The 57671-nt window shown below is 60.2% G+C and carries 57 protein-coding genes (1 of these 57 running past the window's edge); 18 read left to right on the top strand and 39 right to left on the bottom strand.

Annotated elements, in window-relative coordinates; genetic code table 11:
* On the bottom strand, positions 1 to 504 hold the 5' end (the start) of the coding sequence (locus QZ511_RS01415; protein ID WP_295797861.1) for a pitrilysin family protein. Its footprint begins 2340 nt before the window's first position; the window shows 504 of its 2844 coding nt (coding positions 1-504); the start codon lies at positions 502 to 504; its stop codon lies beyond the left edge, outside the window.
* Between the two features lie 158 nt (positions 505 to 662).
* Positions 663 to 1739 (bottom strand): Glu/Leu/Phe/Val dehydrogenase dimerization domain-containing protein, encoded by a 1077-nt coding sequence (locus tag QZ511_RS01410; protein WP_295797858.1) that lies wholly within the window; start codon positions 1737 to 1739, stop codon positions 663 to 665.
* Between the two features lie 353 nt (positions 1740 to 2092).
* Between QZ511_RS01410 and QZ511_RS01405 the strand changes: the two genes are divergently transcribed.
* The 6 genes from QZ511_RS01405 (at position 2093) to QZ511_RS01380 (ending at position 8673) form a co-directional block, all read left to right on the top strand.
* On the top strand, positions 2093 to 4045 hold the full coding sequence (locus tag QZ511_RS01405) for a VacB/RNase II family 3'-5' exoribonuclease (RefSeq protein ID WP_295797855.1): 1953 nt from the start codon (positions 2093 to 2095) through the stop codon (positions 4043 to 4045).
* Positions 4046 to 4395: 350 nt separating this feature from the next.
* Positions 4396 to 5868 (top strand): aminoacyl-histidine dipeptidase, encoded by a 1473-nt coding sequence (locus QZ511_RS01400; protein WP_295797853.1) that lies wholly within the window; start codon positions 4396 to 4398, stop codon positions 5866 to 5868.
* 111 nt (positions 5869 to 5979) lie between these two features.
* Complete coding sequence (gene ybaK / locus QZ511_RS01395; RefSeq protein WP_295797850.1) at positions 5980 to 6447, top strand: Cys-tRNA(Pro) deacylase; 468 nt, start codon at positions 5980 to 5982, stop codon at positions 6445 to 6447.
* Positions 6448 to 6571: 124 nt separating this feature from the next.
* Entirely contained in the window at positions 6572 to 6892 is a 321-nt protein-coding gene (locus QZ511_RS01390) for a YceK/YidQ family lipoprotein (protein ID WP_295797847.1), read from the top strand.
* Positions 6893 to 7016: 124 nt separating this feature from the next.
* The gene (gene rdgC / locus QZ511_RS01385) at positions 7017 to 8006 is read left to right on the top strand and encodes a recombination-associated protein RdgC (protein WP_295797844.1); all 990 of its coding nucleotides are present in this window, start codon (positions 7017 to 7019) and stop codon (positions 8004 to 8006) included.
* 130 nt (positions 8007 to 8136) lie between these two features.
* On the top strand, positions 8137 to 8673 hold the full coding sequence (locus QZ511_RS01380) for a DUF4136 domain-containing protein (protein WP_295797842.1): 537 nt from the start codon (positions 8137 to 8139) through the stop codon (positions 8671 to 8673).
* A gap of 80 nt (positions 8674 to 8753) precedes the next feature.
* Here the strand turns inward: QZ511_RS01380 and gndA are convergent, their stop codons facing one another.
* Entirely contained in the window at positions 8754 to 10277 is a 1524-nt protein-coding gene (gene gndA / locus QZ511_RS01375) for an NADP-dependent phosphogluconate dehydrogenase (protein ID WP_295797839.1), read from the bottom strand.
* A 261-nt stretch (positions 10278 to 10538) separates the two neighbouring features.
* Here gndA and QZ511_RS01370 point away from each other — a divergent pair, with 261 nt between their 5' ends.
* The 3 genes from QZ511_RS01370 to QZ511_RS01360 all read left to right on the top strand — a co-directional run bounded on the left by QZ511_RS01370 (position 10539) and on the right by QZ511_RS01360 (position 12855).
* Entirely contained in the window at positions 10539 to 11297 is a 759-nt protein-coding gene (locus QZ511_RS01370) for an alpha/beta hydrolase (RefSeq protein WP_295797836.1), read from the top strand.
* A 91-nt stretch (positions 11298 to 11388) separates the two neighbouring features.
* A complete protein-coding gene (locus tag QZ511_RS01365; RefSeq protein WP_295797834.1) occupies positions 11389 to 11850 on the top strand; it encodes a PPC domain-containing protein in 462 nt (153 codons plus the stop codon).
* 9 nt (positions 11851 to 11859) lie between these two features.
* Entirely contained in the window at positions 11860 to 12855 is a 996-nt protein-coding gene (locus QZ511_RS01360) for a mechanosensitive ion channel family protein (RefSeq protein ID WP_295797831.1), read from the top strand.
* An 8-nt stretch (positions 12856 to 12863) separates the two neighbouring features.
* Here QZ511_RS01360 and QZ511_RS01355 read toward each other — a convergent pair whose 3' ends face one another.
* From QZ511_RS01355 to cysM, 11 genes are all read right to left on the bottom strand, one after another.
* Positions 12864 to 13871: a tryptophan--tRNA ligase gene (locus QZ511_RS01355; protein WP_295797828.1), complete on the bottom strand. Its 1008-nt coding sequence runs from the start codon at positions 13869 to 13871 to the stop codon at positions 12864 to 12866.
* Between the two features lie 121 nt (positions 13872 to 13992).
* Positions 13993 to 15111, bottom strand: a complete 1119-nt coding sequence (locus tag QZ511_RS01350) for a DUF3524 domain-containing protein (protein ID WP_295797826.1) — start codon at positions 15109 to 15111, stop codon at positions 13993 to 13995.
* A 63-nt stretch (positions 15112 to 15174) separates the two neighbouring features.
* On the bottom strand, positions 15175 to 16068 hold the full coding sequence (locus QZ511_RS01345; protein ID WP_295797824.1) for an NAD(P)-dependent oxidoreductase: 894 nt from the start codon (positions 16066 to 16068) through the stop codon (positions 15175 to 15177).
* A 37-nt stretch (positions 16069 to 16105) separates the two neighbouring features.
* Positions 16106 to 16906, bottom strand: a complete 801-nt coding sequence (locus tag QZ511_RS01340) for an undecaprenyl-diphosphate phosphatase (protein WP_295797821.1) — start codon at positions 16904 to 16906, stop codon at positions 16106 to 16108.
* Positions 16907 to 16978: 72 nt separating this feature from the next.
* Positions 16979 to 17692 carry a tRNA (adenosine(37)-N6)-threonylcarbamoyltransferase complex dimerization subunit type 1 TsaB gene (gene tsaB, locus QZ511_RS01335; protein ID WP_295797818.1) on the bottom strand — a complete coding sequence of 238 codons (714 nt, stop codon included), beginning with the start codon at positions 17690 to 17692 and terminating at the stop codon, positions 16979 to 16981.
* Between the two features lie 168 nt (positions 17693 to 17860).
* The gene (locus tag QZ511_RS01330; protein WP_295797815.1) at positions 17861 to 18634 is read right to left on the bottom strand and encodes a hypothetical protein; all 774 of its coding nucleotides are present in this window, start codon (positions 18632 to 18634) and stop codon (positions 17861 to 17863) included.
* Between the two features lie 493 nt (positions 18635 to 19127).
* Positions 19128 to 20144 carry a ferrochelatase gene (gene hemH / locus QZ511_RS01325; protein ID WP_295797812.1) on the bottom strand — a complete coding sequence of 339 codons (1017 nt, stop codon included), beginning with the start codon at positions 20142 to 20144 and terminating at the stop codon, positions 19128 to 19130.
* Between the two features lie 160 nt (positions 20145 to 20304).
* The gene (gene adk / locus QZ511_RS01320; RefSeq protein ID WP_295797809.1) at positions 20305 to 20958 is read right to left on the bottom strand and encodes an adenylate kinase; all 654 of its coding nucleotides are present in this window, start codon (positions 20956 to 20958) and stop codon (positions 20305 to 20307) included.
* A gap of 158 nt (positions 20959 to 21116) precedes the next feature.
* Complete coding sequence (gene mazG, locus QZ511_RS01315) at positions 21117 to 21938, bottom strand: nucleoside triphosphate pyrophosphohydrolase (protein WP_295797806.1); 822 nt, start codon at positions 21936 to 21938, stop codon at positions 21117 to 21119.
* Between the two features lie 49 nt (positions 21939 to 21987).
* A complete protein-coding gene (relA, locus tag QZ511_RS01310) occupies positions 21988 to 24240 on the bottom strand; it encodes a GTP diphosphokinase (protein ID WP_295797804.1) in 2253 nt (750 codons plus the stop codon).
* Positions 24241 to 24289: 49 nt separating this feature from the next.
* Positions 24290 to 25195, bottom strand: coding sequence for a cysteine synthase CysM (cysM, locus tag QZ511_RS01305; protein ID WP_366935613.1), 906 nt, complete (start codon positions 25193 to 25195; stop codon positions 24290 to 24292).
* Between the two features lie 322 nt (positions 25196 to 25517).
* Here cysM and QZ511_RS01300 point away from each other — a divergent pair, with 322 nt between their 5' ends.
* Positions 25518 to 28250 carry a response regulator gene (locus tag QZ511_RS01300; RefSeq protein ID WP_295797990.1) on the top strand — a complete coding sequence of 911 codons (2733 nt, stop codon included), beginning with the start codon at positions 25518 to 25520 and terminating at the stop codon, positions 28248 to 28250.
* 42 nt (positions 28251 to 28292) lie between these two features.
* On the opposite strand, the gene recO is transcribed toward QZ511_RS01300, so the two are convergent.
* From recO to QZ511_RS01265, 7 genes are all read right to left on the bottom strand, one after another.
* Positions 28293 to 29054, bottom strand: a complete 762-nt coding sequence (gene recO, locus QZ511_RS01295) for a DNA repair protein RecO (protein ID WP_295797798.1) — start codon at positions 29052 to 29054, stop codon at positions 28293 to 28295.
* Between the two features lie 15 nt (positions 29055 to 29069).
* On the bottom strand, positions 29070 to 29972 hold the full coding sequence (era, locus tag QZ511_RS01290; RefSeq protein ID WP_295797794.1) for a GTPase Era: 903 nt from the start codon (positions 29970 to 29972) through the stop codon (positions 29070 to 29072).
* Between the two features lie 56 nt (positions 29973 to 30028).
* Positions 30029 to 30709, bottom strand: coding sequence for a ribonuclease III (rnc, locus tag QZ511_RS01285; RefSeq protein WP_295797789.1), 681 nt, complete (start codon positions 30707 to 30709; stop codon positions 30029 to 30031).
* A 3-nt stretch (positions 30710 to 30712) separates the two neighbouring features.
* Entirely contained in the window at positions 30713 to 31168 is a 456-nt protein-coding gene (locus QZ511_RS01280) for a DUF4845 domain-containing protein (protein ID WP_295797786.1), read from the bottom strand.
* Positions 31169 to 31262: 94 nt separating this feature from the next.
* Positions 31263 to 32072, bottom strand: coding sequence for a signal peptidase I (gene lepB, locus QZ511_RS01275; RefSeq protein ID WP_295797785.1), 810 nt, complete (start codon positions 32070 to 32072; stop codon positions 31263 to 31265).
* An 81-nt stretch (positions 32073 to 32153) separates the two neighbouring features.
* Positions 32154 to 33959 (bottom strand): translation elongation factor 4, encoded by a 1806-nt coding sequence (lepA, locus tag QZ511_RS01270; protein ID WP_295797782.1) that lies wholly within the window; start codon positions 33957 to 33959, stop codon positions 32154 to 32156.
* A gap of 186 nt (positions 33960 to 34145) precedes the next feature.
* Positions 34146 to 35543, bottom strand: coding sequence for a DegQ family serine endoprotease (locus QZ511_RS01265; RefSeq protein WP_295797780.1), 1398 nt, complete (start codon positions 35541 to 35543; stop codon positions 34146 to 34148).
* Between the two features lie 230 nt (positions 35544 to 35773).
* Between QZ511_RS01265 and mpaA the strand changes: the two genes are divergently transcribed.
* Entirely contained in the window at positions 35774 to 36481 is a 708-nt protein-coding gene (gene mpaA, locus QZ511_RS01260) for a murein tripeptide amidase MpaA (RefSeq protein WP_295797777.1), read from the top strand.
* A 10-nt stretch (positions 36482 to 36491) separates the two neighbouring features.
* On the opposite strand, the gene ycjG is transcribed toward mpaA, so the two are convergent.
* The 5 genes from ycjG to rpoE form a co-directional block, all read right to left on the bottom strand.
* Positions 36492 to 37439: an L-Ala-D/L-Glu epimerase gene (gene ycjG, locus QZ511_RS01255; RefSeq protein WP_295797774.1), complete on the bottom strand. Its 948-nt coding sequence runs from the start codon at positions 37437 to 37439 to the stop codon at positions 36492 to 36494.
* A gap of 186 nt (positions 37440 to 37625) precedes the next feature.
* Positions 37626 to 38096 carry a SoxR reducing system RseC family protein gene (locus QZ511_RS01250; protein WP_295797772.1) on the bottom strand — a complete coding sequence of 157 codons (471 nt, stop codon included), beginning with the start codon at positions 38094 to 38096 and terminating at the stop codon, positions 37626 to 37628.
* Between the two features lie 31 nt (positions 38097 to 38127).
* Positions 38128 to 39162, bottom strand: coding sequence for a MucB/RseB C-terminal domain-containing protein (locus QZ511_RS01245; RefSeq protein ID WP_295797767.1), 1035 nt, complete (start codon positions 39160 to 39162; stop codon positions 38128 to 38130).
* Positions 39163 to 39229: 67 nt separating this feature from the next.
* Positions 39230 to 39934, bottom strand: a complete 705-nt coding sequence (locus QZ511_RS01240) for a sigma-E factor negative regulatory protein (RefSeq protein ID WP_295797764.1) — start codon at positions 39932 to 39934, stop codon at positions 39230 to 39232.
* Between the two features lie 201 nt (positions 39935 to 40135).
* On the bottom strand, positions 40136 to 40750 hold the full coding sequence (gene rpoE / locus QZ511_RS01235; protein WP_295797762.1) for an RNA polymerase sigma factor RpoE: 615 nt from the start codon (positions 40748 to 40750) through the stop codon (positions 40136 to 40138).
* A 161-nt stretch (positions 40751 to 40911) separates the two neighbouring features.
* Here rpoE and nadB point away from each other — a divergent pair, with 161 nt between their 5' ends.
* A complete protein-coding gene (gene nadB / locus QZ511_RS01230; RefSeq protein WP_295797761.1) occupies positions 40912 to 42549 on the top strand; it encodes an L-aspartate oxidase in 1638 nt (545 codons plus the stop codon).
* A gap of 35 nt (positions 42550 to 42584) precedes the next feature.
* On the opposite strand, the gene QZ511_RS01225 is transcribed toward nadB, so the two are convergent.
* Complete coding sequence (locus tag QZ511_RS01225; RefSeq protein WP_295797757.1) at positions 42585 to 43067, bottom strand: protein YgfX; 483 nt, start codon at positions 43065 to 43067, stop codon at positions 42585 to 42587.
* Positions 43042 to 43287 (bottom strand): succinate dehydrogenase assembly factor 2, encoded by a 246-nt coding sequence (locus tag QZ511_RS01220; RefSeq protein ID WP_295797755.1) that lies wholly within the window; start codon positions 43285 to 43287, stop codon positions 43042 to 43044. Before QZ511_RS01220 ends, QZ511_RS01225 begins: the two co-directional genes overlap by 26 nt.
* 119 nt (positions 43288 to 43406) lie before the next feature.
* On the opposite strand from QZ511_RS01220, the gene QZ511_RS01215 reads away from it, so the two are divergent.
* Positions 43407 to 44462, top strand: coding sequence for a folate-binding protein (locus tag QZ511_RS01215; protein ID WP_295797751.1), 1056 nt, complete (start codon positions 43407 to 43409; stop codon positions 44460 to 44462).
* A 28-nt stretch (positions 44463 to 44490) separates the two neighbouring features.
* On the opposite strand, the gene ung is transcribed toward QZ511_RS01215, so the two are convergent.
* Genes ung through QZ511_RS01190 form a run of 5 tightly spaced genes read right to left on the bottom strand, consistent with a single transcriptional unit; the run spans position 44491 to position 47952 of the window.
* Positions 44491 to 45213: a uracil-DNA glycosylase gene (gene ung / locus QZ511_RS01210; RefSeq protein ID WP_295797748.1), complete on the bottom strand. Its 723-nt coding sequence runs from the start codon at positions 45211 to 45213 to the stop codon at positions 44491 to 44493.
* A complete protein-coding gene (locus tag QZ511_RS01205) occupies positions 45200 to 45805 on the bottom strand; it encodes a uracil-DNA glycosylase family protein (protein ID WP_295797745.1) in 606 nt (201 codons plus the stop codon). Before QZ511_RS01205 ends, ung begins: the two co-directional genes overlap by 14 nt.
* Positions 45806 to 45810: 5 nt before the next feature.
* Entirely contained in the window at positions 45811 to 46857 is a 1047-nt protein-coding gene (locus QZ511_RS01200; protein ID WP_295797743.1) for a hypothetical protein, read from the bottom strand.
* Between the two features lie 21 nt (positions 46858 to 46878).
* Positions 46879 to 47361 (bottom strand): YajQ family cyclic di-GMP-binding protein, encoded by a 483-nt coding sequence (locus QZ511_RS01195; protein WP_295797741.1) that lies wholly within the window; start codon positions 47359 to 47361, stop codon positions 46879 to 46881.
* A gap of 54 nt (positions 47362 to 47415) precedes the next feature.
* Positions 47416 to 47952 (bottom strand): YaeQ family protein, encoded by a 537-nt coding sequence (locus tag QZ511_RS01190; RefSeq protein WP_295797738.1) that lies wholly within the window; start codon positions 47950 to 47952, stop codon positions 47416 to 47418.
* Between the two features lie 97 nt (positions 47953 to 48049).
* Between QZ511_RS01190 and QZ511_RS01185 the strand changes: the two genes are divergently transcribed.
* The 4 genes from QZ511_RS01185 to QZ511_RS01170 are packed head-to-tail and all read left to right on the top strand — an operon-like array spanning position 48050 to position 51006.
* The gene (locus QZ511_RS01185) at positions 48050 to 48679 is read left to right on the top strand and encodes a LemA family protein (RefSeq protein ID WP_295797736.1); all 630 of its coding nucleotides are present in this window, start codon (positions 48050 to 48052) and stop codon (positions 48677 to 48679) included.
* A 21-nt stretch (positions 48680 to 48700) separates the two neighbouring features.
* Positions 48701 to 49459, top strand: a complete 759-nt coding sequence (locus QZ511_RS01180) for a YgcG family protein (protein ID WP_295797733.1) — start codon at positions 48701 to 48703, stop codon at positions 49457 to 49459.
* 39 nt (positions 49460 to 49498) lie between these two features.
* The gene (locus tag QZ511_RS01175; protein ID WP_295797731.1) at positions 49499 to 50107 is read left to right on the top strand and encodes a TPM domain-containing protein; all 609 of its coding nucleotides are present in this window, start codon (positions 49499 to 49501) and stop codon (positions 50105 to 50107) included.
* Between the two features lie 53 nt (positions 50108 to 50160).
* Positions 50161 to 51006: a PDZ domain-containing protein gene (locus tag QZ511_RS01170; protein WP_295797728.1), complete on the top strand. Its 846-nt coding sequence runs from the start codon at positions 50161 to 50163 to the stop codon at positions 51004 to 51006.
* Positions 51007 to 51086: 80 nt separating this feature from the next.
* On the opposite strand, the gene lysS is transcribed toward QZ511_RS01170, so the two are convergent.
* Positions 51087 to 52580, bottom strand: coding sequence for a lysine--tRNA ligase (lysS, locus tag QZ511_RS01165; protein ID WP_295797726.1), 1494 nt, complete (start codon positions 52578 to 52580; stop codon positions 51087 to 51089).
* Positions 52581 to 52829: 249 nt separating this feature from the next.
* A protein-coding gene (gene prfB, locus QZ511_RS01160) for a peptide chain release factor 2 (RefSeq protein ID WP_295797724.1) occupies positions 52830 to 53925 on the bottom strand; the annotation gives its coding sequence in 2 pieces (ribosomal slippage) (positions 52830 to 53852 and positions 53854 to 53925; 1095 coding nt in all).
* A 194-nt stretch (positions 53926 to 54119) separates the two neighbouring features.
* Between prfB and QZ511_RS01155 the strand changes: the two genes are divergently transcribed.
* On the top strand, positions 54120 to 55274 hold the full coding sequence (locus QZ511_RS01155) for a pectinesterase family protein (RefSeq protein WP_295797721.1): 1155 nt from the start codon (positions 54120 to 54122) through the stop codon (positions 55272 to 55274).
* Here QZ511_RS01155 and QZ511_RS01150 read toward each other — a convergent pair whose 3' ends face one another.
* The 4 genes from QZ511_RS01150 to QZ511_RS01135 form a co-directional block, all read right to left on the bottom strand.
* A complete protein-coding gene (locus tag QZ511_RS01150) occupies positions 55275 to 55670 on the bottom strand; it encodes a MerR family transcriptional regulator (RefSeq protein ID WP_295797718.1) in 396 nt (131 codons plus the stop codon).
* Between the two features lie 108 nt (positions 55671 to 55778).
* Complete coding sequence (locus QZ511_RS01145; protein ID WP_295797716.1) at positions 55779 to 56291, bottom strand: hypothetical protein; 513 nt, start codon at positions 56289 to 56291, stop codon at positions 55779 to 55781.
* A gap of 35 nt (positions 56292 to 56326) precedes the next feature.
* Positions 56327 to 56959: a LysE family translocator gene (locus QZ511_RS01140; protein WP_295797713.1), complete on the bottom strand. Its 633-nt coding sequence runs from the start codon at positions 56957 to 56959 to the stop codon at positions 56327 to 56329.
* Between the two features lie 10 nt (positions 56960 to 56969).
* Positions 56970 to 57671, bottom strand: a 702-nt coding sequence (locus QZ511_RS01135; protein ID WP_295797710.1) for a DMT family transporter, incomplete at its 5' end; no start/stop codon positions are given.

Here is a 57671-nt window from a genome sequence, read left to right as displayed (position 1 = left end):
CCACAGCGCCATATCCAGCGCGCCCACCGGCATGGTTTCAAAGTAATTGGTGCGGTCGTTGTTGGTGGTGCCGTTCATGTCGGTGGCACCGGAGCGTTGAAACGGCTCGAAATACTCCCCGGGGAAATTCTCCGAGCCATTGAACATCAGGTGCTCGAACAGGTGGGCGAAGCCGGTTTTGCCGCGGGCTTCATCCTTGGAGCCCACCTTGTACCAGATATTGATGGCGACAACCGGCGCCTTGCGATCCTCGTGCACGATGACCGTCAGGCCGTTTTTGAGGGTTTCCTTGTGGAACGGGATTTCCAGCTTTGGCGCCTCGACATAGGCCTCATTGCCGCGGGCTGCGGTCTTGCTGCTTGCCGCCGCCTGCTTGTCGACGCTCAGTGCGCGGTGCTTGTCGGTATCTTCGGCAGTGGGGTCGGGGCGGCTGCAACCGCAGATCAGGGCGGAGGTCAAAAGGGCCAACACCGCCAGGCGGCAGGAAGCACTGCGCATTTCCATTGTCAGTTATCCTGAATATTGCGTAGAAAAAGGCGAAACATCGCGGAGCAGTGCGTTCGCCACTCGCTCAGGAAAAAAGTGTAGGCAAAAAAAACGGGCGCCGTAGCGCCCGAAGAATACCTCACAGAGAGACGATTACGTCAAAAGGCAAATCTCATTCACGCCGCCGCGGAATCGGCATCACCCAGGGCATCTTTATGCCCGAAGCGCTCTTCGGCGATGCGGTCGGCAATGTGGGCAGTGGTTTCACCGGATTCGTCTGCACGCTGGAAGATTTCCTGCATGGTGGTGCCGATGGTCTCGATGTGCTGCTTCACCTGCTCCGCGTTGTATTCACCCAGCTGCTGGTAGTAGACATCGATAATGCCGCCGGCGTTGATCACATAATCCGGCGCGTACAGAATGCCCTTGTCGCGCAGAATTTCCGCATGACGCGCTTCTGCCAGCTGGTTGTTGGCCGCGCCGGCAATAGCGCCCACTTTCAGGCGACTGATAGTGTCGTCGTTCAGGATCGCGCCCAGTGCACAGGGGGCGAACAGATCCACGTCCAGTTCAAAAATCTCTTCCCCGCTCACCGCAGTTGCGCCCAGTTCATTGACTGCGCGATCGACGTTGTCCTGGAAGATATCGGTCACGAACAGTTCCGCACCCGCTTCTTTCAGCAGTTTGGCGAGACGGAAGCCGACATTGCCCACGCCCTGGATGGAAACCTTGAGGCCGGTCAGATCGGTGCGCCCCCAGCGGTGCTCAGCTGCAGCCTTGAGGCCCACGAATACGCCGTATGCGGTAGAGGGAGAGGGGTCGCCGCCGTGTTCCTGACCGGCAATCACACCGGATACATACTCGGTGCGCTCGCCAATAATCTTCATATCTGCAACGCTGGTGCCGGAGTCTTCCGCAGTGATGTAGCGGCCACCGAGGGTGTTGAGGAAGTCACCCATGGCGCGCAGCAGCTCCGGGGTTTTCTCTTTGCGCGGGTCGCCGATAATCACGGACTTGCCGCCACCCAGCTTGAGGCCGGCCATCGCAGACTTGTAAGTCATGCCGCGGGAGAGGCGCAGCACGTCGTTCAGGGCTTCACTGTCATCGGCATAGGGCCACATGCGACAGCCACCCAGCGACGGGCCGAGGTTGGTGTTATGTACTGCGATAATGGCTTTCAGACCGCTTTTGGCGTCGTGATAGAAAGCGACTTCTTCGTGATTATCGTAGGCAGGATGGGAAAAAACACTCATAAACATTCCTCTCCGGAGGCCGATTTTGCGGCAGCGTCGGCTTCCACCAATTTTGTCGGTTTCACCCGCCGTCGCGACTTATTCTAGAGACCTAAGAATATATCCACCCATCCAATAAAGACATTGCGATCTTTGCGTAATAGCGACAAAAGACGCTAGATTCATCCTAACTATTGGCAAATATTAGGATGCGAAAGCCGTAAATAACCGAAAGATACCAGTGGTCACACTTTGACCAGCGCATTTGGAGACAGCGACCACCAGCCCCAATTCACTCTCCCCGCGACTGCGTCTGGCCTGTCATGGTCCGTCTGGTAGAATCCGCGCCCAAACAGACCCACAGAGATTGATTCATGCTCAATGCCGATGCTCTCAAGCAGCTCACGCAGCTCAAGTCCGATATCCGTTCCACCAAAGAATTCGCCGACGGGCGGGTGCGCGGCAGTAGTGGCAAATTCGGTTTTGTGGCACTGGACGATGGTCGCGAGGCTTTCCTGCCGCCGGCGGAAATGGATCGGGTATTTCCCGGTGACCGGGTGCGCGTCAGCCTGACCGAAGAAGACAAGGGCAAGCTGTCGGCAGAACTCGACAGCCTGATCGAGTCCGAACTCAAATATCTGGTGGGCGAGTACGTACAGCGGGGCCAGGGCCATTTTATCCAGCCCAGCAACCAGGGGCTGTCGCGCTGGATATTCCTCCCGCCGAAGGCCCGCGCCAAAGCGCAGCCCGGCGACCTGATTGCCTGCACCATCACCCGCCACCCATTCAAAGACGGCAAGTCCCAGGCGAAAGTGGAGAGCGTGATTGGCAAGCCCGATGCAGTGGCTATCGAACACGCCTTCGTGGTGGCCCAATACCAGCTGCCCAACCAGTTCAGTGACGCGGCACTCAAGCAGGCACAGGACATCCCCGCACAGCTGGAAGCCCTGTGCGCAGAGCGCAAGGATCTGTCCGAGCTGGACTTCGTCACCATTGATGCCGAATCCACCCGGGATATGGACGACGCCCTGGCAGTTACCGAGTCCGGCGACGGCTGGACCCTGCACATCGCCGTGGCCGACCCTTCCAGCCTGATTACTGCCGCTAGCCCGCTGGACAAAGACGCGCGCAAACGCGCCAACAGCGTGTACCTGGCCGGTGAAACCCTGCCCATGCTCCCTGCCAGCCTGTGTGAAAACAGCTTTTCGCTGGTCGAAGGTGAACTGCGTCCGGCACTGGTAATGCACGTAGAAGTCGGTAGCGACGGTGCGCTCAATGGCTTCGAGTATGAATTCGCCGCAATCCGCTCACGACACAAGCTCAGTTACGCGCAGGTTGCACGTTTTATTGAAGGCGACGACAGTGCCGTGCCGGAGAGTCAGCACACCAGCCTGCGCCTTCTTGACGCACTTAGCAGTGCCCGCGCCGGGTACCGCGCCGGCCACTCCCTGGTAATGGAAGATCGCCCGGACTACGAACTGATTCTGAACGCCCAGCGCAAGATCGAACGCATCGAAAAGCAGGAGCGCTCTGCGGCTCAGCGCATGGTAGAAGAAGCCATGCTGGCCACCAATATCTGCGCCGGTGACAAACTCGCACAACTGGGCGGCGGCTGCTTTTCTATTCACCTGGGGTTCCGCGACGAGCGCATGGGAGAAATCCGCGCGCTGCTGAAGGAAGTACTGCCGGAATACGCGGAGCAGGATCTGCACCAGCAGGAAAATTACCTCAAGCTGGTCAAGGAGCTCGAATCCCACAGCGAACCGGAAATGCACAATATTCTGGCGGTGCTGAAACGCATGCTGCGCCCGGGCGAGCTGAGTGCAGAAGCGGCCCCGCATCTCGGCCTTGGCCTGCCCCACTACGCCACCGTCACCTCGCCGATCCGCAAGTTCAACGACCTGCACAACCACCGTGTCCTGCGCGCAGCGCAACAGGGCGAAGCCTTGCCTGCTCTCGGTGACAGCGAAGCCCTGCAGCAGAGCGTCAGCACCGGCCGCCAGGCAGACCGCGCGCTGCAGCAGTGGCTGTACTGCCAATTCCTGGAAGGCAAAGTCGGTGAGATATTCAACGGACAGATCACCCTGGTAAACGGCGCTGGTATCGGCGTGCGCCTGGACGACAACGGCATCAACGGGTTTGTGCGCTTCAACGCCAAGAAGAACCCGTTTGAGTTCGATGGCAAGCGCCTGCTGATCACCCGCGGCGAAGAGCGCTTCCAGCTGGAGCAACGCGTACAGGTAAAGGTCAGCGCCGTGGACACCGGCAAGCGCCGCATTGCGTTCGAGCTCGTCAACCAAGAAGAGACTACGGCAAACGCCGATTAACGCACCGATACATAAAGCCTTCATACTGTTCACTGTGTTGAACTCTCGGCGAAGGTGCCGCTACCGGGTACAGCTTTGTGAGACCTTCACCGCCATGGATGGCGGTGCAGAGCCCCCAGGGATGGGTTTACGGCGTGTCTCACAAAGCTGTACCCGGTAGCGGCACCGCCTCGGTATAGAGCAAGGCTGTACCCGCTATCGCCACCTTCACAACAGGCCCGCGTGCATTAACGTGAATTGCATCGCCCTTAGTACCAACACTTTCCCGAGACTACACTTCCAGCCCCGGGGCCATAAGCCACGGCGGCTATCACCGGTCATTACCTTTGACCCAGATACAAGGAAATTCCATGTCGAATATTGCTGAACTGAACCCCACTCCCCTCTGGAAGCACTTTGCCAAGCTGTGCGAAATCCCGCGGCCGTCCAAGCACGAGGAAAAAGTGGTGGCCTATATCCTCGATTTCGCCAAGGCCCGTGGACTCGAGGTAAAACTGGACCAGATCGGCAATGTCATCATCAAGAAGCCCGCCACCCCGGGCATGGAAGACCGCAAGATCCTGGCAATGCAGAGCCACGTGGACATGGTGCCGCAAAAGAATGCCGACACCGACCACGACTTCCTCACCGATTCCATCAAGCCCTATGTCGACGGCGAGTGGGTGACCGCGGAAGGCACCACCCTGGGTGCGGACAATGGCATCGGCGTTGCGGCGATTCTCGCGCTGCTGGAATCCACCGACATTCCCCACCCGGCGCTGGAAGCCCTGCTGACCATTGACGAGGAAGCGGGTATGACCGGCGCCAAGAACCTGCACCCCGGCCACTTCGAGGCGGAGCTGCTACTGAACCTGGATACCGAGGATGAAGGTGAACTCTACGTGGGCTGTGCCGGCGGTGTGGACATCAATGCCGCCCTGCCCTACACAGCGGAGGCGCTACCGGCAGGCCACAAGGCATTCAAGCTCAGCGTGCGCGGTCTGCGCGGCGGCCATTCCGGTCTGGATATCGACAAGGGCCGCGGCAATGCCAACAAGATGGCCAACCGCATTATCGATGCGGCGCAAACCGAATTGACTTCCCTGCGCATCGCCAGCCTCGACGGCGGCAGCCTGCGCAATGCGATTCCGCGCGAGTCCTTCAGCGTGGTTACCGTGCAGGCCGACCAGGCCGCGCGCCTGATGGAAATCGTCCTGCAGGAAACCGCGGTGATCAAGGCCGAGTTCGACAACGAGCCCAAGCTGGAAATTGCCCTGGACGAAACCGAGCAGCCCGCAAGCGTGATGGACGCCGCCAGCCAGCAGAAGCTGGCGTGGGCACTCCGCGCCTGCCCCAGCGGTGTTGAGCGCATGAGCACGGACCTGGAGGGCATTGCCGATACCTCCAACAACCTGGCCCGTGTGGTGACCGAAGAGGAAAACGGCCAACACCGGGTGCGCTTCCAGTGCCTGGTGCGCAGCCTGTCCGATAGCGCCCGCGACCAGCACGGCCTCAACGTGGCCGCGGTGTTCCGCTTGGCGGGAGCGGAGGCCTCCCTGGACAACGCCTACCCGGGCTGGACCCCCAACATGAAATCACCGCTGCTGGCGTTGATGAAAGATGTGTACAAGGAAATGGAAGGCGAGGAGCCGGAAGTGAAGGTCATCCACGCCGGCCTCGAATGTGGCCTGCTGGCCAAGCCCTATCCGCACTGGGATATGGTGTCCTTCGGCCCCACCATCCGCCGCGCCCATTCACCGGAAGAACGGGTGCATATCGAAAGTGTGGGGAATTTCTGGGAGTACTTCCTGAAAGTCGTGGCTGCGATACCGGCAAAACACTGAGTAAATTACTGTCACCACTTCCCCAAAGCCCGGCGATATTCGCCGGGCTTTTTTGTATTTGGCGGAAATTCAGGGGAGAATTACCGCAGATTGGAAAACAATGGACTGACAATGACACCGGCGATCAATGCGGCGAAAAAAGCAAAAGTAGCGCACACCATTCACCAGTACACCCACGACCCCGCCGCCACTTCTTATGGACTTGAAGCCGCGGAAAAACTGGATGTCCAGCCTGAACAGGTATTCAAAACCCTGGTGGTACAACTGGACGGGAAGCAACTCGCTGTGGCCATTATTCCCGTGGACGCACTACTCAATATGAAACTGATTGCCAGTGCCGCGAAAGCCAAGAAAGCCGGAATGGCCGACAAACAGGATGTGGAAAGAACCACGGGCTACGTGTTGGGCGGTGTCAGCCCTCTGGGCCAGAAAAAAAACCTGCGTACATACCTGCATACGACTGCGCGCGACATGCAGACAATCTACGTCAGTGCCGGTCGCCGCGGCCTGGAAATTGAACTATCTCCGGCAGATCTGCTCTCACTGACACAAGGCACATTCGCAGACCTCTGCCTGTAAGCGATCTGCAGGCCACCATAAGGAACATGTGCCCGACCTAAAGCAGTCACTTTTTAAGCTAAACGGAACCTCAATAGCCCCGACAGCAGGCTGTCATAAATTCCACAGAAATAATGAGATCTCCATGAAACAACTTCTTGTTTTGCTCACCCTGTCCCTCCTGTCCGGTTGCGGCACCTTCACCACCCTGACGCATTCGGACGCAGAGGTTGCGGAAAACCTGAAACAGCAAAATACGCACTGTGAATCCCTCCCGCGGGTATACAGCGGTGTTGCCTACAATATGTGCAAAATGAATTCCACCGGCAACCATATCTACTTCGATCTGCAGCTGGGTTTCTACCTGTTCGACAGCGTATTTTCCGCTGCAACCGACACCGTGGCGCTGCCCTTTACCGCCTATGCCCAGAGCAAAGAGGGCAACCTGCTGCTGACGGAGCGATGACCCGGAAGGTCACCCTGTTCAACATTAGTGTGACCGACGAGGCCGGTGTTTACACTGGCCCCCAACCGCCCAAATCCGCATAATACCCGGCCGCTTTTTACTTACCGGACTGGCAGCCTGATCTATGTGGTTCAAGAACCTGCGCGTTTACCGCCTCACCCGCGACTTCCCCCTCTCCGCTGAAAAATTGAACGAACTGCTGGAGCCCGATGCCTTCACCCCCTGCGGCAGCCAGGATATGGCCCGCTATGGCTGGGTACCGCCCCTGGGACGCCACGGCAGCGAGCTGGTGCACGCCGCCAACGGCTATCTCATGGTGTGTGCCAAGAAGCAGGAAAAGGTGATTCCCGCAGCGGTGGTCAACGAAAGGGTCGAGGAAATGGCCCAGGCCATTGCCGACAAGGAGGCCCGCAATGTGGGCCGCAAGGAACGCCAGAACCTGAAGGATGAGGTGCTGCTGGAGATGCGCCCGAAGGCCTTTGCCCGCTCGCGCCTGCAGTATGCCTATATCGACCCCAAAGACGGCTGGGTTGTGGTCAACGCCTCCTCCGCCAAGGCCGCGGAAGAACTGCTGGAGAACCTGCGCGAAGCGATCAGCAGCCTGTCGGTGGTGCCGCTAGCGGCAAAGAATATTCCCCAGCAGTCCATGACCCACTGGCTGACCGCCCCGGAAGCGCCGGCCAACTTCGAATTCGGCCACGAGTGCGAGCTGCGCGATCCCCAAGAGTCCGGCAGCGTGATCCGCTGCAAAAACCAGGACCTGTGCGCGGAGGAAATTCACAATCACCTGGTAGCCGGCATGCAGGTGCACAAGCTGGGCCTGGTCTGGCGCGACGGCGTCGAACTGATGGTGGACGACCAGCTGGCAATCAAACGGCTCAAGTTCAGTGACGCGGTGACGGAAAAGGCCGACAACGTGGACGCGGAAAACGCCGCCCAGCGCTTTGATATCGAGTTCTCGGTAATGACCCTGGAGATTTCCGCCCTGCTCAAAGACCTGCTGGCGGCATTCGGCGGCGTGAATACCGATACCGCCAGTGTCGAGGAAATCGTGGCTCGCGCCGCCCGCGCAGACGCCGAACAGCTCGCCGCGGAAGTAGAAGAAGTATTCTGACCGCCCGGGGCAACCTGACTAGCGGGTTCCAGGACTACTTCCGTGCCATTCCCGAGCTAAGCTGATTTAGGCGACGCCTGCAACGTGGGCGCCCCTGAAACTGAAGCGAAGTCCACACCGGGAATGGCCTATGAACATCTGGCGCTCAATAGCTGTATCCATCCTGCTGCCACTGGCCCTTGCAGGATGCGCGGGTACCACCAGCACAGCATCCTCTTCCGCCCTCAGCCAGTACCGGACCTTCGGGTTTGTCCCGGCTTCCGGCAGTAATGGCCGCGCCATGGCCCTGGCCCGCTCCGAGGTTTCGGAGCAATTGATGGCCCGCGGCATGACCCCGAGCAAGACCCCGGATGTACTGGTCAATGTCCATGTGCACGCGGAGCGACAGGTCAAGTCGAGACAGAGCTACAACCTCGGGTTTGCCGCGGCGCGCTATCCCTACCTGGAGGAGTACTACAAATCCCTGCCTCCGGGCTACCACGCCGATTTCAACCAGTACACCGCAGGCCACCTGACGATCGATTTACTGGATGCCCGGCAGCGCAAAGTGGTGTGGCGCGGACGCGCGCAAAAACCCATCACCCGCAAGGTACTCGACAACCCGGAGCGGGCGGTGGACCAGGCGGTAAATGATGCCTTCCGTACTTTCCCGGCAAGAGCCCGCTGAACCGCTAGCCGCTCAGCGAGATTCCACGGGAAGGTTACCCATAAAAAAACGGCCGCAACAAAGCGGCCGTTTTTGTGGGATTACTTGATCCTGACAACCGGGCGCCCCGGCTTGCTCCAGAGCACATGATATTTTTCCTGCTCCGGGCGATCGGTACGGGAAAAGGTATGTGCACCGAAAAAGTCCCGCTGCGCCTGCAACAGGTTCGCCGGCACCGATTCGCGGCGGAAGGCATCGTAGTAACTGAGCGCAGAGGACAGCGCCGGTACCGGAATACCGCCGATGGTGGCATCGGCTACCGCGCGACGCCAGTTGCCCTGGTTGCTGGCAATCTGCTCGATAAAGAATTCGTCCAGCAACAGGTTGGAGAGCTTGGTATCCCGCTCGTAAGCGTCACTGATGGACTGCAGGAAAACCGCGCGGATAATACAGCCGGCGCGCCAGATCCTGGCGATTTCGGCAAAATTCAGTTGCCAGCCCTGCTCGCGGGCAGCAAGTTTCATCAGGTCGAAGCCCTGCGCATAGACACAGATTTTGGCGCAGTAGAGGGCGTCGTGCAGCTGTCCGATCACCTCCTCCCGGCGCTCCTGTGAAACCGGCGTCACCGCCGGCCCGGCCAGTTTTTTCGCCGCGCGGGTTCGCAGTACCTTGCGGGTCGAGAGTGAACGGGCGAACACCGCCTCGGCGATACTCGGTGCCGGGCACCCTACTTCCAGGCTGCTGACCGCAGTCCACAGACCGGTCCCCTTCTGCCCGGCGCGATCCAGAATCACGTCCACCAGCGGCTGGCCGGTTTCGGAATCCACGGTGTCCAGCACATCCGCACTGATATCGATCAGGTAGCTGTGCAGCACCCCCTTGTTCCACTCGCGGAATACCGCGGCGATATCCTGCGGTGACATTTCCAGGGCGCTGCGCATCACGTCATACACTTCGCAGATCATCTGCATATCCGCGTACTCGATGCCGTTGTGCACCATCTTCACAAAGTGCCCGGAGCCGATGGGACCGATATAGGCCGCGCAGGGCTCACCCTCTTTAACCGGGTTGCCCGGCTCAAAGCGCTCGATGGGCTGGCCAGTGGCGGGATCCACTTTTGCCGCAATGGCGTGCCACACCGGTTCGATCCGCGCCCAGGCGTAGGGGTCGCCGCTGGGCATCAGTGACGGTCCAAACCTGGCGCCCACTTCGCCACCGGAAACGGCAGTTGTGAAGAAAATCAGTTTGCCCTCAAAGCGCTTGCAGCGCTCCACCGAGTCCGTCCACAGGCTGTTGCCGGTGTCGATCACGATGTCATCCGCCTGCAAGCCGGCGTCCAGCAGCTTGTTGCACACATCATCTACCGGCGCCCCCGCAGGTACCGAGAGGACCACCAGGTGTGGCGCCTTTACCCGCGAGAGAAGTTCCGTATAGGAGTTGCAGACTTCCACCCGTGGCGGCTGCTCGCCGCGTTCCTGGGCGTCCTGTTCGACTAGCGCTTCCAGACGACTGTGGTCCAGGTCGAAGGCGCAGACACGGTAACCATTGTCCGCCAGGTTGAGGATCAGGTTTTTCCCCATGACTCCCGCGCCAATAAAACCGATATCGCACAGTGAATCTGTCATCTATGTCTCCAGTTGAGTGGTACTGCTTCAGGCGCGCGGAGTATAGCAATCTGCAGCCGTCCCCGGGAGGCGAATACCGCATCAGGCAGAGGTATGCTGCGCGGTGGATCCCGCTCGAGCTAAAGGGAGGGGAAAGCCCGCAGGTTGCCGGCGCGGCAATCCCCGCTACAATCGCGCTGACAACTTCTGTTCCCGCAGCGCTTGTCATTACACTTGAGGCGGAAGTTATCCCTGTTTTGCCCCGGAACGAGAGAACAACCCATGCAGACAACCACTATTGCGGCCCTGGCGCTGGCGCTGATGAGTTCGACATTCGCGGCTACCGCTCCGGCGGCGCCCGCTCCTGCGAGCTCAGAAACCGGCGCGGAAGAAAAATCCAGCTGCGTGATCCTGTTGCACGGCCTGGCGAAGTCCGGCAGCTCCATGGAAAAACTCGAATCTGCACTGGAAGATGCAGGGTACACACCGGTGAATGTCAGCTACCCGTCGACGGATTTCCCCATCGAAAAACTCGCCGGCCCGGCCATAGCGCCGGCGCTGGACCAGTGTCAGGGGCACGACCAGGTCAATTTTGTCACCCACTCCATGGGCGGCATCCTGGTCAGGCAATACCTGAGCCAGGTCAAGATTGAAAACCTGAAGCACGTGGTGATGCTGGGTCCCCCGAACCGGGGCAGCGAAGTGGTCGACAAGCTGGGCAGCTTTCCCGGATTCCATTTTATTTTCGGTGACGCCGGGCTGCAGTTGGGCACCGGGGAAATGAGCGTGCCCAACAAACTGGGGGCGGCGACCTTTGATGTAGGCATCATTGCCGGCACCCGCAGCATCAATCCCATCCTGTCCACCCTGCTGCCGCAGGAGGATGACGGTAAGGTCACCGTAGAGCGGACCAAGCTCGCAGGCATGCACGACCACCTGAAGATGCCGGTGACCCACGTGTTCATGATGAAAAACCGCAAGGTCATCGATCAGGTGATTCACTACCTGGAACACGGAAAATTCCTGCGGCAGACAGAGTAACCGGCCGGGTTGCACTCTCCCTGCTCCATGCGAAAACAATATGGGCGCCACAGCGGACTACACTGAATAGGAACCCGATTCAGGAGCGCCCGTGAACAACACTGCCCGGAACCCCAACAACCGGCTGCGGACATTCTGGCTGTTGCCGCCCCTGTTGCTCTGCTCCCTGGTGGCTGCACTGGCAGCGTCGCGCAATGATCAGCGCAGCGAACGCATACTGTTCGCAGACAGCGCCGGCCCCATGCAGCAGGGAGCCGCAACGGTTTCCGCATCCATTAGCGGTCACGGGTCGGTCACCTATCTTGTGGACGCCCGCACCGGCCAGTCCCTGGCCATCCAGCTGTCCAGCAGCAATGCGCACAGTGGCCTGCGTATCACCGCACCGGCGGCGCCGCGGGCACTGCACAATGGTGCCGGCAGCCATCCACAATTTTCCGGCGTGCTGCCCCGTGACGGCACCTACCGCATCAGGGTATTCCTCACCCCGGATGCCGCCGACAACGACGAAGTTGCGGATTTCTCCCTGAATATTCGCCTGAAGAACCCGGGCTGAGTGCCGACCATGGGCAAAGGCCAGTCCGCAGAGGCGCCCACCGGCTCCAAAGAACAGATCAATGCCGACCTTGACCAGGCGATCACCCAGGTGGATAGCTGGGTGGATGGCGCGATCCGGTTGTTACCAAATATCTGCGTCGCCCTGGTGATCCTGCTGGTTTTCTACCTGATTGGCCAACTGAGCCGCCACCTGATCTCGAAACAACTGACCCGCCGCGACAGAGCCAATCTCGGCGACGTTCTCGGCAGTCTGGTCAAATGGAGCCTTGTGCTGGTGGGCTTTTTGCTGGCGGCCACTATCGTGATGCCCAGCCTGAAACCGGGGGACCTGGTAGCTGGCCTCGGAGTCGGCTCAGTGGCCATCGGGTTTGCCTTCAAGGATATCCTGCAAAACTGGCTCGCGGGCCTGCTGATCCTGCTGCGGCAACCTTTTGAAGTGGGCGACCAGGTAAAGGTGGGCGAATTTGAAGGGACGGTATACAGGATAGAAACCCGCGCCACCCTGATCGACACCTTCGACGGGCAGCGGGTTGTCATTCCCAACAGTGATATCTACACCAACGCCATTGTGGTCAGCACCGCCCACAGCAGCCGCCGCTCGGAATACGAGGTGGGCATTGGTTACGGGGATAATATTGGCGATGCCTGCGAGATTATCCGCGCAGCGGTGACCGGGGTGGACGGCGTGCTGAAAGACCCCGCTCCCGAGGCGCTGCCCTGGGAACTCGCTGCCAGCTGGGTAACCATCCGCGCGCGCTGGTGGACCCTGAGCAAACAGACGGACATCACCCACACCAGATCCAAAGTGGTTCACGCCATCAAGGAGGCACTGGACGCGGCCAATATCGATATGCCATTTGAGACCCAGGTACACCTGTTTCACAACCAGACAGACGATTCAGATCAAGACCCGGGCCGGCGCAGGGAGGGGTGGCCGGCCATGGGGACAAGAGTCCCCACAGCCGGTGATGTGCCGGGGCAGAATAATACCCCGGAAAAATGATAGGAGTATCAACCGATCTTGCGGATGCCGACGGCCTCGCGCAGGGATTTCAGCAGCGGCGCTGAATAGGCACGGGCCTTCTCCGCCCCCTTTTCCAGCTCGGCTTCAATCTGTGCGGGGTTGGCCAGCAATTCTTCGTAGCGCTCACGGGCTTCACCGATCTGGTCGTTGATCAGTTCAAACAGCTGCTTCTTGGCTTCGCCCCAGGCAATCCCCTCGGCAAAGGCTTTGCGCATCTCCGCGGTCTGTTCCTGGGTGGCGAATGCCTGCCAGATCTGGAACACGGTAGAGGTCTCCGGATCTTTCGGTTCGCCCGGTTCCAGCAGGTTGGTCTTGATCTTGTTGATGTGCTTCTTGAGTTTCTTTTCCGGCAGGAACAGCGGAATGGTATTGCCGTAACTCTTGCTCATCTTGCGCCCGTCCAGCCCCTGCAGTACCGCCACATGGTCATCGACCACGGCTTCCGGCAGCGCAAAGTGCTCGCCGTAATGGTGGTTGAAACGCTGGGCGATATCCCGGGCCATTTCGATATGCTGGATCTGGTCCTTGCCCACCGGCACCTTGTTGGCATTGAACATCAGGATGTCGGCGGCCATCAGAATCGGGTAACTGTAGAGCCCCATGGTGATGCCGAAATCGGAGTCCTCGCCGTCGGCGCGATTGGCGTCCACCGCAGCCTTGTATGCGTGGGCGCGGTTCATCAGGCCCTTGGCGGTCATGCAGGTCAGCAGCCAGGTGAGCTCAGGGATCTCGTGAATATCGGACTGGCGATAAAACACCACGTTATCCGTATTCAGGCCCAGCGCCAGCCAGGTAGCGGCAATTTCCAGCGTGGACTGGTGTACCTGCGCGGGATCGTGGCATTTGATCAGCGCGTGGTAGTCTGCCAGAAAATAAAAAGACTGGTTGTTCTCTTCCTGGCTCGCGGCAATCGCCGGACGGATTGCTCCCACATAGTTGCCGAGGTGGGGAGTGCCGGTGGTAGTGATGCCGGTAAGTACGCGCTGCTTGCTCATGGTTGCTGGTAAATTCCTTGGTAATCCCGAATTCGCCGTTCTGGCGCCGCTGTCGAAGGGTATGGGTAGCGATGAAAACGCCCTCACCCATACCATTGATCAGGGGCGCATGATACCCGTTTCAGGGCGACGATTGTACGGTCAGGCCGCCGCACTGCGCGAGCAGCGCCCGGTATTCTTCGCCCATGGATCCCCAGCTCAGCGAGGAGACATCCGGCACCCGGGGAAGCTCCCCCGCGAGTACCCGCCGGGCACATCTGAGCATGGCCGCGCTCAGGTTGGCGGCACAGGATTCGACATCGTCGGAACAGCGCCAGCCGCCGCGACCGAACCACTCCGGGTAGGCCAGACTGTCGGGCACCAGCGGCTCACAGCCGGCTGCCACCGCTTCCAGCGTGGACAGCCCCTGGAAATCATGGCGCGCGGTGGAAATGACCCCGTGACTGGCAGCCAGCAGCTGGCGGTATTCGTCCAGGTTCTCCCGGTACCCCCATGCTCCCAGCGCCCCCAGCTTGGCCAGGCACTTCTTGATTTGCGCAAACTCAGCCGGTTGCCGCCGAAACTGCTGCCCGACGACGTGCAGGGTAAAGGGAATACCCTCGCGACCGAAACGTCGCAATGCGGCCAGCAGGATATCCGGCCCCTTGTCATACTCCCAACGGTGATTCCAGACAAAGGTAGGCCCGGCGGCTTTTTCTGTTGCGGGCTGGAACACCGCCGCTTCCAGTGGCACCGGCAACACCCGGGACTTGTCCGCGATTTCCTGGCAGACGCCCCGGGGAACATGGTCGGGGAAACGGTGCAGCAGTTCGGCAGCCCCCTCCAGCAGGGTGCTGCGATTGTATTCGGAGTTGAACAGGACCAGATCGCCACCCAGCGCGGTGTATATGTTGAGTAACTGCGGTTCGATACTTTCCACCGCAGCCTCGCTGCGGGGATAGTCAAACTGGTTTTCGTGGAAATAGACCGCGGTCGGCACCGGCGCAATTTCGGGCACCAGGCCCCGCAGCGCGGTGAGGTCGGTCATGGAAGTAGCGACGATAAGATCCCACGGCTGCCGCAGAATGTCTCTCGTCTCTCCCCTGCCCCAGGAAAGGCTGTTGCCGCGGATCCGCCAGCTGAAATATCGCGGCGGCAGGCTCAGCACGGTCCACTGCCACTCCGGGATGGCCGCCACCAGGCCGCGCCGCCAGCGTTTGTGGCTGTCGGCATCATAGGCGGAAAGCAATAAAACTCGCACGGGGACGCACTCGGATTATTTGAGAAGTGGCTGCACCGGGCAGAGCCGGTGCAGCGCTGTAGATCAGTCCCTGGGGGAATCAAAATCCCGCAGGTTGGTAAGGCGGGCAAACAGACTGGAGGTATCCCAGCGCGCCCCGCCGAGGGCCTGGACCTCGCTGTAGAACTGGTCCACCAGCGCGGTTACCGGCAACAGCGCACCGTTGCGCTGGGCTTCATCCAGCACAATACCCAGGTCCTTGCGCATCCAGTCCACGGCAAAACCGTGTTCATACTCTCCTGCCAGCATGGTCTTGTAGCGGTTCTCCATCTGCCAGCTCTGTGCGGCCCCCTTGGAAATCACCTCGACCACCTGCTCGCCGTCCAGCCCGGCAGCCCTGGCGAAGTGCAAGCCTTCAGCAAGCCCCTGCACCACCCCGGCGATACAGATCTGGTTGACCATTTTGCACAGCTGCCCACTGCCCACTGGTCCCAACAGGTTCACCGCGCGCGCATAGCAGTCGATCAGTGGCCGCGCGCGCTCGAAGTCCGCCTGCTCACCACCCACCATCACGGTCAGTGCGCCATTTTCCGCACCGGCCTGACCTCCGGATACCGGCGCATCAAGAAACGCCACCTGTTGTGAGGCAGCCACCTGCGCCAGCTCGCGGGCTACATTGGCAGAAGCCGTGGTGTGATCCACAAACAGGGTGCCGGCACGCATACCCGCAAAGGCACCCTGCTCGCCCACCGTCACCTGACGCAGGTCGTCATCATTGCCCACACAGGCAAATACCACTTCTGCCCCACTGGCCGCCTCCTGTGGCGTCGCGAAGGCTTCGCCGGCATATTCCTGCAGCCAGTCCCGGGCGCGACTGGCGGTGCGATTGTAAACCCGGACCTGGTGCCCCGCCCTGGCGAGGAAACCCGCCATCGGGAAACCCATCACGCCGAGACCAATAAATGCCACTGTTGCCATGTCAAAACCTCATTTGGCCAGATACCTGAATATGAAATTAACCGATCCAGATCAACAGGATCAGTGCCGCACCGAGTAACAGGCGGTAAATCGCAAACGGTGCCATGCCGATGCGGCTGATAAACTGCAGGAAAAAGTGAATGCACAGGTAGGCACTGATACCGGACAACACCAGCCCGAACAGAATGTCGCCCCAGGGTACATTCTGGGTTTCCAGCAACTCCAGTGTCAGCAACAGGGCGCTGAGCGCAATAATCGGAATCGACATCAGGAAGGAGAAACGTGCGGCGGCCTCCCGCTTCATCCCCAGCATCAGGCCCGCGGTCATGGTAATACCGGAGCGGGAAGTGCCGGGGATCAGGGCAATGGCCTGGGCACAGCCGATCATCAGGGCCTTTTTCCAGTTCAACGCCGGCAGACCTTGCAGGCGCTTTCCATGTACATCCGACCACCACAGCAGAATGCCGAACACAATGGTCGTCACGGCGATTACCGCGGACGACCGCAGGTGGGTCTCGATAAAGTCCTTGAACGCCAGCCCCGCAAGACCAGCGGGTATCGTTGCCAGCACGATCAGCCAGGCCAGGCGCCCTTCATCGCTGAAGTTGCCATCGCGGAATCCGCCCAGACCATCGCGAATAAGCAGCCAGACATCCTTGCGGAAATAGATCAGTACCGCAATCAAAGACCCAAGATGAACGGCAACATCAAAGGCCAGCCCCTGGTCCGGCCAGCCCAGGACCTGGTTCGGCAGAATCAGGTGGGCGGAACTGGAGATGGGCAGGAATTCCGTAAGCCCCTGGGTCAGGGCAAGAATGATGATCTGAATGATTTCCACAAATCGGCTTCCATTGATTCTTATTTGATCTACAGACCGGGGGTTACTGCACCTGCCCGGAACCGGTTCCGGTCAGCGAGAGCGAATTCGTTCGCGCTTTTTCCAGGTCACTTCATTGCGCAGATAAATGGGTTCGAGTTCGGCAGCAGAAATGCACTGATTGTCTGCCCACAGCCCCGCCGCCAGCTCAACGATGTCGCGGGCGTGAATATCGCACTCCGGCAGGCGCTCGTTAAAGTTGATCCTGTCCAGGGATTCGTAGTGCAAACCGGGACCGGCGGCATAGATGGGCATATCCCCCGCGCCAGCCAGATTCGCCTCGGTCATAGCCGCAACTACCTGATCCGGGCTGGACACTGCCTCCGGCAACAGGCTGACATGCGGCGCGTCGGAGCGATATACCCCCCAGTACACTTCCTGCATTCGGGCATCCAGAACCGAAAGTACCGGCGCTTCGCGCCAGTGCGGATTGCTGCGCACCGCACCCGCAGCCATCGCCGCCAGGCTGGAAACCGGTACTACCGGAAGATCCGCTGCAAAAGCCAGGCCCTGGGCGCAACTGATCGCTATGCGCAAGCCGGTAAATGAACCGGGCCCGCGGCTTACCGCCAGCGCATCCAGTTGCGACAGACGGATTCCCCCCTCCACCAACACCTCGTCCACCATCGGTAACAGACGTCTGGTGTGATCCCGCTCCGCCCGGAAAAACCGTTCACAGACTACACCGTCATCGTATAGGGCGGCGGAACAGGCGCCGGAGGTGGTATCGATGGCGAGAATTCTCAATGGAATGACCTGTGGCTGAGCTGGTTGGCATGGGATCGAATACTGAAGGTGCGAATTGTGGCACGCTTCACGACAAACGCAACTGCGATCACATGAAACGCAAAACCCCGGCAGAAGCCGGGGTTTGCTCGTATAGACCTCCGGAAGCCGGGGGCGGGGCTGTCGTTGTCAGGATGCCTTCTTCGGTGGGCGACCGCGGCGGGCGGACTTCTTGGGTGCGGACTTCACCTTTTTCGTCGCAGCCTTCTTGGCGGTGGTTTTCTTCGCGGTGGCCTTCTTCGCCGCAGCCTTCTTCGGGCGACCCGGGGATTTCTTGGCCGCGGACTTTTTCACCGCTTTCTTTTTCGCCGCCTTCTTCGCCGCCTTTTTGGCTTCCACCTTGGCTTTGGCTGCGGCTTTCTTCTCTATCGCCTTGGCTTTGGCTGCAGCCTTCTTCGCTGCCGCTTTCACTTTGGCGTCGGCCTTTTTCTCCGCCACTTTGAGCTTCTTGGCATCGGCTTTGGAACGGGTCTTCTTCCAGCGGCTTTCAAATGCCTTCAGGGCCTTTGCCAGCTCCTGTTCGGCCTTGGAAGACAGGGTATCTGCCATATCGGAAAGCTTCTTCTTCGCCGCCTCTTCCGCATCGCGCACCGCATCCATGGCACTGGCTCTGGCCAGCTCCATCTTCGCCTTGGCGACCTTGGCCCGCTGCTCGCGCAATTTCGCGTTGGCACTCGCCAGAGATTTCTTTGCCGCTGCGGTATTGCTCTTCTGCACCCTCGCGCGCGCCTTGCCCACCCGGTCCAGCTGGGCGTCCAGCGCTTTTGCCGCACTATCTACGGCCTTCTGGGCCTTGCTAACTATGGGTGAAGCGCCACCTGAAGCCGGGCTTTTGGCGACCCGCTTCGGCGCCTTTCTGGTTGTACGTTTCGCCGCGGCCTTTTTCTTCGCTACTCGTGCCATCCCTTGTCTCCTCTTTCTCTATATAAAAGAAGTGATTCTGAACACCGAAATATGCGCCTGAAGGAAATTGACGAAGAACCGGTTTACCGAGGCTGAATAATTAGCCTTGCTTGCCAACTCCCTGGAACGCAGGACTACTGCATAAAAATCCCGATGCCTGATTCCGGTGCCAAAAGGAAGTCTGGAAACCTTTGTGGGATATCCAGAATGGAAACTCTGTAATCCCGACTGGACTCCGTTTTCAACTTCGCGTGCTTCGCAACAATCGCCACCAGGTAGAAACATCAGGTAAGCCCAGCCATAAAAATGACACGGCTGTATCAAACTTAATTAAAAAACAGGGGTTTGCAAGAAAAAACGCAGAAAAATAACCGGATTTTGATAAAAAAATGGGATTTTCGGCCCCAACCAGCAAAATTCAGGAATTTGCGGCGCGGAATAATCGGAAATTCCCTCCACAGGAAATTTCCGGGTTCGAGTGTATACCCGTTATTTATTTTTTCAGAAATCCCGCCGGCAGCTGCTCGAGGGCTATCGTGGCGAGCGCGGCAATGTGGTCTTCGCGCACATTCAATGCGGGGATATAGCGGTATTCGTTCCCCCCCGCCTCGATAAAATTAGCGCGATTCTCTACTGCGATTTCCTCCAGGGTTTCCAGGCAGTCGGCAGAAAATGCCGGACAGATCACATCCACACTGGAAACGCCGTTCCGCCCCCACTCCACCAGGCTCTTGTCGGTATAGGGCTGCAGCCATTCCGCCTTGCCAAACCTGGACTGGAACGTAATTTCCCAGCGGTCACGGGGTAAAGACAGCACCTCCGCCAGCCGTTCTGCGGTAGCACAACACTGCTGGTAATAGGGGTCACCCTTGCGGGTATTCGCTTTGGGGATTCCGTGGAAAGACATCATCAGCTTTTCTGCCTGTCCGTGTGCCTGCCAGTGCTCGCGCACCGAATTCGCCAGCGCTTCGATATATCGCGGGTGGTGCCAGTACTCATGTACCACCCGGATATCCGGAATATTTCTTTCTGCGCGCATGATGTCCGCAACCTGATCGTAAATCGCGCCAGTAGTGGTGGCGGAATACTGAGGGTAAAGGGGAATCACGGTAAAGGAGTCCACTCCGCGCTGGCGCAAATCCGCAATCCTGCGGGACAAACCCGGTTCACCATAGGTCATGGCGTAGGTAACCGTCACTTCCGCCGCATCGGCCCCAACTTCCTGCAAGGCTTGCTGAACCCCCTCGGCCTGCCGCCGGGTGTAGTAGGCAATCGGCGACCCGGCAACCTGCTCGCCATCGAGGCCCCGATTCCAGATTTCGGCGTAGGCCGGCGCAATCCGCTTGGGGCGCGCCGGCAGCACAAACAGGTTGAGAATCAATTTCCAGATTGGAGCCGGTATTTCCACTACCCGGGGATCGGATAGAAACTCCCGCAGAAACGTCCGCACTGCATCGGCAGTCGGTGCTGCAGGGGTACCCAGATTCATCAAAATGATCGCGTGAGACATATTTCTGCCACCTCCAGCTTTGCTGCCCGGGTGCAATTGACAGTACCCGCTGGTTCAATTTATCGATTTCATCAACACACTGACACAAAAAAGGCCCCCGAAGGAGCCTTTCTGTCATTCAGTCTTCGCAGCCCCTGTGGACGGCGACGCGCAACCCCGATCAGCTCAGGGCCGCAATTACCTTCTCGCGAATCTGGTCCATGGACCCGACACCTTCGACCTTATTGTACTTGGGTGCGGTTTCCGGAGCGCGCTGCCCCAGTTCGCGGTAAAAACCCACCAGCGGCTCGGTCTGCTCGTGGTAGATCGAGAGGCGGTTGCGAACGGTTTCTTCGCTGTCATCCGCACGCTGCACCAGCGGCTCACCGGTAACATCATCCACCCCTTCCGATTTCGGCGGATTGTAAACCAGGTGGTAAACGCGTCCGGAGCCTTCGTGCACACGGCGGCCGGAGAGGCGTTTCACGATTTCTTCATCATCCACTGCGATTTCCAGCACGTGGTCGATGGCTACTTCCGCGTCCAGCAGCGCCTGGGCCTGCGGAATGGTGCGCGGGAAGCCGTCAAACAGGAAGCCATTGGCACAGTCGGGCTCGGCGATACGCTCTTTGACCAGCGCGATGATCAGGTCATCGGAAACCAGTTTGCCCGCCGCCATGATGTCTTTGGCTTCCAGGCCCAGCGGGGTTCCCGCCTTCACCGCCGCACGCAACATATCCCCGGTGGAGATCTGTGGAATTCCGAACTTTTCTGTAATGAACTGGGCCTGAGTGCCCTTACCTGCGCCCGGTGCGCCCAGAAGAATAATTCGCATAAACAGATGGTCTCCAGATCGTGCCGGTGCCGCGATAGCACTAAGCCGCCCCGTAAAAAGAGCGCTACCTTACACTCTGCCCTGTAGTAGGACAAGTCCGCAGTCGGCCAGGCCAATAATGGTAAATTTATTACAAAATTCCCGCTGCTGATGGTATTTCAGCGACGTTCCGCTTCTTTCGCAGCATCCCAGAGGCGATCCAGCTCTTCCAGAGTGGCGTCCGCGGGCTGTTTACCCGCCGCCTTCAGGCTGGATTCTACGGCATCGAAGCGACGCTCGAACTTGCGATTACACCCGCGCAGCGCGGCTTCCGGGTCCTGCTTCAGGTGCCGCGCGGCGTTGACGCAGGCAAACAGCAGGTCGCCCAGCTCCTCGCGGGCGTGCTCGCTGTCCTCCGCCGCCACCGCTTCCCGCAGCTCCCTGACTTCTTCTTCGATTTTAGCCAGCACGCCGTCGATTTCCGGCCAGTCAAAGCCAACCTGCGCCGCCCTTTTCTGCAATTTCAGCGCTCGTGTAAGGGCCGGCAGGCCAACTGCAACACCGCCCAGGGTTCCGGACTCCCCTTTCGCGGCCCGCTCGGAGGCCTTGATAGCCTCCCAGTTTGCCTTGACCTGCTCTTCATCGATCCGGGTATTGGTGTTGTCCCCGTAGAGTTCGCCGGATGGAAAGACGTGGGGATGCCGGCGCACCAGCTTCCTGACCAGCGTATCCACAATCTGCGGAAAGTCGAAGTGACCCTCCTCCCGCCCCAGCTGGGCGTAGAAAATAACCTGGAACAGCAGGTCGCCGAGCTCTTCCTTCAGGTGTGCGAAGTCCTCCCGCTCGATTGCCTCCGCCACCTCGTAGGCCTCTTCGATGGTGGAGGGGACGATACTGGCAAAACTCTGCTTCAGGTCCCAGGGACACCCCCCTTCGGGGTGGCGCAACTGCGCCATCAGAAACTGAAGATCCTCGACAGAAAACTGCGTACTTTCAGACATGCACTGTCTCTCCATTTGTACCGGCTGCGAGCGGTGGAAATCCCGGTTCTCAGTGAAGGATCCGCCGTTTGGCAGATGCCACATTCGGCAGTTGATTGATCCGGTGCAATACCCGGCTCAGCTCCTCAAAATTGTGAATCTCCGCCGTAATCACCATATCCACGGTGTGCTTGTGCTTGTTGGAGTTGGTCTGCATGGCGGTGATATTGATTCGCTGGCTGTCCATCATGGCGGTCACATCCCGCAGCAGGCCGTGACGGTCATAGGCCTCAACCATGATCTCCACCGAGTAAACTTCCAGGGGCTTCTCTGCCCACTCCACCTGCAGTATGCGCTCCGGCTCCTCGGACTGCATGCGCAACATATTGGCGCAATCTTTCCGGTGAATGGACACCCCGCGCCCCAGGGTGATATAGCCCATGATTTCGTCCCCGGGCAGCGGGTTACAACAGCGGGCAATATGGGTCATCAGGCTGCCGACACCGTCGATATACACATCTGCCTGCCCTTCCCGGTGCACCGGTGCGGTGAGCGGCAACACCGGCTCGGTGCGGTCCACTTTCACCATGCGCTGGGCCGCATTCAGTACCTGGCCAACGCCGATATCGCCAGCACCTACCGCCGCATAGAGGTCATCCAGTGAGTGCATATTCAGCTTGCCCGCGAGCTTGCCAAAGTCGAAGTCCGCCAGTGCCAGCTGCTTGAATTCACCGTCGAGAATACTGCGACCATCAGCAACATTCTGGTCCCGCGCCTGCTGCTTGAACCAGTGGATAATCTTGGCCCGCGCGCGGGACGTAGTGATGTAACCGAGACTTTTTGAAATCCAGTCGCGACTCGGGGCCTCGCGCTTGCCGGTCAGGATTTCAACCTGGTTCGCGGTCTGCAACTCGTGGTTCAGGGGCACGATCCGCCCATCGACTTTTGCCCCCCGGCAGCGATGTCCGATTTCAGTATGGATCTTGTAGGCGAAATCCAGGGGCGTGGCGCCCCGGGGCAGGTCCACCACATGGCCGTCCGGGGTAAACACGTAGATTCGGGTATCCACGTCGCTGGCCTGGAGGTCATCCTCAAACGGATTGCCTCCCACTTCTTCGTGCCAGTCCAGTACCTGCCTGAGCCAGGCAATTTTCTGCTCGTAGCCGTCCTGGCCCTCGAGTTGTCCGGACTTTTTATCGGTTCCCTTGTAGCGCCAGTGCGCACAGACGCCGTACTCGGCCTCCTCGTGCATGGCAAATGTGCGGATCTGTACTTCCAGTACTTTGCGATCCGGTCCGATGACCGCGGTGTGCAACGAGCGATAGCCATTTTCTTTGGGCGAGGCGATATAGTCATCAAACTCGTTGGGAATATTGCGCCAGAGGTTGTGCACGATGCCGAGTACCGCATAACAATCCCTGACCGTAGGCACCAGGATCCTGACCGCGCGAATATCGTAAACCTGGGAAAAGCCGATATTCTTGCGCCGCATTTTTCGCCAGATGCTGTAGATATGCTTGGCGCGGCCGTAGACCTCGCCTTCGATTTCCGACTTCGCAAGCTCACTGCGCAGTAGTTTCAGCACATCGTCGATATATTCCTGCCGGGCGAGGCGTTTTTCGTCCAGCAGGTGCGCAATGCGCATGTAGTCATCCGACTCCAGGTAGCGGAACGACAGGTCTTCCAGTTCCCATTTGATGTGCCCGATACCCAGGCGGTGTGCCAGCGGTGCATAGACATCGGCGACCTCCCGGGCCACTCGCCGGCGCTTGTCCTCATCCGCCTTTTTCGCCGCGCGAATCGCACAGGTGCGCTCCGCCAGCTTGATCAGGGCCACCCGCACATCGTCCACCAGTGCAACCAGCATGCGACGGATATTTTCCGAGTGCTCTTCTACCGCGCCGCCCTGCTTTTCGTCACCGGTATCCGCGCTGCGCTTGCGGATTGCCGCCATGCGCAACACGCCGCGAATCAGCTTGGCAACCGTCTCGCCCATTTCCCCTTCGACGGTGTTCAGCGACAGCCGGTTTTCCCGCACCGCCCGATACAGCATGGCTGCACAGAGCGCCTCGCCATCGATCTGCAGGTCCGCGAGGATTTCCACCATTTCCAGGCCGGTGAGGAAGCTGCTGGTGCCCTCGGCCCAGATATTCTCCGCCTCAATGGCCTTGTGCTCGGCTTCCTCGCTCAGCTCTACCGCACTGCGCAGCGAGACCAGCGCGCCGCCTTCCAGTTTTGCCATGGCCTGGATGTGGCGCAGCCACGCCTCCCTGTCGAGGGTGCCGTCTGCCAATCTGGGATAATTCTTTCTGACCTGAACCAATGGTTTACTCGCAAACTGGTTAGAAAAATTCGGGACAATCCGGGCCCGATCAGGGTGTATCCGGGTCAAACAGGCCGGACGACAGGTAGCGGTCACCGCGATCGCAGATAATCGCTACGATGGTGGCATTTTCCACCTCCGCGGCCACCCGCAGCGCACCCGCCACCGCTCCGCCGGAAGACACTCCACAAAAAATGCCTTCTTCCCGGGCCAGGCGGCGGGTCATCTGCTCCGCCTCTTGCTGACTGATATCCATCACCCGGTCGACTTCTTCCGGGACAAAAATTTTCGGCAAATAGGCCTGGGGCCAGCGCCGGATTCCCGGGATGGCAGATCCCTCCGTCGGCTGCAAACCAATGATTTCTACCGCCGGGTTCTGGCCCTTCAGGTAGCGACCGCACCCCATGATGGTGCCTGTGGTGCCCATGGAGGACACCAGATGGGTGATCTCCCCCCCGGTCTGACGCCAGATTTCGGGGCCGGTGGTCTCGATATGCGCGGCTGGGTTGTCGATATTGGAGAACTGGTCCAGCACCAGCCCACGTCCCTGCGCCTGCATTTCCAGTGCCAGATCCCGCGCACCCTCCATCCCCTGGGCTCCCGACACCAGGATCAGCTCGGCCCCGTACGCCGTCATCGCCGCCTTGCGTTCGTCGGTCGCGGTTTCCGGCATAATCAGGATCATTCGGTAACCCTTGATGGCCGCAGCCATCGCCAGGGCGATCCCGGTATTGCCACTGGTGGCCTCGATCAGGGTATCGCCGGGGCGGATCTGCCCGCGGGCCTCCGCGCGGCTGATCATTGACAGTGCCGGGCGGTCCTTGACTGACCCCGCGGGATTGTTCCCTTCAAGTTTCAGCAGAATCTTATTTGAGGTGTGGCCGGCGAGTCGCTGTAGCCGGACCAGCGGTGTATTGCCGATGCAATCGGCAATAGTGGGATATTCCATAGTCAACTTCAGATCCATCCGGAATGCGGGCGCACATTCTACCTCCCCGCCGCCCCAGCTGCGAATTCCACCCTGTGCCCGAATCCGCGCAGCACCACTACTTTCCACCAAATGGTCGAAAATAGCGGGTGGCATCTGTGGCACACAGGGGTAAAATCGGACAAAAATAACACACACTGATATTTGATCTGCTATGGCCGACTCTCCCCATCCCCCTGCCGTCAGGGCCACAGACTCCGAAGTTACGGGAGCCAGGCCGCGTAAAATCCGGTCTCTGCGGGCAATTCTGTTTCTTTACGCCTTTACCCCGGCACTGGCATTGGCAGTCGTGCTGTGCCTGCTGTTCACCTTTCAGCAGATGAATGATCGCCGTGACTTGCTGCTAAGCCACGGTCGCGCCAGTGCGGAACAGCTGGTGGAACTGATCCACCTGAGTAATGGGTACACGTTCGAGGAACGCGTCGAGTGGCTGGACAAAAGCTTGCTGGCCCTGATGCTAGACCGGGAGATGATTCGCTCGGTCCAGCTTTACCGCGCCGACCTCACTGAAGCGGGTACCGAAGAATTCACCCTCGTTTCCAGTGCTGGCCCCCGCCCCCGCGCCACTTTTACCCCGGCCCAGCTGGCCGGTATGCAGGCCCACGTTTACGAAGACATCGACAGCCTGCAGGTATTGCACCCCCTTGATGGCGGTGAAGCCCATTGCTGGCTGGCAATCGAGTTGCGCCGCCCCTACTTCCTGGTCGGTACCTACCAGATCGCGCTGGTGGGCCTTATCGGCATCATTGCCTGCGCCCTCGCTGCGCTGGTATGGGCGGTTTTCCTGTCGGAGCGAGCGGCGCGGGAACTGATGCATTTCCGCGATACCCTGAAGGAAATCGGTCGCGGCAATTTCTCGATACGGGCCGCCAGGAGCCGCAGCCAGGAGCTCAATCTCCTCGGCGACCAGATCAACCAGATGGCAGACAGCCTCGCCGACAATCAGGTGGACTTCCAGGACAACCTGCAGCAATCGATGGACGATCTGCGCCAGTCTCTGGACGCCATGGAAGAGCAGAACATCGAGCTGGAGCTGGCCCGCAAGAAGGCAATCGAAAACAGCCGGGTAAAGTCCACCTTTCTGGCCAATACCAGCCACGAAATCCGCACCCCGCTGAACGGTATTATCGGTTTCACCAACCTGCTGTTGAAAACGGAAATGGACGAGCTGCAGCGGGATTACCTGCAGACCATCCAGCGCTCATCCGAAAGCCTGCTCACCACCATCAACGGCATTCTCGATTTCTCCCGCATTGAAGCCGGCAGCCTGGTCCTCGACCACACCCCCATGAACCTGGGGCAGGTACTGGAGGAAACCCTGCAGATTCTGGCCCCCTATGCCTACGAGCACAGCCTGGAACTGGTGCCGTTTATCGATGCACAACTGCCGCCGTCGCAGGTCGGCGATCCGCTGCGAATCAAACAGATACTCACCAACCTGGTGGGCAATGCGATTCGCTGCTCCGAGGACGGAAATATCCCGGTGCGGATCGCCGTTTACGGCGGTAAAGGCTCGGAACTGATGGCCCGCATCAGCATCACTGATATCGGCAACCGCGCGGACGACCAGCCCCGCCACGAACTGAAGCAACTGCTCAGCAGCCAGAACCTGCACCAACACCAGTTCAACAGTAACGGCATGGGTCTCAGTATTGCCCGCAGCCTGATCGAGTCCATGCAGGGCAGCATCGGTATCGACGATACCGAAAATGGCGGCTTTACTTACTGGTTCCAGATCCCGCTGGTGATCGACCGCAACCGCAGCAGTGCAATCCGCCGCGAGCAGTTCCCCGGCTGCCGGGTGATGTTGGCGGACCCCAACCCGATGACACGCCAGCAGGTCTGCCAGCAGCTGGAGCTGTGGAATGCGAAGCCCCTGGAGCACGGCGACGGCGAAACCCTGCTTCCGGTACTCGACCAGATGTGGCGACACGATGCACTGCCGGACGCGGTTATCGTGGATACCGCCCTGGCAAACGGCGATTTCGACAGATTTGTCGCGGAAGTACAGCAGCTGGTCGACACCTGTCAGTGTCGCATCATTATCCAGGGGTCTCCCATGGACCTGCGCCGCTGTTACGACCCGCTGCGTACCCGCGTGCTCGCCTTCCTCGGCAAACCGGTCAGCCGCGAGGGGCTGCTGCGCGCACTGAAACGCGCCGTCCCCAATCAGTCCCACCCGCGCCCGAACACCGGCAGCTTCCCCAGCCTGCCGTGGCCGGATAAACCGCGGGTACTGGTGGTGGACGATTACGAAGCCAACCGCCTGCTGATGAGCGAACTGTTGCGCGCGCAGAATATCGAAACGGTCATCGCATCCAGTGGTGAAGAAGCCCTTTCCCTGTGGCGCAAGCAACACTTTGACATGGTGTTTATGGATATCCAGATGCCCAATATGGATGGCATCGAGGCCACCGCCCGTATTCGCAGCGAAGAATCGGGTCGGCGTACACCGATCATCGCCCTCACCGCCCACGTGGGTACCGAGGAAAAGTCACGGCTGCTGACCGCGGGCCTGGATGACTACCTGAGCAAGCCCGTAAGCGAAGCGCAGCTCACCCACACCATCAAGCGCTGGATGGAGTTTTCCTCCCAGCGAAATGACGGTAACGCCACTACATTCCGCGAGCCACGCCTGGTAGATATCAGCGAAAGCCTCAAGCTCAGTAACCAGGATCCCAACCTGGCCCGGGACCTCCTGCGCATGCTGCTAAAAGGGCTGCACGATGACGAACAGGCGCTTACCCAGCTGATGGAGGCGCAGGATCACAAGGGCATGTTCGAGCTGGTGCACCGGTTGCACGGCGGCTGCTGCTATTGCGGTGTGCCCCGCCTGCGCGCTGCTACCGAGCAGCTGCAGGAACAGCTGCGCCCGCAGCGCGAGGATGCATCGGCAGAGATTCGAGTGGATCTGTTTCAGCGACTGATGAAAGAAATCCGCCGCTTGCGGGATTGGGCGCAGGAACAGGACCTCGACGCACTGTTTGGCCTCGAGCCCCAGTCAGTGGAGGCAGCGGAGTAAGCCGGGGGAGCAAGCCGACTAACCGAGAGACGCTCTAACCGGTCAATCCGCGAGGTAAACCTGGCGAAACAGCTCGCGACTTTTCAGCGGCCGCTCCCCCAGCAGGGGCCGCAACAGCAGCCGCCCCAGGCGCTTGGCTGTTGCGAGCACCCGGGCCTCCATCGGCTCCGCGCCCGGCGCCGCTGACATAGCGGCAGCGAGCGCCAGCAGGTCCGCGCCGGAAAACTGGTCACCACGCAGCGGGCAACCTGGTGGCACCACCACCGGTACCAGCCCATCTTCCGCAACCAATCGATAGTGCGCAGAGGGTTCCACTGGCTTACCAGCCAGCGGGCTGAAATCCAGCTGCGGCAGGTTGCCGGACTCCAGCAGTAGCTGTATTTCAAAGCGCCGCAGGGGCTCCTCCAGCTCCCGGTTGCACTCGCCCTGTAACATTGCGAGTTGCTGCAGTAGAGACTGGTAGGCCGCAAATACCGGCTCCTGGGCATCCCCCTCCGGCAACAGACGCATCAGCAACTCATTGACATAGAGCCCGGCATAGACCGCCCGGCCCTTTAGCCACAGCGCCTGACCGGCGGCTTCCACCGGCCCCAGTGTCTTCAGGTCGTGGCGACCGAGGAGGGTCACCAGCAGGGGGGAAAATGGCTGCAGCGCGCGCTGGCGGCGCTGCTTGTCGCGACGGGCACCTTTGGCGATACAGGCAATTCGCCCGTACTCCGGCGTCAAAAGCTCCAGAATCAGACTGGTGTCGCGGAACGGGCGGGAATGGAGAATATACGCGGGCTGGGGCGGCAACTGCTGCACAGGACACCCCTCGCCTTACTGCTTGTCAATATATCCGAGGCTGCGCAGCGCGCGCTCGTCGTCGGACCAGCCGGATTTCACTTTCACCCACAGGTTCAGCATCACTTTGCTGTCAAACAGGCGCTCCATATCCATCCGCGCCTGCTGGCCGATCTGCTTGATGCGCTCGCCCTTGGTGCCGATCAGGATGCGCTTCTGACCATTGCGCTCCACCAGAATGGCGGCACTGATGTGCAGTACGCTGCCGTCCTGGGCGAACTCCTCCACCTCTACGGTCACCGCATAGGGGATCTCCGCACCCAGCTGGCGCATCACCTTCTCGCGCACGATTTCCGCGGCCAGAAAACGCGAGCTGCGGTCGGTAATCTGGTCGTCCTCAAAAAAGTGCACACCTTCCGGCAGGCGCTCGACAATCACTTTTTCCAGCGCATCCAGGTTGGCATTGCGCAGTGCCGACAAGGGCACGATTTCAGCATTCGGGAAACGCGCCGACAACTCCTGCAGCTGCGGCAGCAACGCGTTCTTGTCTTCCAGCTGGTCGACCTTGTTCACCGCAATAATCAGCGGGACTTTCAGGCCACGGAGTTTCTGCGCCACCAGCTCATCCCCTTCGGTCCAGCGCGCACGTTCAACCACGAACACCACCACATCCACATCGCGGGTGGAGCTGATCGCCGCCCGGTTCATATAGCGGTTGATGGCCTTTTCCTGGTCACCGTGCAGCCCGGGGGTATCGACAAAAACGATCTGGTTGGGCCCCTCGGTCTTGATCCCGAGCATGTTGTGGCGGGTGGTCTGGGGCTTGCGGGAAGTGATGCAGATCTTCTGCCCGAGGATATGGTTCAACAGGGTAGATTTGCCCACATTGGGCCTGCCTACGATAGCCACATATCCGCAGCGGGAAGGTTGTTCGCTCAAGGGGTATCTCCGGGCCTTAGGCGTGTGAATGTGTAAATAGCGGGCCGATTATAGCCTCAGCCCTGCCCGGTCAGTCGGGCATAGGCTTCGCTCGCCGCGGCTTTTTCTGCCGCCCGACGATTGCCTGCGGTACCCCGTACCGGTGCCTTGAGGCCGGAAACCCGGCACTCCACGACAAATTGCTGGGAGTGCTCCTCGCCAGCGACTTCGACCACAGTATATTCCGGCAGCGGCTTCTGCCGCGCCTGCAGCCATTCCTGCAGGCGGGTCTTGGGGTCTTTGGCGGTTTCCAGGGACAGGTTCTGCAGGCGCGAGGCAAACCAGGCCAGTACCCGGGCGCGCGCGGCTTCGAGCCCCGCATCCAGGTAGATGGCACCGATGATGGCCTCCACCGCATCCGCCAGAATGGACGCGCGGCGGTGGCCACCGCTTTTCATCTCCCCTTCCCCCAGGCGCAGGCATTCGCCCAGCTCCAGTTCCCGGGCCAGTTTGGCCAGGGTCTCGCCGCTGACCAGCTGGGCGCGCAGGCGGCTCATCTGCCCCTCGCGGCCCTCCGGGAACTTTTCAAACAGGGCGGCACTGATGGTGAAGCCGAGGATGGAGTCGCCGAGGAACTCCAGGCGCTCGTTGTTGCGACTGCCGTGGGATCGGTGGGTGAGCGCCAGGGTGAGTAATTCCTGGCGCGTAAACTCGTGACCCAGCCGGTTGCTGAGCCGTTGAAGCAGAAGGTCTGTCACCGTCTATCTGTCATCTCTACGGAACTGTTCAAGGTCAACCAGGGGCTCGCAGCAGAGCTCCGGCTTGGCGGTATTGAGCTGCTTGTCGAACTTCATCACCACATCCACGTTCTGGAACAGTGGCTGGCGCAACTCGTAATTGATGCTGACCAGTGTGCTGTCAGCACCGCGGACAATCTTGACTGCCTGGGTCGGCTGGCCGCGCACGTTGTTGATAGTGAAAAAGCGGTCCAGTTCGCGCTTGATCTCGGTATTGCTCATTTCGCGGATATTGTCCTTCTCGGACAGGGCCACCAGCCCCTCTTCCACGTAGTGCGCATCAATATACGCCGGGCCCATCTTGGAGACCACGGTCAGGCAGAAACCGAATACAGCGATAATAAACAGCCAGCCCCAGTAACTCATACCCTTCTGGGTGGCCAGTGACCGCAGCTGCGGAAGTTGTGTTTGCAAAGCCATGATGTCGTACCGATTTATCGTTTTAATGAGTGCCGGTCATCCATGTGTCCGATTTGCCAGCCCCTGTAACTCCCTGTTACTGCCCGCAGCCGGACTATTCGATCCCGCCGACGCGATTAAAGCTGGGCAGGCTGAATAGTTTGTCCCAATGCATCCAGATTGCAAAGGCCTTGCCGACAATGTCTTTCTCCGGCACGAAGCCCCACTCGCGGCTGTCGAGGCTGTTGTCCCGGTTGTCCCCCATCATAAAGTAATGGCCTTCGGGCACCACCAGGGTGCGGATATTGCCGTAACGGCTGGGGATAACGCTCTTCGCCATCAGGTGGCGCTTGTCACCGATGTCTTCCCACAGGAACTCTTTCAGCGGATTCCCCGGCGGCAGTGCCTGGATCAGCTCCTGGGGCGCAGCCTTGCCATTGATATACAGCACATTGTCGGTTACCCGGATTTCATCTCCCGGCAGGCCAATGACCCGCTTGATGTAATAGGTATCATTCATATGCGGGGGGAAAAACACCATTACGTCGCCGCGCTTCGGCTCCCCCAGATCCAGCACCTTGGTGCGCGATACCGGCAGGCGCAGGCCATATGCAAACTTGTTGACCAGGATAAAGTCGCCCTTGATCAGGGTCGGATCCATGGAAGCCGACGGGATCTGGAAGGGCTCCACCAGAAACGAGCGCAGTACGAACACGATGGCCAGCACCGGGAAAAATGATTTGGCGTATTCCACCAATACCGGTTCGGAAACCGGCTCGCCACCGTGCACGCCCTTGCCGGCAGCACCGGCGCCCTGGGCTGCCAGGGCCTTGCGTCCTTTGGCCAGAAACAACGCATCAAACAGCCAGATTGCTCCGGTAGCAACAACCAGCAGGAGCAGGATCAGGGGAAAATTGATATCCATTCACTCGTCTCTTTTTTATGAATTCGGGCCCGGCAGCAAGTCCCTGGCTGCCGGACATCGAAGCGCCGGTAAGGCTCTCCGTCAGCTGTCCACCTTGAGCACCGCCAGGAACGCATCCTGGGGCACCTCGACCTTACCGAGCTGCTTCATCCGGCGCTTGCCCGCCTTCTGTTTTTCCAGCAGCTTCTTCTTGCGGGTGACATCACCACCATAACACTTGGCGGTGACATTCTTGCGCAGGGCCTTCACCGTGGTACGCGCGATCACCTGACCACCGATGGCCGCCTGGATTGCCACGTCGAACATCTGACGCGGAATCAGCTCTTTCATTTTTTCTGCCAGCGCACGACCGCGCTGTTGCGCATTGTCACGATGCAGGATCACCGCCAGGGCATCCACCCGCTCGCCATTGATGAGGATATCAAGACGCACCAGCTTTGCGGGGTCGAATCGCACAAAGTTGTAATCCAGCGAAGCGAAACCGCGGCTCACGGACTTGAGGCGGTCGAAAAAGTCCATCACCACTTCGCTCATGGGCAGCTCGTAGCGCAGCGACACCTGGCCCCCCACGTACTGCATATCCTTCTGGATCCCGCGTTTTTCCACACACAGGGTGATGACATTGCCCAGGTAGTCCTGGGGTACCAGGATATTCGCCTCGACGATGGGCTCGCGCATCTCCTCGATCATACCCAGGTCGGGCATGCGCGAGGGGTTGTCCATATTGATCACCTCACCGTTGGTAAGCTGCACTTCGTAGACCACTGTGGGCGCGGTAGTGATCAGGTCGAGGTTGTATTCGCGCTCCAGGCGCTCCTGGATAATCTCCATGTGGAGCATGCCGAGGAAGCCACAGCGGAAACCAAAGCCCAGCGCATCGGAGGTTTCCGGCTCATAGAACAGGGAGGCGTCGTTGAGGGATAACTTGTCCAGGGCATCGCGGAACGCTTCGTAATCGTCGGAGCTCACCGGGAACAGGCCCGCATAGACCTGCGGCTTCACTTTCTGGAAGCCCGGCAGCATGGATACTTCGTCGGCGCCCTTGGCGTGGGTCAGGGTGTCGCCCACGGGGGCGCCGTGAATGTCCTTGATCCCGGCAACCACAAAGCCCACTTCACCGGCCTTCAGGATTCCGGTTTCCTTGCGCTTGGGCGTGAACACACCGACATTGTCCACCACGTGGGGGCGGCCGATGGACTTGGTCACGATCTTGTCTTTGGTCTGCAGGGTGCCCTGCACGACCCGCACCAGTGACACCACCCCCAGATAGCTGTCGAACCAGGAGTCGATGATCAGCGCCTGCAGCGGCGCATCCACGTCGCCCTGAGGCGGAGGTACCAGGCGCACCAGGTCCTCCAGCACGTCTTCCACCCCGAGCCCGGACTTGGCACTGCAGCGGGTGGCTTCGGTTGCATCGATACCGATGATGTCTTCGATCTCTTCCGCCACTTTTTCCGGCTCTGCCTGGGGCAGGTCCATCTTGTTCAGTACCGGAATCACTTCCAGCCCCTGCTCGATGGCGGTATAGCAGTTGGCCACGGACTGGGCCTCGACCCCCTGGGCGGCGTCCACTACCAGCAGCGCACCTTCACAGGCGGCCAGGGAACGGGACACCTCGTAGGAAAAATCCACGTGTCCGGGAGTATCAATAAAGTTCAGCTGGTAGGTCTTACCGTCGCGGGCGGTGTAGTCCAGAGTCACGCTCTGGGCCTTGATGGTAATACCCCGCTCCCGCTCGATATCCATGCTGTCGAGCACCTGCTGGGCCATCTCGCGATCGGAGAGGCCACCGCACACCTGGATAAACCGGTCTGCGAGGGTGGATTTCCCGTGGTCGATATGGGCGATGATGGAGAAATTGCGGATATGGGAGAGATCAGTGGCCACTGCGAGGATAAAACCTTTTAAAAATCAGTGAGTTAATAGGCGGACCGGGCCGCGCTGTGGGCGCAAGTCTAACAGGTTGCGCAAAAAGTGCATCCAGTCTCTCTGCATCCCCGATGGTTAAAGGGATCCGGGGCAGTTGGCCCGCCCCGACCCCTCTCGTTACTCACCTCACTGCTTCAGTGATGTTCAATCCTCGTCAATCTGGATGGTGCGGAAGGTCGGCTGGCCGCCGCGGAAGAAGCGGATCGGCAGCAGCTCACCCGCCGGCAGCTTTTTGACGATCTTGTCGTAGTCGGTCATTGACTCGACGGCGTCGAATCCCAGCTGGGCAATGATGTCGCCGCTGCGCAAACCGGCATTGGCACCGGCCTTGCCCGGCACCACCTGTTTTACCAGCACACCGCTGTCAACTCCCCAGCGCTGCTTGAGGCCATCCGGAATCTCGTCGACAACCAGGCCGAGACGACCACCCACATCGGTGCTGGCCGGCGCATTGGCCTGCTCGGGCTCATCTTCACCCGGCAACGCGCCCACGCGCACCTTGAGCTTGCGCTCCTTGCCCTCACGCATCAGGCGAACCGGCACTTCCGACCCGGGACGAATCTGGCCTACCACATGGGGCAGATCCCCGGACATCAGGATTTTTTCATCGTTGAAGTGGGTGATGATATCGCCCACCTGGATACCGGCGCTGTCAGCGGGAGAGCCAGCTTCAAGTTGCCCGACCAGTGCACCGACGGGTTTTTTCAGTCCCATGGCGGTGGCGAGCTTGCGGTCCACATCCTGGATCCCCACACCCAGCCAGCCGCGGTCCACCCGTCCCTTTTCTTTCAGCTGCGCCACCACGTCCTGGGCCAGGCTTGCGGGAATAGCGAAAGACAGGCCGATGGAGCCGCCACTGCGGGTATAGATCTGGGAGTTGATGCCCACCACTTCGCCATTCAGGTTGAACAGCGGCCCGCCGGAATTACCCGGGTTGATGGCCACATCCGTCTGGATGAACGGCACGTAATTCTCGCGGCTTTCATTGGGAATGCTGCGTCCCATGGCACTGACAATGCCGGCGCTGGCGGAATAGTCCAGGCCGAATGGTGAACCGATGGCAACCACCCATTCGCCGACCTTCATACTTTCGGAATCCCCCCAGCGCACCGTGGGCAGATTGTCCGCGTCCACCTTGAGCAGGGCCAGATCCGAACGCTGGTCCGTGCCGATGACCCTGGCGTCGTATTCGCGTCGGTCGGTCAGGGTTACCCGCACTTCATCGGCACCGTCAACCACGTGATTGTTGGTGACCACATAGCCATCGGAGGAAATAATGAAACCGGACCCCATACTGGCCACCGGCCGCTGCTGGCGCTGACGGGGTTCCAGCAGGTGGCGGAAAATATCCGGGATTTCCTGCTGGTACTGCGGCGGCAAACGGTTGTGGGAAACCTGGTTGCGCTCCAGGGTGTTGATTTTCACTACCGCAGGCGAGTTTTGCTCGATCAGGTCGGTAAGTTCGGGTAAACCGCGCGCATTGGCGGTCATTGCAACAAGGAAACAGAGCGCAATAAAAATCTGCGAACAGCGTGTAACCATATTTTTGTTACCCCTAATAGGCTCTTCTACTAATACAGAAATGCGTCAATAGACGACAAAGTACAAAAAGTGTGCTGGCAACCGGGAATTTTCACTACGATTTATCCTGTCAGGTTGCCGGGACCGGCCAGATGTAAAGGAAACGCCCGCTCCTGACCAATGTCACTTGTTAGTGGTGATTTTCGCGAGAAAGTTCGCATTCCCCAGTGTAAAACAGTGTTAAGGATCACATGCCTGAATTGCGCCCCCGACAGCAACGCGGCCTGTTCCACCACCAGCGACTCCAGTATGGCCAGTCCGCGCTGGAAGCACCGCTATTCTATTTCCCCGCTGAAGCACCCGGCGACCAGACCGGGATCGTAATGGCCGGCACCCACGGCGATGAAATTGCCGCAGTGGTCACCCTGTCCTGTGCCCTGCGCGCACTGGAAGCAGGCCAGCTCCGCCACCATGTGATCCTCGCGGTCAACCCCGATGGCTGCCAGCTTGGTACCCGTTCCAATGCGCGGGGCGTTGACCTGAACCGCAACTTCGCCACCATCAACTGGCAGGGAGGCGGCACCCAGTACCGCTGGAACAGCTCGGCGGATGCCCGCGACGTATTCCTGCACACCGGCGAGCGCCCCGCTTCGGAGCCGGAAACCCGCGCCCTGTGCCGCCTGATATCGGAACTGCGGCCGGCCTGGATGGTATCCATCCACGACCCGCTTGCCTGTGTCGAAGACCCCCTGCAAAGCCCCCTGGGCCAGTGGCTGGCTGAAGGCATGGACCTGCCACTGGTAACCGAACTCGGCTACAAAACCCCCGGCTCATTCGGCACCTGGAGCGCGGAAAACCAGTTCCACTGCATTACCCTGGAGTTCCCGCCGATTTCCGCCGATGCCGCCAGCGAGGATTACCTGGACATGATGACGCAACTGCTCTGCTACGAGGGCTGACCCGGTAACGTCAGGTCCAGTAAACCCGTCCGCCGGCAAAGCGCAGCGGGTTGATATCTTTTGCCAGCCAGGTCGGGCCATCCAGGTCCACAAAGCGCACCAAATGTCCCAGCGGCCAGGCCGCGCGCACCGCGCGGGAAGTACATAACATACACCCCAGCATCAACTCGAAGCCCGCTGCTTTTCCAGCCTCGGCCAGCGCCAGCGCCTCCGTCAGTCCACCGGTCTTGTCCAGCTTGATATTCAACATGTCGTAACGCCCCTGGAGACGGGGCAGGTCCTTGCGCGTGTGACAGCTTTCATCGGCACAGATCGGCAACGGGTGGCGAAAGTGCGCCAGGGGTTCGTCTTCCGCGACCGGCAGCGGCTGCTCCAGCATCGCCACCCCCAGGTTGGCGAGCTGCTCGCACAACTGTGGCAGATCTTCGCCCTGCCAGGCTTCATTGGCATCGATCACCACTTCGGCATCAGGGGCAGCTGCACGTACCGCCTCGACGCGCGGGAGGATCAACTCCCGGTCAAGTTTCAGCTTCAGCACCGACACGCCCTGGGCCACAGCCTCCCGTGCGGACGCCGCCATTGCCTCTGGCCCGGCAATCACCAGGGTCTGAACCGTCGGCAGCGAGGGCGGCACCGGCGCACCCGCACCAGCGCGCTGTTGCTGCCAGTCCTGCATTGCACAGTCTACGGCGTTGCGCGCGGCGCCCGCGGGTATCATGGTCTGCAATGCTTCCAGTGTCAGCCCTTGCTCCAGCGCGGGAAACACAGAGCGAAGCTCTCCCAACACCGACTCCACGCTTTCGCCATAGCGGGGATAGGGGGTGCACTCACCCACGCCGGTGATGCCGTCCCGCAGGTACTCCACCACAACTACCTCCGCCTGGCTGCGCGCACCGCGGGAAATGACAAATGCGGTCCGCAAAGGCCAGCTCTCGGCGTAACAGCGCACTTCGGTCATGGAGGTGCCCTCCGGGGAAGTCCAGACAGGGGGAAGGAAAAGTCAGGGCGATCCCGACCACTCCGCTTCAAGTTTAGGAAACTGGCGAAAAGGTGCCCGGGAAAAGGTGGGATTGGCCGATATCCCGGCGGCAGCCGCGACGAAAGGGCAAACCGGGGAAGGGGATAAACAGATCTGAGCCGGGTGCTATTTGAGGCTGGCAGGCACCGCGCAGGGATGACTCCGCTCAAGTCCCAGAAACTGCGGCACAAACGCCGGGTTGCGCCGGTTCCAGTAGCCGTAAAGGCGCACCGCCACCCCGCCGGTGAGCAGGCCCACAACGGCGCCGGAAATGGCACCGGCCTCCGCGGCCAGCGCCTCGCCGCCAAGGGCACCCAGCAACATGGTCACCAGCGGCAACAGGTAGACCACCAGGGCACTGCTGGCGAGGGTGTTTTCTGCGATACCGATACGCACGGTATCGTGCAGGGCAATCTGGCGATGCTGGGCGCTATCTACCGGCACGAAGACCCGCGAGGCACTGGCCCAGAAATCGCCCAGCAGCCCGGTACCACAGCCGGATTTTGCGGCACAGCCGTGACAGCCGCTGCGCTGCACGGTTTCCACCCAGATACCATCGTGGCCTATGGCCACCACGCGGCCCCGCTCTTCAATCACACTGATTACCCGACTTCCGATTACCCGCGCCTCAATGTTTGCCAGTGACACTTCTGGCAACCAGTTGCGCGGTCTGCACGGGGATTTCCCCCACAACGGTTATGGTATAGCGCTGCTTGTCGAACACAACGTGATCCATATAGGCCACGGTCGCGCCGCGCACCGCGCGGCCATTGAAATTCATTTCCGGCCCCAGCGCCTGCACGAACACGGTAAAGACACTGAGCCCATCGCTGTATACCAGCAGCTCACCCTGGTCAATTTCACGGCTGGCTACAGGCTTGAATCCCGGCGGTACCCAGCGCAACTGCCAGCGGCTGACGATACTGCCGCAGTCACTGCCGGCGTCGGATTCCCGCGCATCCGGGGATTTGGCTACCAGGTCCTCATCCTTTACCGGTGACAGATCCAGTTCCACAAACTGATAGCGCTCCAGCACCTGGCCATTGGGGTTCACCAGCATGGACTTCAGTGGCAGGCCCGTGTCCTCGTGGACACTGACCACCATCCCGAGGCGGTGGACATCCTTCGGGCGCAACTCCAGAACCACCGCATCCCGGTCCGCCACGCGCTCACGCCCGCGCTGTAGCACGTGGTAGAGACTCTGTACATTCTGCTGCCCCATCTGGCTCCAGAGACCTGCCCGGGACAGAGGGCTACCCTCCCGTCGACAGTGGGCGTCCTGGCCGCGACTGACCAGTTCGCGCGGGGTTCCGCTCAGGTAGCGCACGCGCTCCACCTGTTCGCCACCGCGCACCCCGTGAATGACTTCCAGGGTTTCCAGCATGCCCACATGCTCGTATGTGACCAGCCCCCGGTACTCCAGATTGGTTACCGCATCCGCCATTTTGCCGAGCCAGTACACCGGCGACCGCGTTGCGGTCTCCTCGCTGCCGCTTTCGACTTGTTCGGGGGCTTGATTCGGGAGTTGCTCCGGGGCTTGCTGAGCGGACACCGGAGGCGGTGAGGCCTGTTGCGCCAGCGCCGGATTGAACGCGGGCAGGAATAACAAAGCCAACAGCAAGCTGTTGGCTTTGGAGGTGGTCATTTGATGAAGCTTCAGCATGACGACTCTTTAATATTTATCCGACGGAACCCGTGCAGTCACGCATCTTGTGGGGCATCGCCCACATTTACTCGGGCGGCTGCTCACCGTAAGTCGCACGGGCGAAAGGTACCATACCCTGGCTACCCATCTGCGCCGCCTGCTCCGAATGTTCGATCATCACCCGGTTGAGGTGGCGCATCAATTCCGGAGAGGGAACCAGTTGCATGGGCACGCCCTGCTGCGCGGCACCGCGTTGCTGCTCAGGTGTCACCAGCGGCATGGTACTGACCGAACGGGTATTCAGTGCTGGCACATAAAATCCACTGGGCCGCGGCACCGATTGCACCGGCTGCTGCGCCGGGCGCTCCGCCTCGGCTACCAGCTCGCCGCCACCGGAAGTGACCGGCTGCTGCAGTTGCTGTACCCCGAGTACCGCCGCAAACGCGACGGTTGCGGCCACGGCACCGCGGGACAGCGGCCGCCACCAGCGACTGCGCGGCTGCACATCGTTGGCCGCCACTTCCGGCCGCACATCGAGCGCAGGTTCGTCATCAATGGCTGCGGAAATACTGGCCGCAAGGCCGAGATCCACCGGTGCCACCGCTTCGCCGCGCATCACACTGGCGGCCAGCTGGTAGCGTGACCAGCGCTGGTCCAGACCATCCGCCGAGACGCTACCACTGGCACCTTTTTCTTTTAACAGACGCTGAATTTCGAGCTCCGTGGCTTCACCATCCATCAGTGCAGACAGTGACTCATTCAGACGCTGCTGATGATTCCCGTGTGACATACGGGTCAACCCTCTTTCAGTGCAATCCCATAGGCGCTGTTTCGCGCCCTGTTGTGTTGATATCTGAGACCGGCCTCTCGGCAAAAAGTTTTACTGTTCCGGCAAAAATTGTGTGATTTCACTCAACTCTTGTCGATAAGAGGCCGCATGCCTCCATCACCCCGGTTATATATAAAACAAAACTGTTCAAACAATAGACAGTCAGCCGCGCCCGTCTACAGGTTCAGGCTCCCCCGCCATTACCAGCTGGACCGCGCGGTCGATTGCTTCCCGGGCACGGAAAATCCGTGACCTGACGGTGCCCACCGGGCAGCCCATCACCTCGGCTATCTCCTCGTAGCTGAGCCCTTCCATCTCCCGCAGGGTCACCGCGGAGCGCAGATCTTCCGGCAGCTCGCGGATGGCGCGGTGCACCGTCGCTTCCAGCTGGTCGCGGAAAAGCTGGTTCTCCGGGGTTTCATTGTCCCGCAGCAGGTCGGCGCCGGAATAGAATTCGGCGTCCTCCAGGTCGACATCCGATGACGGCGGCCGACGACTGCGGGAAACCAGGTGATTTTTCGCGGTATTGATGGCGATACGGTACATCCAGGTGTAGAAGGCACTGTCGCCGCGGAAATTTTTCAGCGCGCGATAGGCCTTGATAAAGGCCTCCTGTACCACATCGTGCACTTCGGCGTGATCGCTGATATAGCGGCTCACCACTGCCATAATCTTGTGCTGGTACTTTAGTACCAACAGATCGAAGGCGCGCTTGTCGCCTTTCTGGACACGCTGTACCAGCTGGCTGTCACTTGGTGACGCCTGTTGCGCTGTCATCCCCTACTCCCAACCACGGTTCTGCGGCGAAGCTGCGCGGCCGCAAAACCCGAGTTTATTCTGTTGTGTACAAGACACCGACGATCGGTCATAAGTTCCTGACAAATCAGCAAAATTGAAGATGGCGTATACTACGCGCCCCCAAACACTAATAAAACTCTATGAGCGAACAGGCAACCCCACAGTTGAATAGCTACGACGTCCTGGTCATCGGCAGTGGTGCCGCGGGACTGACCCTCGCCCTGCACCTGGCTGGGCGCTACCGGGTAGCCCTGCTGTCCAAGCAGCGCCTGCAGGATGGATCCACCTGGTTTGCCCAGGGCGGGATCGCCGCGGTGCTGGACGACATGGACTCCGTGGAGGCCCACGTAGCCGATACATTAGATGCAGGTGCAGGACTCTGCCACCCGGACGCGGTGCGCTTTACCGTGGAAAACAGCCGCGACGCCATTCAGTGGCTGATCAACCAGGGGGTGGATTTCACCCGGGAAGAGGATGGCGAATACCACCTCACCAAGGAGGGCGGGCACAGCCATCGCCGCATCATCCACAGTGCCGACGCCACCGGGCGCGCGGTGCACAGCACGCTCATCGAGCGCGTGCGCAACACCGCCAATATCGACTGCTTCGAGCACCATATCGCCCTCGACCTGATCCGCCAGCCCGACGCCAACACCGGCCGCTTCCGCTGCGCCGGCTGCTATGTCTATAACAAGGCCAGTGAGGAGGTCGAGGTGTTCCAGGGACGCGCGGTGATACTCGCCACCGGCGGTGCCAGCAAGGCTTACCTGTATACCAGCAACCCGGACGGTGCCAGCGGCGATGGGATCGCGATGGCGTGGCGCGCCGGTTGCCGGGTGGCGAATATGGAATTCAACCAGTTCCACCCCACCTGTCTATACCATCCCAAGGCCAAGTCCATGCTGATCACCGAGGCCCTGCGCGGCGAAGGGGCCCAGCTCAAGTTGCCCAATGGCGAGCGCTTTATGCACCGCTTTGACAAACGCGGTGAACTGGCGCCGCGGGATATCGTCGCCCGCGCCATCGACCACGAGATGAAGCGGCTGGGCGCGGATTGTGTCTATCTGGATATCTCCCACAAAGACCCCGAGTTTGTGCGCGAGCACTTCCCCACGGTGTACCGCAACTGCCTGAATTACGGCATCGACATCACCCGGGAACCAATCCCGGTGGTACCCGCAGCCCACTACACCTGTGGTGGCGTGATGGTGGACCAGCATGGACGCACTGACCTGGACCAGCTGTACGCCATCGGCGAGACCACCTTTACCGGCCTGCATGGCGCCAACCGCCTGGCCAGTAACTCACTGCTGGAGTGCGTGGTCTACGCCCGCTCTGCGGCGTTGCATATCGAGCGCACCATCGGCGATATCACGCCACCGCGCCCGGCGCTGGCCTGGGATGCATCGCGGGTAACCGATTCCGATGAAGACGTGGTGATCTCGCACAACTGGGACGAGTTGCGGCGCTTTATGTGGGACTTCGTGGGAATCGTGCGCACCCGCAAGCGCCTGATTCGGGCGGAGCACCGGGTAAAGCTGCTGCGACAGGAAATCCTGGAGTTCTACGCCAACTACCGCATCACCAGCGACCTGATCGAACTGCGCAACCTGGCGGTGGTGGCGGACCTGATCATCCGCTCGGCGCTGGACCGCCGCGAAAGCCGCGGGCTCCACTACTCACTGGATTACCCCGGTTTGCGGGAACTGGCGATGGACACCATTCTGGTACCGGAAAATTTTGCCGACCAGCGCCACTTTATCGGCCCGACAGGCTGAGCCGTTTCCCCGCCGATAAAACGCCGGCGGGGAAATCAGTGTGTCCGCGAGTAGCGCAACGCCACCTGCAGGCGGCGCCAGTCATCCGCACTGGCGCTGTCCCGCGCCAGCACCAGCCTGAGCCGGCGCCCGTCGAGGTCGCGACCGTTGATCACAATCAGCCAGCGCCACAGCACCAGCTCGCCACAAAAGCGGAATTCTCTCCTGCGTCCGTCCGCCCCACGCCAGAACCAGCGCCGCTCGCGGGTCGCCAGTTGCCCCGAGTATCCCGCTAACCGGCGCCACTCCACCGCGTAGATAGCGAAGACCAACAGGGAGCAGCCGGCCGCCAGCGGCCAGTACAGTGCAGACGCCCAGAGCACTGCCAGGGCCTGCAGGGTGGCGAGTATCAGCGCACTGCGCAACAGGAAGGATGGCACCAGGTCACAGACCAGCCTGGCGCTGCGCTCGGGATGAGCGCGGAGGGAATGACCAGAAGTGCCCGCGGGCACCTCACTCCTGCAGTCCGGTGTTGTCACGGATGATCTGCACGATGTGTTTCAGCTCCGGGTCCTCGGGATCTTCGCGGCGCAGAAACCAGGCAAACAGGTCCTGGTCCTGCTCGTCCAGCAGACGGATATAGCGCTGCTGATCCTCCGGGGACAGGGTCTCGTAAACATTGTCCAGAAACGGCAGCAAAACCAGATCCAGCTCCAGCATGCCCCGTCGACTGGCCCAAAACAGACGGTTGCGATCCATACTTCTTCCCCAGCGGTACCAATATCAGAATTGCGCGCAGTATAACCCAGTTGAAATCCCGCCATAAAACCCCAGATACTGCTGCGCATTCCCCGGCAATTCCAAACAGTGAGTAGAGCATGGATCAGCAGCAGTGGCAGGAGTTTCTCAGCAATCAGGGCGCCCAGTGGCACGACGGCGCGGCGAACTTTGACGCCGGTGATGCCAGCGCTGAACTGCAGTTGCTGGACCTGAGCCCGCTGGGCGCCATCTCCATCAGCGGCCCGGACAGCCAGAAATTCCTGCAGGGGCAGCTGACCTGCGATCTGGTAAACCTGCCGGATGCGCACCTCACCCTGGGCGCACACTGCAACCCCAAAGGGCGCATGATCAGTGCTTTCCACGCACTGAAGATCTCCCAGAGCGAATTTGTGCTGCTGATGCCCGCGGACCTGGTGCCGGTGGCCCTGGCGGCACTGAAAAAATACGCGGTGTTCTTCAAGGCCGAGCTGCAGGATACCAGCGCTGAATATCACTGGTTCGGCCTGGCGGGACACGACATCGGCGCCCGCGCCAGCCACCTGCTGAGCCTGTCCCACGGCGCCAGCACCGACCTGGTGCCCGGCCAGCTGATCCCGTTTGACCACAACGGCCACCGGGCCCTCGCCGCGATGCTCAGCGAGCACCTCGTGGCCATTCAGGTACCGGACACCCAGGCGGCAGACCTGTGGCAACAGCTGGCCGGCAGCCCGGCAACCGCCTGTAGCTACAACCGCTGGCCACAGCAACTGATCGCCGCCGGGCTGCCACAACTACACGCCGGCACCAGCGAACTGTTTATTCCACAAATGCTGAATCTGCACTTGCTGGGCGCTGTCAGTTTCAAGAAAGGCTGTTATACCGGGCAGGAAGTGGTTGCGCGCATGCAGTACCGGGGCGCGGCAAAGCGGCGTATGTACCGGGCGCGCATCGACGGTGGAGCACTACCGGCGCCCGGCGCAGAGATATTTTCCAGTGCCGGGGGCTCCAGTATTGGCAATGCGGTGCAGGCCTGCACCGCGGACAACGAAATCGAACTGCTGGCGGTACTCACCAAAGCCAAGGTAACCGACGGGGAAACCCTGCAACTGCAGGACGGCCGCGTGCTGGAGCTGCTGGAGCTGCCCTACGACGCCGATGCCGACCCGCTGGCGTAAATCACCCACCCAATCGAGGACCGACTGACTAGATCTCAACCGATACCCGGCGCAGTTCACTGGATGCAGGCAGCCCCCAGTCAATGGGGCCTAGGCCATGTTGCTGCAACCACTGGTTCGCCTGGGAAAACGGTCGTGTTCCGAAAAAACCCCGGTGCGCAGACAGCGGCGACGGGTGCGGCGCACGCAGGACCAGGTGCCGGGCGCGATCGATAAAGGCGCCTTTTTTCTGCGCGTAGCTACCCCACAGAATAAACACCAGCCCTTCGCGCTGCTCTGCCAGGGCGTGCACTGCGGCATCGGTAAACTGTTCCCAGCCCTTGCCCTGGTGGGCACCCGCCCTGCTCTCTTCCACGGTCAGGGTGGCATTCAGCAGCAGTACGCCCTGCTCAGCCCAGGGCTGCAGGCAGCCGTGGTTGGGCGGCGCTATCCCCAGGTCCGCATGCAATTCCTTGTAGATATTCTGCAGCGACGGCGGGATCCGCACGCCCGGCATCACCGAAAAACACAGCCCGTGCGCCTGGCCAGCACCGTGGTACGGGTCCTGCCCCAGAATCACCACCTTGACCTGATCAAAGGGCGTGGAATTGAAGGCGTTGAATATCTGGCCGCCCGGGGGAAATATGTTTTTCCCGGACTGCCTTTCCTGCTGCAGGAAGTGTCGCAGCTCCGCCATATAGGGCTTGCTGAATTCCGTTGCCAGCACCGAATACCAGGAGGGATGAATTTTTATATTGTCAGGAACCGGCATTGTCTTCTTTCATGATTTTCTGCACCTGCAGCCGCAGTGCGGGCACTACCTGCGCCTCAAACCAGGGGCGCTGTTTCAACCAGAGGGTATTTCTCGGGCTGGGGTGCGGAAGTGGAAACAGCCCGTGGGGCAGTGCATCGGCAAAGTGGCGAACATTTTCCGTAATGCTGCCATACCAGTGGGGCAGATAATAGCGCTGGGCATACTGGCCGATCAGCAGGGTCAGGCGGATATTGGGCAGTTCGGCGAGAATACGCGCGTGCCAGGTGGCTGCACACTCCGGGCGCGGCGGCAGGTCCCCGCCCTTGCCGCGACCGGGATAGCAGAACCCCATGGGCACAATCGCCACTCTGCGCTCATCATAAAATGTCTCGCGATCCATCTGCAGCCACTCCCGCAGGCGGTCGCCGGAAGGGTCGTTCCAGGGAATTCCGGTTTCGTGAACACGGGTACCCGGCGCCTGCCCCACCACTAACAGCCTGGCAGAGCGGGCCGCGCGTAGCACCGGTCGCGGCCCCAGCGGCAGATGTGCTTCGCACAGGCGGCATCCGCGCACCTCATCCAGTAATTTTGGCAGAATATCTTTCGCCAAATCAGTTACCGCCCGCTGTCATTGTCCGGCAACAGCGCCGCGGTCTGCGCGGCGCTGGGGAAAGCCAGCTGCAACAGCAGCCCGCGATTGTCTGCGGGGGCCGCCGCTCGGCCGACGCCGTTGTTGTCCAGCACCACGAAAATACCCGATGAGTTGATAGCGAGGCCCTCGCCCTTGCCATAGCGAGTTTCCAGGTAAACCGTTTGGGCCCCCTCTTCATACTCGCGGTAATCCAGGCACCACTCCGCTTCCAGGGAATCGAGGGAGCGCCGGCAAACAGCAAAGGCATTGCGCTCCAGGGTAAACAGGGCGCCGTCAAATATTGCCAGCCCGGTCAGGTCCGCGGAGCGGCCGCGAAAATCCAGCGCGGCAACCGGCGGCACCGGAAAAAATTCCAAACCTTCTTTATCTTCCGGCTTCAGCCGCAACAGGCCGCGGGGATCCCGCTCCAACGCCACCCAGAAATCGGTACCGGCCCTGACCACCCCTTCGCTTTCCGCATTGAACTGCTGTAAATAGCCATGCTTGCGCGCAGACTCGGACCATTTCACCGCTAACCAGTCCGCGCGATGATTGCGTTGATCCAGCACTGCGATGCGATTGTGCCGTTCGCTCAAAAGATACACCTGCCGGTCGTCACAGGTGATGCCCTCGAAGTCCATGCTGAGCGGCTTGCTGGCCACATGCAGAGCGCGCGCCTTGAGGGAAACCGGCTGATCGCCGGGGAGTTGCGGACGGGCGAAGGCTGCCTTTTGCACCAGGCTTACCTTGTTGCTACCCGGTTCCGGCAACAGGGAATAGAGGGATTCAGAGGATTTATCGGCGACCGCCAGCAGCTCGCCGCCGCAGAATGAGAGGCCGGATATATCCAGCCCTTCGCTGCCATCAATCCACCAATAGCCCTTCAATTGGGCCGGAATCAATGGCGCCAGGGCGTCGCCCTGTTGCGCGGGTTGGCGAGGCGCCCCGGCGTGGCCGGGCTGTGCGAGCACAGCCAGCAACAGCGCCAGGCCCGCGATGGAAAACAAGCGGTCAATCCATAAATCGCGCAAACTATCCCCTCTTGTCCGCGGTCAGTCGCGGAAATTATTGAACTGCAGCGGCTGCTCCAGCTCCTTGCCCTTCAGCATGGCAATGACCTGCTGCAGGTCATCGCGTTTTTTGCCGGTAACCCGCACCTGGTCACCCTGGATGGATGCCTGGACCTTGAGCTTTTCATCCTTGATGATCTTAACGATCTTTTTTGACAGATCCTTGTCGAGACCGTTTTTCATGGTCACCGACACTTTTACCTGCTTGCCGGACTGCTCCTCGTCACCCACATCCATCGCCAGCGGGTCGATACCACACTTGATCAGGGCCGCGCGCAGCATATCGACCATCTGCGTCACCTGCATTTCCGACTCAGCGCGCAGCACCAGCGCAAACTCGGACATTTCCACTTCCGCATCCACGCCCTTGAAGTCAAAGCGGTTGGTGATGGTACGGTTTACCTGATCCACGGCATTGGTGAGCTGGTGCTTGTCGACTTCAGAAACGATATCGAATGAAGGCATTACTTTATTCCCCAAAATGCTGCCCGAGGTTGACGGGCACTTTGCAGTCAAAATTTACTTCCAGCGCTCCGGCACAACTTCGATATTGTGCTGATCGCTGGCAAGCCAGATATGTCCATCCTGAATGGTCACACTGAATTCCATGTTCCGGTCTGCCAGTTGTGCGAGCTGGCTGCACGCCTCGGTGGGCAGGAAATATACGCCGAGGTTGTCAAAGCGCGCTGCAGCCCGCTCGGCTTTCTGCCACCACACCGGTGCCGTGCGCTGCCCGTAAGCGTAAACCAGCACACTGTCGGACCGGTTGCAGGCCTTGCGGATGCGGTCTTCCGCCGGCACCCCTACCTCGATCCACTGCTCGATTTCGCCACTCAGGCTGTGTCGCCACAGGTCGGCCTCGTCATCACTGGACAGGCCGCGGGTAAACTCCAGCTCCTCGCAGGCATTGTGCGCAAATGCCAGTAGGCGAATCATCATGCGCTCGTCGGTCTCGGAGGGATGCCGTGCCAGAGTGAGCAGGTGTTCCGCGTAGTAGTCCCGGTCCATATCGGAAATCTGGAGCCGGGCCTTGAATATAGTAGCTTTCAGTGCCATTAAAACTCTCGTGTAGCAGGCTTTCGGCCACACTTGGCCGTGAGCAGATTATCGGCGACTATTATTGTCAGATTCGGAACCAACAGGGACGACTGGTATGCAATCTGCACTGACTGACAAACAGAATTTCACCGTCCGCCGGCTGTGGCGAACCGCTTTACTCAGTCTGCTCGCCATGACGCTCGCCGGCTGTGGCATCAACAACATTCCCACGTACGACGAAAACGTCAAGGCCGCCTGGGCCCAGGTTCAGAACCAGTACCAGCGCCGCGCGGACCTGATTCCCAACCTGGTGAAAACCGTGAAAGCCTACGCCGCCCACGAGCAGGAGACCCTGCAGGCGGTTACCGAGGCGCGCGCCAAGGTCAACTCCATGCAGGTCAATGCCGACATGATCAATGACCCGGCAAAACTCCAGCAGTTTGAGGCGGCCCAGGCACAGTTGAGCAGTGCCCTGTCGCGCCTGATGGTGGTAGTGGAACGCTACCCGGACCTCAAGGCCAACCAGAACTTCCTCGCCCTGCAGTCCCAGCTGGAAGGCACGGAAAACCGCATCAGCGTCGCCCGCCGGGATTATATCGCCGCGGTAGAGCGCTACAACCGGGAAATACGCACCTTCCCCGGCCGTATCTGGCACGCCATTCTCTACCGCGATATGCCGATCCGGGAAACTTTTGAGGCTACCAGCGAGGATGCGGAAAAAGCGCCGGAAGTGGACTTCCAGTAACCTCGGAGCACGGAGTATTCCATGGGGATCCGCCGGGCCGCCGTGACCCTGCTTGCCGGTCTCGCCCTGCTGTGGGCGACACTGGCAGCAGCCGATATTCAGTTTCCAACGCTGTCGGGGCGGGTGGTGGATAACGCCAACCTGTTGAGCCAGACTACCCGTTACCAGCTGACGGAAATACTGCAGCAGCACGAGAAACAGACCAGCAACCAGATTGTGGTGGTGACCCTGCCGGACCTGCAGGGCTATACCATTGCGGAGTACGGCTACCAGTTGGGGCGCCACTGGAAAATCGGCCAGAAGGGAAAGGACAACGGGGTACTGCTGATCATCGCCCCGCAGGACCGCGAAGTCCGCATTGAAGTGGGCTATGGACTCGAGGGCGCGCTCACCGACGCCCTTTCCTCCAATATCATTCACACCAAGATACTGCCAAGCTTTCGCACGGGCGATTTTGACGGCGGAGTGATGGCCGGCGTCCAGTCCATCATTGCCGCAATCAACAATGAATATGTCGCCGAACCTACCGACAGTGGAGACAACCGCGAACTGGCACTGCTGGTGGGTATTTTCCTTTTATTCGTGATGCTGCAAATATTTGGCTCCTCCGTACTGGGCGCCCCCGACGGTAGCCGCAACTACCGTCGCGGTCGCTACGGTGGCTACTACGGGGGCGGCGGCTTTGGCGGCGGTTTTGGTGGTGGTGGCGGCTTCGGCGGCGGGGGATTCGGTGGCGGTGGCGGCGGCTTTGGTGGCGGCGGCGCATCTGGCGGCTGGTAACACGCGAATGGTAACGGGGCGAAAACAAACGGAAACAAGATGCTGAGCGCAACGGAAAAACGCACGCTGGCAGAGGCGATCAAAGAGGTGGAATCCCGCACCGATGCCGAGGTGGTAACGGTACTCGCCCACCGCGCCGACAACTACCTGTACATATCCACCCTGTGGGCGGCATTTCTCGCCCTGCTGCTCGCCCCACTGCTGCAGTTTCTCCCCTGGTGGCTGGACTACCAGCAGGCGTTTACCCTGCAGTGGATCCTGTTTATTGCCCTTGCCGTCCTCTTCCGCTGGCGCCCGCTGACCATGCGCCTGGTACCGAAAAAAGTGAAATTCTGGCGCGCATCCAACCTGGCGCGGCGGCAATTCCTGGAGCACGAACTGCACAGCACCAAACACCGGCTGGGTCTGCTTATTTTTGTTGCCCAGGCGGAGCATTACGTAGAAATCCTCGCCGATCGCGGCCTGGCGGAACATATTACCAACGAGTCCTGGCAGGAAATCGTGGAAAACTTTATTCGCGAGGTCAAAAAAGGCAGGACCAGTGAAGCCTACGTCCACTGCGTACAAAAATGCGGTGAGCTGCTGGAGGAAGCTGCACCCGCCACCGTAGTCAAGAACGAGCTGCCCAATCACCTGGTGGTTATATAATTGTCGTTGCCCCGGCATATTTTTTCGGGGCGAAATACACGACAGAGGCTGCTATGAACCTGCCGAAGCCGGTGGCCGCCACCCTCGCGGTCACCCTGGTGCTTACAGGCGCCGCCCTCACACGCTGGGCCCAATCCGACGACGCGCTGCCCGCGGTCACGCTGTTTTCCGCAAAAAATACCCTGGAGTCACGGATCCAGCAGCTGGAGACCACCCTCGACGAGACCCTGAAAATCCAGAGCCAGTTGCTGGAACTGGTCAACGAGCTCAGCAACCGGCTAGACCCCAACCCTGGCGACGCAGAAACCCGCACTGTCTCGGTCGCCCCGGGGGATCCCGCAGTACAGCATGATTCTGCAGGGCGGCAACAGGCGGAGGAGCACGAGCGCCGTTTCCAGCGCATGCGCGAACACCAGATCAGGAGACTGACCGATGCGGGCCTCACTCCGGAGCGGGCACAGTATATTGTCGACAGGCAGGAGCGCATCCAGTACGAACAGATGCAATTGACCTATCAATTCCGCTTCCTGAATGACAAGACGTCGCAACAGGCGCGGGAACTCCAGCAGAAGATCCACACCTACAGCAACCCGCGTCGGGTGTTCGAGCAGGAGCTCAGCACCCGGGAATACGAACAGTATCTCAGTGCCATGGGCAGTAATACGGAGCTGCATATTGGCGATCTGCTGGAAGCGGCACCGGCCTATGAAGCGGGCCTCAGACGCGGTGACAAAATCATCCGTTACAACAATCAGCGCGTCTTCCATATGGGCGACCTGCGCACCCAGGTCTACCAGGTGGAACCGGGAAAAAATGTGGCGGTAGAAATCCAGCGCCAGGGTAGCTCCGGCAGTGAGATCATTTACCTGCCCAGCGGGCCACTGGGCATACGCGGCTGACACTCTCCCTGATTACGGCTGCAAAAAAAGGGCGATAACCGGATCGGTTATCGCCCTTCTTTTCACATCTCGCCCCGACCTTATTCGCCGTGGGTTTCCGGGCGCATGTGCGGGAATAGAAGCACGTCGCGAATTGACGGTGAGTCGGTCAACAGCATCACCAGTCGATCGATACCGATACCTTCGCCGGCTGTCGGTGGCAGACCGTACTCCAGTGCACGGATGTAGTCCGCATCGTAGTGCATGGCTTCAATATCGCCCGCGTCCTTTTCGGCAACCTGGGCCTTGAAGCGCTCGGCCTGGTCCTCGGCGTCGTTGAGCTCGGAGAAGCCGTTGGCAATTTCGCGGCCACCGACGAAAAACTCGAAGCGGTCGGTGACGAACGGGTTGTCGTCGTTGCGCCGAGCCAGGGGCGACACTTCGGTCGGGTACTCGGTGATAAAGGTCGGCTGGTCGAGGCGATGCTCGACGGTTTTCTCGAAGATCTCGATCTGGATCTTGCCCAGGCCCCAGATTTCCTTGAGCGGGATTTCCAGGTTTTCCGCGACTTTCTTTGCGCTTTCGATATTGTCGATATCGGATGCGCTCAGCTCGGGGTTGTACTTGAGGATGGAGTCGAACACGCTGATACGGTCGAACGGCTTGGCGAAATCGTAGCTGCTGCCCTGGTATTCGACGGTGGTGCTGCCCAGTACGTCGGTGCAGATGCCGCGGATCATGGACTCGGTGAGATCCATGAGGTCGTTGTAGTCCGCGTACGCCTGGTAGAACTCGAGCATGGTGAACTCGGGATTGTGGCGGGTGGACAGGCCTTCGTTGCGGAAGTTGCGGTTGATTTCGTAGACGCGTTCAAAGCCGCCCACTACCAGGCGCTTGAGGTACAGTTCCGGCGCGATGCGCAGGTACATGTCGATGTCGAGCGCGTTGTGGTGGGTGATGAACGGGCGCGCGGTGGCACCGCCGGGGATGACCTGCAGCATGGGGGTTTCCACTTCCATGAAGTGGCTTTTATTCAGGAAGCTGCGGATGTAGCTGATCACTTCGGAGCGGATGCGGAATACGTCGCGGGACTCTGGGGTGGCGATGAGGTCTACATAGCGCTGGCGGTAGCGCATTTCCTGGTCGGCAATACCGTGGAATTTTTCCGGCAGCGGGCGCAGGGCTTTGGTGAGCAGGCTGTATTCTTCACAGTTGACGTAGAGGTCGCCTTTGCCGGATTTGTGCAGGCTGCCCTTGACGCCGACGATGTCGCCGATGTCCCAGGTACCCCAGCGGTCTTTGATATCTTTCTGTGCGGTTTTGTCGGCGTACAGCTGGATGCGGTCGGAGACGTCCTGGATGACCATGAAGGGGCCGCGCTTGGCGAGGATTCGGCCGGCGACGCAGGCGGTGTTGCCTTCGCTTTCCAGTTCTTCCTTGGTCTTTTCACCAAACTCTTTTTGCAGGTCGGCGGCGAGGTTTTCGCGGCGAAAGCTGTTCGGGAAGGCGTTGCCCTTCTCGCGCATGGCACTCAGTTTGGCGCGGCGCTCGGCGATCAGTTTGTTTTCGTCTTGCTGAGTTGGTGTGTTGCTCATGATCTATCACATGTCTTTTGGGTGTGTTTCGGACTTCGTAGCTCTTCGGAGTTCTTTGCAAAGTCCGTGGCGACGAAGCACTGGGTATTCGGTTTCGAAACCGCTGTGAATACATCCCTGTACGCTGCGTCGGCAACATCCCTGTTGCCGACGCTTTCGAAACCGAATCCCCAGCACTCCGCCTTCGATTTGAAGTATTTAACTTCGTAAGCAAAAAGCGATTTGAGGCTTTTACTTTGAAACTTGGGCTTACAGCCCTGCTTTCAGACTCGCTTCAATAAACTGATCCAGGTCACCATCCAGTACTGCCTGGCAGTTACTGGTCTGGACGCTGGTGCGCAGGTCTTTGATGCGCTGGTCGTCCAGTACGTAGGAGCGGATCTGGCTGCCCCAGCCGATGTCGGATTTGCTTTCTTCCATCGCCTGTTTTTCGGCGTTGCGCTTCTGCATTTCCTGCTCGTACAGTTTCGCGCGCAGCATTTTCCACGCCTTGTCGCGGTTCTGGTGCTGGGAGCGCTCGCTCTGGCAGGCGACGACAATACCGGACTCGATGTGGGTCAAGCGCACGGCGGAGTCGGTTTTGTTGACGTGCTGACCGCCGGCGCCGGAGGCGCGGTAGGTGTCTTCGCGCACCTGGGATTTGTCCACTTCGATCTCGATGTTGTCGTCGATCTCCGGGGAGACGAAGACGGAGGTGAACGAGGTGTGGCGGCGGTTGCCGGAGTCGAACGGGGATTTCCGTACCAGGCGGTGTACGCCGGTTTCGGTGCGCAGCCAGCCGAAGGCGTATTCGCCCTGGAAGTGGATGGTGGCACTTTTGATGCCGGCGACTTCGCCCGCGGAGGCTTCTTCGAGGGTGGTTTTGAAGCCGTGGGCTTCACCCCAGCGCAGGTACATGCGCAGCAGCATTTCGGCCCAGTCCTGGGCCTCGGTGCCGCCGGAGCCGGCCTGGATGTCCAGGTAGGCGTTGTTGGGGTCGGTTTCACCGGAGAACATGCGGCGGAATTCGAGGGTTTCCAGCTGCTGCTGGAGGTTGTCGAGTTCGCTGGCGACTTCTGCGACGGAGTCTTCATCGCCCTCTTCCACTGCCATATCCAGCAGTTCGCGGCTGTCGCTGACGCCGCTGTCGAGGTCTTCGATGGTTTTTACGACGGCTTCCAGGGCGGAGCGTTCGCGACCGAGCTCCTGGGCGCGGTCGGGGTCGTCCCAGACGCTGGGCTCGGCCAGTTCCAGCTCGACTTCGGTCAGGCGCTCTTTCTTGCTAGCGTAGTCAAAGATACCCCCTAAGAACGTCGGTGCGCTCTTCGAGGTCTTTCAGCTGATTGAGAAGCGGATTGATTTCCATAGATTCTGCGGGCTTCCGTCGGTTTAAGCGGCCGCGCATTCTACCTCAGGATCCGGGCAGAATTAAGGGGGCTGCGCTCGTCGATAGGGCTCGGGTTGCTTGCCGCCCCTTGAGCCCACTTCCTTGGCGAGGCTAGAATGGCCTGACCAATAACAAAGCAAGATCAGACCAATCAGGAGCACGGATTCTCGATCATGGCCAACATCTCTTCTCTGTTCAAAACCCTGACCCGGGGTGCTCTCCTTTTCTCCCTGTCCGGCGCGGCCTGCGCGACGCCGGTCAAATACAGTGCGGTGGTAGCTCCGGAACCGGTGGCCGGCGCGGAATTTGCGAGCGCGCAGACCTACCCCACCATCCGTGCGGCGCTGGAGGCGGCACCGGCTGGTGGCAACAGCCGGTATGTGATCTACCTGCCGGAAGGGAGCTACCGGGAAAAGGTGCTGGTGAGCAAGCCCAATATCAGCCTGGTGGGCGCCGGGCGCGACAAGACGGTCATCCGTTACGGGGACTACGCGGGAATGCCGGCCCCGGGGGCCGATCCCTCGTCTAAAGAGACCATGGGCACCTTTGCCACGGCGACACTGACGGTGGAGGCGACGGATTTCTCCGCCAGCGACCTGACCATCGAGAACAGCTTCGATTTCCTCGCCAGCGATGCCCTGCCCAAGGATCACACGGATAAGGTCAACGGCACCCAGGCGGTAGCGCTGGAAACTGGCTTGGGCAGCGACCGCTCGGCGTTTCGCAATGTGCGTCTGCTGGGATACCAGGACACCCTGTTTGTACAGGGCGGGCGCAGTTACTTTGTGGACAGTGTGATCGAGGGCAATGTGGACTTTATATTCGGGGCCGGCCAGGCGGTATTTGATCGCTCGGATATCATCACCCGCCCCCGCGGCACCGAGCGCGACCACGTTGGCTACGTCACCGCTCCCAGCACGGATATTGGCAACGATTTCGGTCTGGTGTTTCTCAACTGCCGCCTGCTGAAAGCCCCCGGGGTGCCGGCCGATTCGTCCCCGCTGGGGCGGCCCTGGCACCCCACCACGACCTTTGCCGACGGCCGCTATGCGGACCCCGACGCCATCGGCGCCAGTGTGTTTATCAATAGCTATATGGATGACCACATTCCCCGCGAAGGCTGGGCCTCCATGCGCGGTACCAGTCGCGATGGCACAAAGAGCACGGTGTTTACCCCGGAGAACTCGCGCTTTTTCGAGTACGGCAGCCACGGCCCCGGCGCTGCGGTGACCCCGAAGCGACGCCAGCTCACGCAAGCGGAAGCCGCGCGTTACACCCTCGACAATATCTTTGGCGACTGGAAACCACCTTTCACCAAGTCGCAGTGACTAGCGGGACTCACCACCGGCGAGCTGATCCAGGATCGCGCAATGGGGTGAGTCGTCTCCGGCACAGGCATCCGCCAGGGCCCTCAGGTTGCTGCGCATCTCTTTGAGGTTGCGCAGCTGCTCTTCCACCTGCTCGATCTTTTCCCGTACCAGCAGTTTGGCGTCGTGACTGCGGCGCGCCGGGTTGCGGTACAGCTGCAACAGCTCCCCCACTTCCTCCACGGAAAAGCCACTGCTGCGGGCGCGCTGGATAAAGCGCAGGGTTTCCACCTCCGCGGGGGAGTATTCGCGATAGCCGTTGGGATTGCGCCCCGGTATGACCAGCGAGACAGACTCGTAGTAGCGCAGTGCTTTGGACGTGAGGCCCGCCTGTTTGGCGGCCTGGGAGATATTCATGATGGCTCCTTCATGGCTGCAACAACCATGCGGGAGTTTTTAGCCTGCCCCGGGGGTAAGGTCAACCCCCGGCGGCAAGACCCAGCCGGATGAGCCAGGAGAGCCGGCTCAGTGGGTGGGGTTACTGTGGCCCGGGCCCGTATCCGGCGGGCATTTGCTGAAACGGTGGGGTACCTGCGAGGCAGGGTCAAACCCCAGCTGCAGGGCTGCGTCCAGCATGGATGCGGGAATGCGGTGTACCAGGATGTCTCCCGTGGCGCCACCGCACACGGACGGATACATACGGTCGGTGCGCACCGCACAGCGAGACTCTGCGACGGAGATCCCGTTACCCTCCAAAGTCGCACGACTCTGCTCCAGGGAGATCCCGCCACCTTCACACTGCCGGTTTCCCCTGGGCTGCGTGACCCAGAGCGTCGCCCCGCTATTGCTGTTTGCCGTCATCTGCGCCTCCCCACTGTCGTTGCTCTCGGGTTCAGGTTCCGCCTGTTGTGCAGGCGCCGATACTTCCGGTGAACCGCTGTCCTCCGGCGCCTTGGTACCGGACTCACCACCGCCACAGGCGGTCAGCGTGAGCAGTGCCAGAGCAAGTATCCCCAGTAGCACTCTGAATCGATGCATGGTTTCACTCCCTGTTTGTTGATTGCTTACCAGTCTCAGCTTAGCGCGAGCCACAGGCCCACGCCTAGCATCAGGGTACCGGCAATCCGGTTCATCAGGCGAACATTCTCTCCCTTGTGCAGTAACTTGCTGAGGGTGCGACCGCCGCTGGCATAGATCAGCATACACAGGGTCTCCATCACCACGATGATTGCCAACATCAACGCCAGTTGCGGCACCAGCGGACCCTGCTGGTTAATAAACGGCGGCAACAGCGCAATACAAAACGCCCAGCCTTTCGGGTTTGCCACCGCGGTTACAAAACCCTGGGTCCACAGTGCCCGCCGGGTAATCTGCTGTGCATTTGTCGCATCCTGCTCGAGCTCCACCAGCCGCCCGCCGGAGCGCCACATCTGCACCCCCAGGTAGCCCAGGTAAACGCCGCCGGCGTATTTGAATAGCTGGAACGCGGCCGGGTACTTCAGCATAAACGCCGCCACCCCCAGCACCGCGGCCAGGGCCACCAGCCCGACGCCGACAACCTCGCCAGCCATCATCCACAGGGTACGGCGCACGCCAATGGCCATCCCCAGGGTGAGCGCCAGGGTCATACACATACCCGGCGTGATCGACACAAAGAAAAAAGTCGAAATAAACAGGGCCAGGCCGGAAGGTTCAAGAATTCCCATGCCACAGCCCTCAGTGGTGAGTGCCGGTGTGATTGCCGAAATGGCTGACCAGCATGCCACCCAGCATCAGCCCGCACCCCACCAGCTCCCGCAGAGAAAGCAGTTCGTTCAGGAACAGCCAGCCGGCGGCCAGCGCAAACACGGATTCCAGGCTCATGATCACCGTGGCGTGAGACGGTGCCGCATGGCGCTGTGCCAGCAACTGGAAAGTAAATGCAATCGCCGTGGAGAAAATCATCATATAGGCAATCGGCCAAGCGGCATCCACCGCCGACTGCAGGCTCGGCTGCTCGACAATGAGCGAAGCTACTGCGGACAAAACGCCGCACACCAGAAACTGGATAGCAGCCAGGCGCAGGGCGTCGTAGCGGTGCACGAAATAATCCGCACTGAGCACCTGAATGGCAAACACAAAGGCGCTGGCGAACACCATCAGGTCGCCGATCAACTGGGCCTCTTCACTGAAGTCTGCCAGCCAGTAAAGCCCCAGCAGCGCCAGGCCAATGCCGGCCCAGGTCCAGCGATTGGTTTTATGTCCGAGGGAAAGCCCGATCACCGGCACCAGCAACAGGTAAAAACCGGTGATGAAGCCGGCGCGGCCGGCAGTGGTGTACAGCAGGCTCGCCTGTTGCAGCGCGGCACCGAGAAACAGCCAGAACCCCAGAATGGCGCCGCCCGGCAGGCACTTGCGCCAGCGGTGGTGCACGGTCGA

This window comes from uncultured Microbulbifer sp. (assembly GCF_913055755.1).
In the GTDB taxonomy this organism is placed as follows: domain Bacteria; phylum Pseudomonadota; class Gammaproteobacteria; order Pseudomonadales; family Cellvibrionaceae; genus Microbulbifer.
Note: the sequence above shows the minus strand (reverse complement) of the source record. Positions and strands in the feature narration are given on the sequence as shown.

Excerpts from the sequence above, each read along its gene's own strand:
- QZ511_RS01280 (WP_295797786.1), bottom strand. The coding sequence starts at position 31,168 with ATGGCTTTGCAAACACAACTTCCGCAGCTGCGGTCACTGGCCACCCAG.
- adk (WP_295797809.1), bottom strand. The coding sequence starts at position 20,958 with ATGCGAATTATTCTTCTGGGCGCACCGGGCGCAGGTAAGGGCACTCAG.
- QZ511_RS01145 (WP_295797716.1), bottom strand. The coding sequence starts at position 56,291 with ATGCATCGATTCAGAGTGCTACTGGGGATACTTGCTCTGGCACTGCTC.
- nadB (WP_295797761.1), top strand. The coding sequence starts at position 40,912 with ATGAGCGAACAGGCAACCCCACAGTTGAATAGCTACGACGTCCTGGTC.
- QZ511_RS01380 (WP_295797842.1), top strand. The coding sequence starts at position 8,137 with ATGAACATCTGGCGCTCAATAGCTGTATCCATCCTGCTGCCACTGGCC.
- gndA (WP_295797839.1), bottom strand. The coding sequence starts at position 10,277 with ATGACAGATTCACTGTGCGATATCGGTTTTATTGGCGCGGGAGTCATG.
- ung (WP_295797748.1), bottom strand. The coding sequence starts at position 45,213 with ATGCCGGTTCCTGACAATATAAAAATTCATCCCTCCTGGTATTCGGTG.
- QZ511_RS01215 (WP_295797751.1), top strand. The coding sequence starts at position 43,407 with ATGGATCAGCAGCAGTGGCAGGAGTTTCTCAGCAATCAGGGCGCCCAG.
- QZ511_RS01370 (WP_295797836.1), top strand. The coding sequence starts at position 10,539 with ATGCAGACAACCACTATTGCGGCCCTGGCGCTGGCGCTGATGAGTTCG.
- QZ511_RS01360 (WP_295797831.1), top strand. The coding sequence starts at position 11,860 with ATGGGCAAAGGCCAGTCCGCAGAGGCGCCCACCGGCTCCAAAGAACAG.
- mpaA (WP_295797777.1), top strand. The coding sequence starts at position 35,774 with ATGCCTGAATTGCGCCCCCGACAGCAACGCGGCCTGTTCCACCACCAG.
- QZ511_RS01195 (WP_295797741.1), bottom strand. The coding sequence starts at position 47,361 with ATGCCTTCATTCGATATCGTTTCTGAAGTCGACAAGCACCAGCTCACC.
- lepB (WP_295797785.1), bottom strand. The coding sequence starts at position 32,072 with ATGGATATCAATTTTCCCCTGATCCTGCTCCTGCTGGTTGTTGCTACC.
- QZ511_RS01400 (WP_295797853.1), top strand. The coding sequence starts at position 4,396 with ATGTCGAATATTGCTGAACTGAACCCCACTCCCCTCTGGAAGCACTTT.
- rpoE (WP_295797762.1), bottom strand. The coding sequence starts at position 40,750 with ATGACAGCGCAACAGGCGTCACCAAGTGACAGCCAGCTGGTACAGCGT.
- QZ511_RS01330 (WP_295797815.1), bottom strand. The coding sequence starts at position 18,634 with ATGGCACGAGTAGCGAAGAAAAAGGCCGCGGCGAAACGTACAACCAGA.
- QZ511_RS01245 (WP_295797767.1), bottom strand. The coding sequence starts at position 39,162 with ATGCTGAAGCTTCATCAAATGACCACCTCCAAAGCCAACAGCTTGCTG.
- QZ511_RS01345 (WP_295797824.1), bottom strand. The coding sequence starts at position 16,068 with ATGGCAACAGTGGCATTTATTGGTCTCGGCGTGATGGGTTTCCCGATG.
- QZ511_RS01355 (WP_295797828.1), bottom strand. The coding sequence starts at position 13,871 with ATGAGCAAGCAGCGCGTACTTACCGGCATCACTACCACCGGCACTCCC.
- mazG (WP_295797806.1), bottom strand. The coding sequence starts at position 21,938 with ATGTCTGAAAGTACGCAGTTTTCTGTCGAGGATCTTCAGTTTCTGATG.
- rdgC (WP_295797844.1), top strand. The coding sequence starts at position 7,017 with ATGTGGTTCAAGAACCTGCGCGTTTACCGCCTCACCCGCGACTTCCCC.
- QZ511_RS01175 (WP_295797731.1), top strand. The coding sequence starts at position 49,499 with ATGCTGAGCGCAACGGAAAAACGCACGCTGGCAGAGGCGATCAAAGAG.
- QZ511_RS01410 (WP_295797858.1), bottom strand. The coding sequence starts at position 1,739 with ATGAGTGTTTTTTCCCATCCTGCCTACGATAATCACGAAGAAGTCGCT.
- QZ511_RS01390 (WP_295797847.1), top strand. The coding sequence starts at position 6,572 with ATGAAACAACTTCTTGTTTTGCTCACCCTGTCCCTCCTGTCCGGTTGC.
- ybaK (WP_295797850.1), top strand. The coding sequence starts at position 5,980 with ATGACACCGGCGATCAATGCGGCGAAAAAAGCAAAAGTAGCGCACACC.
- QZ511_RS01220 (WP_295797755.1), bottom strand. The coding sequence starts at position 43,287 with ATGGATCGCAACCGTCTGTTTTGGGCCAGTCGACGGGGCATGCTGGAG.
- QZ511_RS01155 (WP_295797721.1), top strand. The coding sequence starts at position 54,120 with ATGGCCAACATCTCTTCTCTGTTCAAAACCCTGACCCGGGGTGCTCTC.
- QZ511_RS01240 (WP_295797764.1), bottom strand. The coding sequence starts at position 39,934 with ATGTCACACGGGAATCATCAGCAGCGTCTGAATGAGTCACTGTCTGCA.
- QZ511_RS01405 (WP_295797855.1), top strand. The coding sequence starts at position 2,093 with ATGCTCAATGCCGATGCTCTCAAGCAGCTCACGCAGCTCAAGTCCGAT.
- QZ511_RS01180 (WP_295797733.1), top strand. The coding sequence starts at position 48,701 with ATGGGGATCCGCCGGGCCGCCGTGACCCTGCTTGCCGGTCTCGCCCTG.
- QZ511_RS01150 (WP_295797718.1), bottom strand. The coding sequence starts at position 55,670 with ATGAATATCTCCCAGGCCGCCAAACAGGCGGGCCTCACGTCCAAAGCA.
- lysS (WP_295797726.1), bottom strand. The coding sequence starts at position 52,580 with ATGAGCAACACACCAACTCAGCAAGACGAAAACAAACTGATCGCCGAG.
- QZ511_RS01170 (WP_295797728.1), top strand. The coding sequence starts at position 50,161 with ATGAACCTGCCGAAGCCGGTGGCCGCCACCCTCGCGGTCACCCTGGTG.
- QZ511_RS01265 (WP_295797780.1), bottom strand. The coding sequence starts at position 35,543 with ATGGTTACACGCTGTTCGCAGATTTTTATTGCGCTCTGTTTCCTTGTT.
- QZ511_RS01185 (WP_295797736.1), top strand. The coding sequence starts at position 48,050 with ATGCAATCTGCACTGACTGACAAACAGAATTTCACCGTCCGCCGGCTG.
- QZ511_RS01190 (WP_295797738.1), bottom strand. The coding sequence starts at position 47,952 with ATGGCACTGAAAGCTACTATATTCAAGGCCCGGCTCCAGATTTCCGAT.
- QZ511_RS01140 (WP_295797713.1), bottom strand. The coding sequence starts at position 56,959 with ATGGGAATTCTTGAACCTTCCGGCCTGGCCCTGTTTATTTCGACTTTT.
- ycjG (WP_295797774.1), bottom strand. The coding sequence starts at position 37,439 with ATGACCGAAGTGCGCTGTTACGCCGAGAGCTGGCCTTTGCGGACCGCA.
- hemH (WP_295797812.1), bottom strand. The coding sequence starts at position 20,144 with ATGTCTCACGCGATCATTTTGATGAATCTGGGTACCCCTGCAGCACCG.